The following is a 45,463-nucleotide window of genomic DNA, read 5'->3' as shown; positions in this document are numbered from 1 at the left end:
AAATTTAAGAAGCCTGCTTAGGAAACTAAGCGGGCTTTTTGTCGTTTGCAGCGCTGTCGTTTCACGGGGGAAACTGGCCTTCGTACGCGATTTCCCGCCTGCCCGCGCCCGGTCTCAAACGGGTTCGGACGGCGGGCGCCTGTTATTACCCTCGCGGTTCGCTACCCGCGCGCTCATCTTTCCCGCGTCGGCCATCGAACTGCAGCAGCCTCCCGGTATTCAGCAGCACCAGCAGGGTGCTGAGATTGTGCAATATTGCCGCTACCAGGGCTCCCGCCGCGCCGAGCAGCCCCATCGCCGCGGCAATTACGATTAAAATCGTCCAGCCAAGGCCGATAAAGACGTTGACCCGCAGGGTGGCGCGGCATCGGCGACTGAGCCTTACCGCCAGCGGCAGACGGCGTAAGTCGCTGCCGGTCAGCACCACGTCGGCGGACGCCAGCGCGATATCGGCGCCGTTGCTGCCCATAGCAATACCGACGGCGCCGGCCTTGAGCGCCAGCGCATCGTTGATCCCGTCGCCAACCACCATTGGGCGCCATCCCTCACTGACGGCCCGCTGCACCTGCTGCAGCTTTTCGGCCGGCAGCATTTCGGCCGCCAGCTCGTTGATTCCCGTCCGTTGCGCCACGCGCTGCGCGACGGCCAGACGATCGCCGGTCAGCAGCAGGAAGCGGCCAATGCCGAGGTTTTGCAGCATCCCGATGGCCTCCGGCGCCTCGGGGCGGATCGTATCATCGAGCAGCAGCCAGCCGAGAAAAACGCCGCCTTCCGCGAGACCGACCGTCGGGCCGTCGTGGTCGGGGAGCGATGCGACCGCGATCCGATAGCGGTCAAAGAGCTCTTTTCGCCCCAGCAAAGCCCGGCCGGCAGCGGTGGTGGCGACGACACCCAGCCCCTGAATCTCCTCCACGTCGCGCAGCGTCATCTCTTCATCATCTGCAGGTGCAGGTGCAGGAAGGGTGCCAACCATCGCCCGGCTCACCGGATGATTACTCGCCGCGCCCAGCGCCGAGGCCAGCCGCAGCAGAGACTCGCGAGGGCGCGCGGTTGCCGGGATAACGTCAACCAGCCGCAGCCGCCCCTGGGTCAGGGTGCCGGTTTTATCAATAATGACCGCATCAACGTCCGACAGCTCCTCAAGGAAGGCCGCGTTGCGGATCAGGATGCCGTGCCGGGCAGCCACCGCGATCCCCGCCATCGAGGTGGCCGGGGCGGAGAGCACCAGGGCGCAGGGGCAGGCCGCGACCAGCACCGCCAGCATCGCCTGGCTGTCGTAGGTCAAAAACCAGGTCGTTGCGGCGATCAGCAGCACGAGGATCAGATAGTGTCCGGCGTAGCGTTCCAGCATTCGGGTGATGGGCGGTTTTGCCTGCTCGGCGTCCTGCATCAGCGCCAGCACTTTCCCGAGGGTGGAGTGCTCGCCCGTATGGGTAATCTCGACGCGCAGCAGGCCGTTGAGATTTAGCGTGCCGCCGAAAACCGACATTCCGGGGCAGACCTCCGCCGGCACCGATTCACCGGTAATGGACGCCACATCGAGGCTGGCGTTACCGGAGAGGATCTGCCCATCGGCGGGAATTTGATCGCCAGGGCGAACCTCAACCACGTCGCCGGGGCGCAGCTGCTGGCTGCCGATATTTTCCAGCGATCCGTCCTGGCGCAGGCGTCTCGCCCGGCTATGCGCCAGTTTGCTCAGCCCGGCGATGGCCTGGCGGGTTCCCATGACGCTGCGCTCTTCCAGAATATGGCCGAAAATCATGATCACCGGCAGCAGCGCGGCGGTCATCAGATCGCCCAGCGCCCACGCGCCCAGCATCGCCAGTACGATAAGCAGGTCGGTCACCCCGTGGAGATCCGGATGCAGCAGGCTGTGCCAGCCGGCGCGAAATACCGGCACGGCAACCAGCAGCCAGGCCACGCCGGCCAGAATATCGCCGATCGCCGGCTGATCCGGCGCCACGGCGCGCCAGAGCAGGCTGAGCAACAGCAGTCCGATAGTTATCATCGCCAGCGTCAGCCGACGCGCCATCCGCCGCTGCTCCGCCGGGGTCTGGAGATGATTGCTGAAGTGAATATGTCCGTGGCTGCACGACTGGCTCATGGTGATTTCTCGCTGGCCGGCGGCGTGGCCGGCTGGGGTGGAAGGCCCTGGAGGATCAGGCGGCTGTCGTCTCCGGGGGCGACGGTAATAACCTGTCCGGCCTGCGACAGAATGCGGCTGACCGCGTCGCGCCACAGGCGCAGCAGCAGTCCGCCATCGCTGCCGTCGCGCCGGGTTTGCGCCAGCTGCAGGATGGTTCGGGTATCAACGCTGGCCTTCGCCAGGGTCTCCTGGCGGCCGGCTTCTGCCTGCTGGATGGTGCGATCCGCCTGCTGCTGCGCCTGCTGGCTCAGCAGCGTGGCTGCGGTTCGCGCGCTGGCTATCTCTTTATCGGCCTGCTGGCTGGCGGTCAGCACGGCGTTGAAGGCCGCCACCGCGTTAGCCGGCAGGGATGAAACGATATCGACGCGCTCAATGACGATGCCCGGATCGTTGCCGCTGGCGGCCATCTGCGCCAGGCTTTGCGCCATGTTATGCCTGAAGTCGCTGCGCAGACGGATGCGCTCCTCTGCCGAGTGACGGTCGTTCTGCCGGCTCTCCGGTCTGGCAACCAGAATCGCGTCCAGGCCGCGCTCCATGCAGACGACCGCGGCGGCGCGTTCGGTCAGGCGATCGATCAGCGGCGCGATATGCGCACGCTGTAGCGCGAAACGGACAGGGTCGCTGACCCGCCAAAATACGCGGACGTCCAGCTGCACCACGCCTTCGTCGCCGGTTAAAAGATAGCCTGCACCGGCGCCGGCATCGCCGTCGCGCTCCCAGTTGTTGATCTGCTCCAGCTGCTGGTCGCGGCGCAGCACCGCCACGTCTCGTTCGAGAATGCGTTCGGCGGCCGGCACCAGCTCAATGCTGTTGACGGGATGCGGCCAGGCAAACAGCAGTCCCGCGTTCGCTACGCGGATCGGCCTGCCAAACTGAAAGACCACCGCCCGGCTGTCGGGGGCCACCGAATGGATACAGGAGAACAGCCACGCGCCGGCGGCGAGGATCGCTGCGCCGTACAGCGTAAAGAAGGCGATGCGGTACGACTGTCCCCAGGGCGTTGAGCCCGGCGATGCTGGGGTCATGGCTGCGGCGTCCCGGTCAACGGCGTGGGGCCCTGCACCAGGGTGCGGAACGGCTCCGCGTCGGTACGCAGCACCAGACGGGTGCTGGCGTTAACAATCGTGCTCAGCGTATCCAGCGAACGCAGCAGGTCGTACAGCTGCGGGTCGCTGGCCCGCGCCTTGCCGTAGATGCTGGCCGCGTCGCGCTGGGCGTCGGCGCTGATGGCCGCCGCTTTCACCGCGGCGTCGGCCTGCAGAATGCGCGCATCGCGATCCGCCCGGGAGTGGATTTCAGCGGCCTGACGTTTGCCTTCGGCGGTGCGTTCGGTGGCGATGGTTTCGCGCTCGGCGCGCATGCGGTCCACCGTGGCGTTCAGCGTGACGGCCGGCAGGGTCAGGCGCTCGATCCCGGTCTGGATCAGCTCAATGCCGTAGCTTTTCAGCAGCTGGGCCTGCAGCTGCGACTGCAGCTGGCTCTCCAACTGGGCTATTTTGACCTTTTTAGCATCGACGTTAACGATGTCCGACAGCGCGTAGCTGCTGGCGGTGGTCTCCAGCGCGGAGCCGACAAAGGTGCGGATTTGGCGGGCGGCCTCATCCGGCTGGTTCTGCACGGCGCGGATAAAGCGCAGCACGTTATCGTTATCGGGTTTGACCTTCCAGATAACCCAGGCCTGCACCAGCACCCGCAGGCCGTCGCGGGTGCCCACGTCCTGCAGGCCGCTGGAGGTGGAGCGAATGCGCAGATCGACGTCGAGCGGCGTTTCAAAAGGTGCCGGCAGCCGCCACGCCAGACCGGGCGCGAGCAGGACGCGTACCGGATCGCCAAAGCGGGTCACCACGGTGGCGCTTCCGGCGCGGACCTCCAGCAGGCAGGCGGTTAGTACCGCCAGCGCGACCAAAAATGCCGCCACGGCAAGGCGAATACCGCGCCTGCGGCGCTGCGGGGCGGGCGGAGCGATCTGCCGCTTAACGGCGTTTGGGGGGACGTGGGTGGCGGCTATCGCGCGGATCTTCATGGTGTGCTGGCCTTCTGTGGGGCGGTACTGTCGGATAAAGCGGGATACTGACGGAGATCGAGCACCGGCTCGCTGCTTCCCTGGAGATGGCTATCAAGGATCAGCAGCGGCGTATGGGCCAGCGCCTGGCTCAGTATGTGATAGCGTCGCTCGGTAATAAACGCCTCGCCGGCCTGCTGCCACGCCTGCCGTTCCGCGGTGAAGGTCACCGCGGCGGCCCGGGCCTGAGACAGGTTTTCGGCGGCGGAGGCCTCGGCGTTATTCAGGCCGGTCAGGGCATTACGCTGCGCCTCGCGGCTGACCTTCTCCGCATAGCCCTGTTCGCGCGCAATCAGCGCGTTTGCCGCGATCTGCGCGGCCTGCACTCCGTGGTAGGCGTTGGCCGCCCCGGCGGGAGGATGAATGGCCTCTATGCGGGTGAACAGCAGCTCCACGCCGGTATGCAGGGCGGTAAGACGCTGCTGGATTTGCCGGCTGAGCTCGCTAGCCAGCGTCGCCCGCTGCTCGTCAAGCAGTTCATCCAGCTGCTTGCTGGCAAACTGGGTCACCAGAATCTGCCGGGCGAGGCTGCGAATCATCCCCGCCAGGTCTTCGGTCTGGTACTGGCTGTTAAGCGCATCGCGATCGCTAAGGCCAATGCGCCAGATCACGCGGATATCCATATTCACGATCTGGAAGTTCTGCTGGTCCATGGCGGCGCTGGCGATGACCTGGGACTGGTCCGTGGCGTGGCTGCTATCCCACAGCCGCCAGCTGCTCTGCGGCGCCGGGCCTTCCGCGGCGTCGTCGGGCTGGCGATCCGGCTGCGCTGCCTCGGTGAGATCGCTGAGCTGGAGTTCATGCACCGCGCCGTTCTCAACGGCGACCACCCGGCCAAAGGGCCACGGCAGTCCGGCATGCAGGCCGGGAGCCAGCACGGCGATCGGCCGGCCAAAACGCTCGTATATCCCGCGCTGATGCAGCCCCACCTCCGTTAGCCCGCTGAGCAGCCAGCCCAGCACCGCAATGCCCAGGGTCACCGGTACAAGCCGGCGGCCCATCAGACGAAAGGCGTGGATCTGACGCAGATCGACGCCAAAGCGCTGCTGAAAAGAGTCCAGCGCGTGCAGCAGCGGCCGCGGCGGCCACTGATACTGCGCGGCCAGCAGGCTGCGGGTCAGAAAGCGGGGGGCGGAGTCCGGCGCAGGGGGAGAGGCCAGCGCGGCCAGGGCGCGCAGCGCATACTCCAGCGCCACCAGTAGGATCGTCAGGCTCGCCAGCTTAATGCCCCACAGCGCGGGGACGGGGAACGCCATCGCCGCCAGCAGGGAGAGGGTGAGCAGCAGAAAGAGGCTGAGCATCAAGCGGGCAAGCCCCACGTACTGCTGCCGATGAGGCCAGCCGCGAAGGGGGCGGAAGCTGAGCATGCGTTCGAGCAGTAGCAGCGTAAAGCAGAGCACAATAAACGCGCCGACGGCGATCGGCCGCGGGGCGTCGGCCAGCTCAACGGGCCGGGCATCCGCGATATTGGCGATGGCAAAGGCGCTGGCGAGTGCAGCGGCGAACAGGGTGGTGGCCAGATGCTGATGAAAATGGCGAAGCCAGACCTGCACGCTTTCCGGCAGCAGCCGGCGCAGAAGCGTCGGCTCGTCCTCCGGGCTCCCGGCGGGCGGTGGGGCCTGCCTCCCACCGCCTTCGCAGCGCAGCGCGTTTTCGACAAACGCCAGCGCGACCAGCACCGCGGCGAGCATCAGGCGCGTGACGGGAAGCCAGAACCCGGTGACGGAAAACAGCGCCAGGAACAGATAAATCGCGCCAGCGACGGCGAGAAGGCAGTACAGAATGGCCTGCGCGATAAGCAAACGTCGGCTTCGCGAAGCGACCCGAGGGCGACTCTCGGGTGAGGGGGGCTGCGCCATAGACTCTCCAGTTGATCCGTCCCTGCCCGACGCAACCCGGGCAAACGATCTGCTGAAGTCACCGCTGAGACGAAGAACCGATGGTGTTATGTGATAACATCCGCAATATAAACAAAGCGCTCCCTCCTGGATAGTCTGCACCCCGCGTAAAGGTGGATGTTATATTGTAACAATGTATTTATTGTGCAAGATAGCGCTGGCACCGAACGGGCGCTGTGGTAGGGTTTTCGCATCAATAACTGGGCCGGGACGCGTTTCTAAGATGAAAATTTATCGCATAGTACTTTTAACCGTTGCCGTGAGTTCCCCGGCCGCCTGGGCCTTCCAGGCTAAGAGCGTGGCTTCTGCCGAGGTTAACTCCGCCCAGTTGAAAAAGGCGGAAGAGAGCCTCGTCAGCAACTTCTACAGCCACAACGCCGCCGGCTTTCAGACCTCAATACTGGGAACCTGCAGCGCAACGCCGGTTCCCGGCTGCCACTGCGCCTTCTGCACGATGCTGCGCGGCGGCGCGTAACCCGTTTTTCTCCTTAGAGCCTGGAGCCTTAGCGGTTATCGCTGATCGCAGGATTCGCTTTTTCTCAGATGGCGTGCGGATTGAACGCCGGAACCGTTGTACCCGACTCCGGCGATGCGAATCGCGGTGATTTTTAGTCGCTATCCCGGCGGGGCTGCTTCGCCACCGGCCCGGTTGAGCCGCGAAGCCGCAGGTGCAGATCGAGGCCCATCTGGTGAATCCGGACAGCCGGGGGCGATTTACAACCTCGGCTGCTATCCGGCTTCATTAGCGCATCTGGTGATGCAGCACCGCCTCGGCGACCCTCTCCGGCGGCTCGCTGCTGGCCCGGCAGCGGGCCAGCAGCTGCTGATATTGCTGCGGGGTATCAACATCCCAGTGAATGCCATTTTCTGCCACGCCGACCGCTTGGCTACCAAACTGACGCACAACCGTTTTGAGGCTATCGTCGGCGCCGGCAGCGACTATTTTGTCAATAATCGAAAACGGCAGCAGTACTGGATGACCCCGACCCTGCTGATACTCGGGGATCAGGCACGTCTCTTTGCGCTGCCGCCACAGGGTTGCATAGACGCCAGAGCCGGTAGCCGGCATATCGCCGAGGGCGATAAAAAAATGGCGCGCTTTAATGTGCTTCACGCCCGCCCGGATAGATGAAAACATCCCCTCCTGATAGTTCGCGTTATGAACCAGCTCAATACCTGGATGCTGCGCGTAGCGCTGATGCAACTCGGCCCCTCTGAATCCGGTCACCAGGATAACCCGATCGCAGAATGAGAGCGCATCGGAGATGGCGCCATCGAGGACGGTCCCCTCTCGCCATGGCAGCATCATTTTCCAGGTCCCCATTCTGGTTGACATTCCCGCCGCCAGAATCAAACACTCTTTAACAGGCATAGGTCCTCCGCCACTATCGGCGCCCCGGATATCAGCTCGTCCGGGGCGTCGCAAACTCAGGCCTTCAGAATCGCTTTTATCGAGGTGATAATCGGCTGATAGCCGGTGCAGCGGCAGAGGTTACCCTCCAGCGCCTCGCAAATTTCGCTATCGGAAGGTTGAGGGTTTTGATCTAACAGGGCCTTCGTGCTCATCAGTACCCCCGGCGTACAGAAGCCGCACTGGACGCCGCCGTGGCGCACGAACGCGTTTTGCAGCTTCTTCCCGACGGCGTCATGCTGCAGGGCCTCAATCGTGGTGATTTCCGCGCCGTGGCACTGGGCGGCCAGCAGGAGGCACGAGCAGACCGATTTTTCGTTCATAATCACCGTGCAGGCCCCGCACTCGCCGACGGAGCAGCCCTCCTTGGTGCCGGTTAGCCGCAGATCCTCCCGCAGGAAATCCAGCAGGCGGGTGTTATCGTCCACTTCGCGACTGATGCGAATGCCATTAACCTTCAGCTCAATTCGGTTCATTTTTTTGCCACCTTCTGCTCTGCCAGCGTTTCCTGCATCATTTGTCGGAACATATCTTCAAATACCGGTATTTTGTAAGGGGCCGACCAGCGTCCGCCTATCGCCTCATGCATGATTTTGTTCAGCGCCTGGACCGCATCCTCAATTCTCTTCTCGTCGAGGACAAACCCCGTCAGGCAGGCCTCAACTTCCGTCAGGCGCTGTGGTTTGCTGAGCAGAGCGCCATCCACCAGGCGGCAGAGCGCCAGGGTGCCATCGGCAGAAAAGGTGAACAGGCCCGTCAGGCTTTGGCGGGTGATATTCAGCGCGTTGCGGCGGCCCAGCTGTAAATAGCGCTGCTGTGATAGCGGCGCGGGCGGGGCTGGTAATATGACTTTGGTGACGATTTCGCCTTGCTTCAGCGCCGTGCGGTAGCCGCCGACGATAAAGTCGCTGAGCGCTATCTGCCGCGCGCCGCTGGCGCTTTGCAGCTCCAGTCTGGCGTCATAAATAATCAGCGGTGGAACCGAGTCGGCGCAGGGCGCGGCGTTGACGATATTCCCGCCAACCGTCGCCTGGTTGCGCAGCTGGAGAGAGCCAATAGTTTTGCAGGCCGTGACCAGCAGCGGGTAGCGCGCCTTGATCTGCGGGTGCCTGACCAAATCGGTAAAGCAGACCCCTGAGCCGATAATCAGCTCGTCGTTAAGCTCTTCTATCTGCCTGAGCTCCTGAAGCCCCGCAATATTGACCAGCCCGACCTCGTCGGTTTTCAACCGCGCCTGTACCAGAACGTCGGTCCCGCCGGCGATGGGCTGGCTATTTTCCCGCGCCAGCATCTGCAGCGCCTCGTCCAGATTTTTCGGTGTCGCCATTCGCAGCGTATTGAGGCGCAGAACCTGCTTATGCTCCGCTCCCTCCGCCATGAGTTCGCTCTGGCGCTCGGGTTTTTTCAGGTTATAGCCGAGGCGCACGCGCTCGAGGGTCAGGGGAAGCTGACGGTTGCGTTTCTCCAGGGCGAAGCTGACCGCGTTGTTAAGCGCCGCCGCTCCCAGCTCAAGGACCGGCTCGCCGATAACCTTGGCGCCTAAAGGCCCGGCGCGGTCGTGGTTTTCGACGGCGATAATATCGATATTGGGCATATCCTGGATGGTGGGCAGCAGATAGGTGTCAAAATTCTCGGATTTCACGGTCCCGTTTTCGGTATTAAAATCCTCCAGCATGCCGTATCCCACCATCCCCTGCAGCACGCCGCCGTAGACCTGACCGGCAAAGCCGACGGGATTTATCACCTTACCCACATCGTGGGCGGCGACGACGTGATTGATGGCGATCTTGCCGGTGCGGGTATCCAGCGCAATATCGGCGATCTGGCAGCCATAGACCCAGGTGAAATAGGGGCTGCCGCAGCCTTTTTCCTCATCCCAGTGGATAGCCGGCGCCACGTGCCAGCCGTAGGAGGAGAGGTTGGCGCCCGTCGCCCGGGTCAAATCGACAACCTCCTGAAAGGTCAGGGTAGTTTGCGGCTGGTGCCGATTGAAGACTTTCCCCTCTTGCCACACCAGATCGTCTATACCGGCGGCCCCAAGCCGCTGGCTGACGGCGTTGGCCATCCGTTTCTTGATTTTATTGGCGGCGCTCAGGATGGCCTGACCGCCCATCAGCGTGCCGCGGGAGGCGACGGTAGAGCCGCCGTCGGCGATCATCGAGGTGTCAGGCTCAGAGAACATCACGCGATCCAGTCCGATGCCAAAGGCTTCCGCGGTAATCAGCGACATGGTGGTTTGCAATCCCTGGCCGTTTTCAGAGACGGAGGTCGAAATGTTGATGCTGCCATCGGCGTTCACCTGCATCAGCGCCGATGAGGCGTCTAGGCCCTCCGCGCCGAGGGAGCACCCGCGGTGGCTGAGCGCCAGGCCGATACCGTAGCGCACCGGTCCGCCCTCGGCGTTGAGCTTGCGATAGTGCTCACGCCTGGCGACGAACTCCGCTTTCGCCATGGCTTTTTCGAGGACCTCCTGCGCGGAGACCGTATGATTATCAAACACCTGCCCGGCCATGCTGGTATCGCCCTGGCGGAGAATATTGCGCAGGCGCAGCTCGACCGGGGAGAGACCCATCGCTTCGGCGACCTCATCCATCAGCGATTCATTGGCAAAAATCACCTGCGGAGCGCCGTAGCCGCGATAGGCGGAAGTGTAGTTATTGTTGGTATAGACCCCCGTCACGTCGACCCGCACGTTGGGAATGTTGTAAGGCCCGGCGGCCTGCACGGAGCTGCGCCAGGTCACGAACATGGTCTGTCCGGAGTAGCTGCCGCCATCGGCGATAATATCGACCTTAATCGCCTGAATGCGGGCCTCATCATCGAGGCCAATCTTGTACTTCATCTTATAGGGATGGCGTTTATAGCTCTCCCGCATCGACTGTTCCCGATTGTAGGAGATCTTGACCGGGCGAGAGGTAAGATGCGCCAGCAGGGCGGCCCGGCAGGCAATATTGTCGATAATATCGTCCTTGCCGCCAAACGACCCGCCCAGTATCGAGCGCTTAACGTTGACCCGCGACTGCGGAAGGGCGAGGTATTTTGCCACGATCCCACGTATGCGGTGGGCGTTCTGAATCGAGCCGGTAAGGGTCATCACCTGCTCGTTATTATCGATCCAGGCCGTGATGGATTCAGGCTCTATATAGCCATGTTCCTGAAACCCCACCTCGTACTCGCGTTCAAAAATATGCGTAGAGGCGGCAAAGCCGCTGTCGATATCGCCTTTGACGGTGTGGTGGTGATTAATAATATTGCTGTCGAGTTCGCTATGAATTAAGCGTGCTCCGGGCTTCATGGCCTCTTCTGGCGACACGATGGGCTGCCATGGCGTATAGGTTATGGCGATCTTTTCTGCGGCAAGGCACGCCGCTTCATAGGTTTCGGCGGCGACGACCGCAATCACATCACCGCGATAAGCAATTTCATCGCGGATGATGGGGGGATAGTCGGGAATGATAACGCCAAGGCTCTTCTCGCCGGGAATATCCTCCCACGTGGCAATACGCACCACGCCAGGAACGTTTCTCGCCTCAGATAAGTCGAGTGAGTCAATGCGTCCTGCAGGAATATCGACAAAGCGACAAACGCCGTACAGCATATTTGCCATTTTAATATCATCGCCGTAAATAGCCTTGCCGCTCACCTTGGCCAGGCCATCAACGCGCGCGACTTCATTGCCAACCAGCGTAGTGGTCATATTTTTCTCCGTTTCCAGGGTCCTGTCCCTTATACGAACGACGCCCGACGGATGGTGTCACCGTAGGTCGCACTGCCGCAGCTGCGGGGGATGTCTGTTGCGCGGCATAACGATCGTAAAGACGTTTTTGCCTATCGGGCGAGAAGTAGCAATAGGTATGCCAGCTCAAAGGAATGGCGTTTTCGGGGTTGCCAACTGTGATGCCGATCGAACTTATTGGCGAAACGACGCTGCCTGCGAGAGAGGCTGCTGCCGTTGCCGCGGGATTATCATCTGCCGGGCGATAATTATTATCATAATGATAAAGGACGGTGATGAAGAGATAGCCTTTCGGCGCTCCGCGGGCGTTTCTGGAAATGAGTGCCCCTGGGCGCCGGGTTGCGCCCAGGGGAGTACGGGGAAGGGAGGCTAGCGGAAAGGCGGTTCGTTGAAGGTGCGCAGCTTGCGCGAATGCATATGATCGCCTTCGGCCCGCAGGAGGTCGATGGCCTTAATGCCAATCTGCAAATGCTCTGAAATAGCCCCTTCATAAAAACGGTTGGCCTGGCCGGGGAGCTTTATCTCACCGTGCAGCGGTTTATCAGAGACGCACAGCAGGGTGCCGTAAGGGACGCGGAAGCGGTAGCCCTGAGCGGCGATAGTCGCGCTTTCCATATCAATCGCGACGGCGCGGCTGAGGTTGAAACGCAGCGCCGAGGCGGAATAGCGCAGCTCCCAGTTGCGATCGTCGGTGGTGACCACCGTCCCGGTGCGCAGCCGCTGCTTAACCTCTTCACCCGGCATGCCGCTGATCTGCTTGGTGGCGTCGTACAGCGCGCGCTGGACCTCGGCGATGCTGGGGATCGGGATATCCGGCGGCAGCACCGCATCGAGCACGTGGTCGTCGCGCAGATAGGCGTGCGCCAGCACGTAGTCGCCGATGGTCTGGCTTTCGCGCAGGCCGCCGCAGTGGCCAATCATCAGCCACACGTCAGGGCGCAGCACCGCCAGATGATCGCAGATATTCTTGGCGTTAGAGGGGCCAACGCCGATGTTAATCAAGGTGATCCCCTGGCCATCTTTGGTGATCAGGTGCCAGGCGGGCATCTGGTGCTTTTTCCATGCCAGGTCGGACACGGCCTGCTCCGGCGCTTCGGTATCGGCGGTGATCCAGATCCCGCCGGCGCAGGAGAGCGCGATATAGGGGCTGTCGGGATCGAGGATCTGGCTGCAGCCCCAGCGGACGAACTCATCCACGTAGCGGGTGTAGTTGGTGAACAGGACGTACGGCTGGAAATGATCGACCGGCGTGCCGGTGTAGTGGCGCAGGCGGGCGAGGGAGAAATCGACGCGTCGGGCATCGAAGTGGGAAAGCGGGTGGTTTTCGGTCGGGTGGAAAATCCCGTCGGCGGTTTCATCGCCAATCTGCGACAGCTCGGTGGTCGGGAAATGGCGAGTCAGGCCCGCGCTCATCGAGCGATCGAGGGTCAGCTCGGAACCGTCGATCACGTAAGGGTAGGGAATTTCATGCTGCGAAAGCCCAACGCTAATGTGCGCGCCGTAATCCTCATACAGCAGGGTGAGCTGTTCGAGGAGGTAGGTGCGAAATAGCTTAGGATTGGTAATGGTGGTGCTGTAGCAACCGGCGTGGGTGAAGCGGCCCCAGGCGCGGGTTTTGAGGGCCTTGTGATCGGCGCCATCCCAGGATACGGACAGCAGGGGATAGACAAACAGCCCCTGGGCACGGACGGTCTCGTCAGGGAGCTCGTTGTGGTTGATGTACTCGCCAATGGCTTTACGTAGCGCATTGACCGACTGCTCATACTGCGTTTCTAGCTGACTCAGCGCTTGTTCCGGGGTCAGACTGGCGGCCTTGTGGTTCATCATTCGCTCCTTGTTTCAGGTCTGCTGACGTGTTCGATAGTATGTCACAGACCGAAAAGAGCGAAGGGGAATTTCACCGGCTGAGCGATGAAAATACTGCAAATAGAAACAGTTGGTGATGATTACTGGCGGCTATTCGGCGACGGAATGCGCGCTATCGGCCCAGCGCTCGGCGCTGAAGTGCGTCGCCTTTTGCACCTTCAGGGTTACCGCGGGATCGTCGTTGATGCTGTAGCGGGCGTTCGCCAGCGGCGTGAGCTTATCGCCGATTTTTAAGCCGCAGCGGCAGGGTTCAATCTCGGCAATGATCAGCAGCTGGCCGCTTTGTAAAACCACGCGGGTCGTTTCGGTGCAGACCTTTTTTACCCACCACTCCATCTCTTTCTCCCTGGCCTGTTATATTCCTGGCGATAATTGTCTTTTGCTGCTCTTCTGACAATAAGAATAGCCTTTCGGTTTAGTCTATGTTTAAAAAGCGTCTCGCAGGCTTTAATCACATAGACACCAATGCGCTAATGCGCAAACGGTCGTCATATACGGCAAAGAAAATGGACAGCGATATGGCAATGATGCGCTTTACCCGATACCTGAATAAAGCTGGTTTAAAAGTCGCCTCGCTGGTGAAAAAAATCGCCGTGGGCCTGCTTATCGTGATTGGCGTTTTTTTTGCCGGACGTATTTATGAAACCCAGCGCGGGCCTGCGCTGCATTCGTGGCATACCTGGTCCGCCGATGAAATGTCGGCGGCTGAGATTGACCGCACCACCTTCGCCGGATATCTGGCGCGGGAGGGGGCTATTTTTCAGCAGATGAAAACCCAGCTGACCGATGCGCTTCCTGATGATGAAAAAACGCCGCTCAACCGTTTTTATGCCCAAAGCGAGGTCTACCCGGAGAAGTTTCAGCCTAACTGGAACCGCTCCTTCGTGCTGCTGCCGGAGGGAAAGCCGCGCGGTACCGCGGTGCTGCTGCACGGGCTGACGGACTCGCCCTACAGCGTGCGCTATCTGGCAAAAGCCTATCAGCAGCAGGGGTTCGTAGCGGTGGTGCCGAGGCTGCCGGGACACGGCACCGCGCCGGGATCGCTGACCGCCGTTGACTGGCAGGCGTGGATGGCGACAACGCGGCTGGCGGTACGCGAAGCGACGCGGCTGGGCGGGCCGAAGGTACCGCTGCACGTGATCGGCTACTCCAACGGCGGCGCGCTGGCGCTGAAGTATGCGCTCGATGCGCTGGATGATAATGCCCTGCCCGAGCCGCAGCAGATAGTCCTGCTATCGCCGATGATCGGGGTGACGGCATTTGCCCGTTTTGCCGGGCTGACGGGGCTGCCGGCGGTGTTTCCGGCCTTTGCCCGGGCGGCATGGCTGAACGTGGTGCCCGAGTTTAATCCTTATAAGTACAACTCGTTTCCGGTGAAGGCGGCCCGCCAGTCGTGGCTGTTAACCCAGGCGCTGCAGGAGCAGATAGTCCAGGCCTCCCGCAGCCAGCGGCTTGCCGCGCTGCCGCCGGTGCTGACCTTCCAGTCGGTCATGGACTCCACGGTGAGCACCCGGGCGGTGGTTGATTCGCTGTATCGCTACCTGCCGCAAAACGGCAGCGAGCTGGTGATTTTTGATATCAACCAGGCCGCCAACCTGCGGGCGCTGTTCCGTCCTGCGCTCTACTCTGCGGTCAGCGCGCTTCTGCCGCCCGCGCCGCGGCAATACAGCACCACGGTGATCACCAACGCCTCGCCCATCACCTATGAGACGGTGGCCCGCACCACGCCGGCAGGAGAAAAAGCGGAGCGGGTGACGCCGCTGAACCTGGCGTGGCCGCAGGATATGTATTCGCTCTCGCACGTGGCGGTGCCGTTCCCGCTGAACGACTCCCTGTACGGCCGCGAGCCGACGGAGAAGAACCTTTACGGTATTAGCATCGGTACGATTTCGCTACGGGGAGAGACCTCCAGCCTTAGCGTCGGGCTGGATACGCTGATGCGCGTGACCTCCAACCCGTTCTTCCCGTTTATGATGGCGCGCATCGACCAGCGCATCGGCTGCGGCTTCCAGCCTGATATGCGGGCCTGTCTGCAGCCTGAAGCGCGGGTTGAGGCCTCAAAATAGCGAGACGTGCATCAGGGTGCGCACCGCGATGCCAACCATGGCGCCAGGCGCGACAAAGCGGAACAGGCGGACAAACCGCGAGCTGACGCCAAGAAAAATGCCGATTCCCGGCAGATCGAAGGTTTGAATCAACAGCCCGGCGGAGGCGTTAATTTGGCTGGCGGTGACCTTGCCCTGCTGAAGCAATTCAGAGATCACGCCAAAGTAGGCCGTGCCGCCGGCCACGCATTTGACCAGCGCCGGCAGGACGAAGTTTTCCGGGATATGCAGCCACAGCAGCAGCGGCATCAACAGGCGCTGCAGCATATCAATCAGCCCGGCAGCCTGCACCAGCCCGACGATGGTGAGCGACAGGATCAGCATCGGCACGGCGCCGAGGGCCAGGCGAATCGCGTCGGAGCCGGCGCTGTTGATAACGGAAATGATCCCCTGGCTATTTTGCTCCGCGGTGGGTAGCGCCTCCGCGCGGGCGTTTTCGACGGTCGACAGCCGCCGGCCGGTGAAGTACCAGGTTGCCGCGGCCGCGCACAGCCCGCCAACAATCGAAATGATTATCGAGGCCATCCAGTGCAGGCCGAAGGGCGCGAGAGGGTAGAAGACGTTGCCTTGACCCATAGCAAAGACCATGGCCAGAGTCGCGGCCATCTGCCGGTCCGAGACGCCGCGTTTATCCATAATCGACAGGGTTGCCAGCGGGGCGGCAAAGCTGACAAAATTCATCTGGATCAGGGCAAAAGCGCTCATCCCGGTTAAACCAAACGGCTTGAGCAGCGGCGCCACCCAGCGGACGATAACGTCGAGCACCCCGCGCACTTCCAGATATTTCATGATGATCAGCATCACTACCATAATGGGTAGCAGGGTATAAAGCGCGACGTTAACCGAGGACTTTCCCGCCGACATAATAATGCTTATGACATCCATTTATTTTTCGAGCACCGCCTGCAAAATCATTCATTAGCGTCATGATAATCCCCGCTGCTATGAAATGATATGTTCTGCTGCTATTGGCAACTGCCCTGCCGGTTGTTATATATACTGATCATAAGGGGCGCGTATTACCGGTAAAATGCCGCCACGACATTTGCAAAGCGCGGTTATTATTCCCGGAATAAAAACCCAGTGGAAATTATCTATAAGGAAAAGCCTATGCAACGTTGTCGGCTGATGGTATTGGCAGCTCTGATTATTTTTGCCTCTGCGGCGCGGGCTGAAAAGGGCGTTTACGGTGAACAGCGCATCAGCGGCTGGTGGGACTGGTTAAAAAATGATGTTTCGCAAACCTGGAATGAGCCGCAAAACTATGACCTGTATCTGCCGTTTCTTAGCTGGCATAACCGCTTAACCTACGATAAAGAGAAAACGGATAACTACAACGAGATGCCCTGGGGCGGCGGCTTCGGCTTCTCTCGCTACCACGATGACGGCGACTGGAGCTCGCTGTACGCCATGATGTTTAAGGATTCGCATAACGAGTGGCAGCCCATCATCGGCTACGGCTGGGAGAAGGGCTGGTATCTGGATAGCGCCCGCGATTTCCGCCTCGGGCTCGGGGTGACCGCCGGAATTACCGCGCGCGATGATTTCGCTAATTACGTGCCGCTACCGATTATCCTGCCGCTATTTTCCGCAAGCTATCAGCGGCTTAGCGTGCAGTTTACCTATATTCCCGGCACCTATAATAACGGTAACGTCCTCTTTGCCTGGCTGCGCTATGGTTTTTAAACCCGGCGCCAGGCCGGGGCGGAAGGCTTAAAGGGTGATCACCTTTTTAGCGACCGGGTTTGATAACACCAGCATTGAAATCAATACCGAGGCGACAAACGTCAGGGCAATCAGCATTAATTTTGTGCTCAGCGAACCGATCGGGATAAGGGAGCTCAGGAGATGAAAAACTGAGTAGTGGAGGATATAGACCCCGGTCATCGTTTTGCTGATTGCCGCCAGAATACTCTCCTTAAACTCGCTGTTTTTACGAAAACGAACGCCGTTAGCCGCAATAACCAGCGCCACCACCAGAATATAAATTTGCGAACCGGTGAGCAGGAACGCATTTCTGTCGGCCTTAAACAGGGCGAAAAAGAAATGGCGTTCGTAAAACCAGGTGAAAAGATAAATAAACGGTATGGCACACATCGCGGCTTTTACCACTTTATCGCGAGTCAGCCAGCGCACGACCATTGGCTCGTTAAACAGCTGGCCGGTTAAATAGAACAACAGCCAGGTCCACAGGCGATACTGCGGCGCCAGGCTTAGCACATGAACGTCGGGATAGAGTGCCGCCAGCAGATCGTAGCCGTAGGAGAACAGCAGCAGGGCAAACACCGCGCTAAAAAAGATCCTTCTGCGCAGGCTGAGCCACTCGATCAGCGGGTGGAAGGTATAGATCACAATAAAGGTAAAGACAAACCACGGCTGAATCAGATAGCCGCGCTGGTAGGGCTCAAAGAGGTAGTAAATCGTCATCCAGAAAAGGAAGACGATAACCACGCTTTTAATTTTGCCCATCTGCCAGCGCTCGCCGTGCCGGGACTGGGCGTCGAGATAGCCCGCCACCACAAAAAATAGCGGAGTGGCGATGGTCGAGACAAACGTCAGAAAGCCGAGGATCCAGTGATAATCGTAATCATACAGATCCCAGGTGTTATAGATGGTAAAGAACGTTACCGCCGTCATGCATCCCAGCGTTTTAATAATATTTAACCCGGTGGTGTTCATTGTGCTTGCTGCATATCCTTAGGGTGGAAACAGGCGTAAATAACCGGAAGAACCAGTAGCGTCAGGATGGTCGCAAAACCCAGCCCAAACATGATAACAACCGCCATGCTCTGGAAGAAGACGTCCAGCAGCAGCGGCGCCAGCCCGAGCACGGTGGTGAAGGCCGTGAGCAGTATAGGGCGTAAGCGCGAGGTTGCGGCATAGATAATTGCCTGGTGCTGCGGTTTTTCCTGTTTCTGCTGTTCAATCTCTTCCACCAGCACGATGCCGTTGCGGATAAGCATTCCGCTCAGGCTGAGCAAACCGATCAGCGCCATAAAGCCGAAAGGTATGCCGGTAATTAAAAAGCCCGGGGTCACGCCGATAAGCGCCAGCGGCACGGTCAGCCAGATGGCAACCGCATTTTTCAGCGAGCTGAACATCAGCACGGTGATGACAAACATCACCAGATAGCCTAGCGGCAGGGTGGTGAAGAGCCCCTGCTGCGCTTCGCTGGAGTTCTCGGCATCGCCTCCCCACTCAATGCTGTAGCCGTGCGGCAGGCTGATCGCGTTAATCTGCGGCTGCACCCGCGCCAGAATATCCCCCGAGGTTTGGTTGCTCAGAGGGTCGGGGTCGGTCATCACCGTCAGTACGCGGCTGCGGTCGCGGCGCAGAATCAACGGATCTTCCCATTCAAGGGTAAAGTCGCTGACCACGTTGCTCAACGGGATGTACTGCTGCCGGCTCTGGCTCCACACCAGCACGTTGTTGAGATGGTTAGCATCCTGACGTTCGGCGGCCGGCGGACGGACCACCACCGGCAGCAGATCGGCGCCTTCGCGGTACAGCCCGACGCGGCTGCCGGTGAAGTTCATCTGCAGCGCGCTGTCGATATCCTGTTTATCCACTCCCAGCTCGCGCCCGAGGGTGGTCGAGTACTGCGGTCGGATCGTTTTACTGCGGTTCTGCCAGTCGTTACGCACGCTGCCGGCGGCCGGATCCGCGGAGAGGATGGTGCTCACCTGGCTGGCTATCAGCCGTAATCTGTCGGGATCCGGGCCTTTGATACGCACCTCGATCGCGCTGTCGCCGGACGGACCGAACATCACCCGCTTGCTGCTGGCGTTGACCTGCGGATAGTTGCGCGCAATATAGGCGTCAACGTGGCGCGTCAGGGCGTCGATGCTGCGCCGATCGTCCATGCGAACCATAATCTGCGCATAGTTGCTGTACTGCCGCTGGCCGCTGTAGGTGAGGATAAAGCGCATGCTGCCCTGACCGACGGTAGCCACGGTGGTGACGACCCCAGGCTGGCCGTTAATCGTCGTTTCGATATCGCTGGCCATTTTTTCGGTTGCCGCAATATCGGTACCGTAGGGCAGCCACAGGTCAACGAAGAAGATCGGCGTGTTTGATGAAGGGAAAAAGTTCTGCCGCACCGAACCGAATCCCCAGATAGCGCCGCCCAGCAGCGCCGCCATCAGCACGAGGGTGATGGTTTTGCGCATCAGCAGGGCGTTAAGGATCTGCTGATAGCTGCGGTAAAAGCGCCCGCGGTAGGGATCGGCCTCGGCGGCCGGCGTCGGGGACGCCGCGCCTTTAAACAGCCACCATTTGATCAGCACCGGGGTGATGGTGAGCGCCGAGAACCAGCTGAGCATCAGCGAGATTAACAGCACCTGGAACAGTGACTTACAGTATTCCCCCGTCGAGTCCTGCGACAGGCCGATCGGCGCGAAGGCGAGGATCGCAATCACGGTCGCCCCCAGCAGGGGCAGGGCGGATCGGCGGATAACGTAGTTAACGGCGGTCAGCAGCGTCGATCCCTGCTGGCGGGCAATCAGCACCCCTTCGACGATGACGATGGCGTTATCGACCAGCATGCTGAGGGCGATAATAAGCGCGCCCAGCGAAATCCGCTGCAGCTCAATGCCCCACAGGTACATAATTAGCAGCGTGCCCAGCACGTTAAGCGCCAGCGAGAAAGCGATAATAATGCCGCTGCGCACGCCCATGAAGATCAGCAGCACGCCGACAACAATGGCCAGCGCCATCAGGAAGTTGGTGATAAAGCCGCTAACCGACTGGCCGACTTCGGCCGCCTGATCGTAGAACAGATCGATTTTAATCCCGGCAGGTTTTTCCGCCGACATTTGCTCAAGCCTCGCCTCCAGCGCGTGGCCAACGTCGATGACGTTGACGCCGGGGATGAACGAAACGCCCATTGTCACCGCCTGGCGACCGTTGGCGTGGTAGATGCTGGAGGGCGATTCGCTCAGCCCGCGCGAGAGGGTGGCAATATCCCGCAGCCGGGTCGTCGCCCCGGTGCCGTGGGGGTTGATGGGCAGATCGCCCAGCTCGTCGAGATTCTCAAATTCCCCGGTCGGATGCAGGCGAATGGACTCGCTGCCGGATTTAATCTCCCCGGCGCTGGAGACGACGTTCAGGCGGCTGAGAATGGCGGAAAGCTGATTCAGCGTAATGCCGCGGGCCGCCATTTTGGGCAGCGAGATATCAATATTAATTTGCTGCGGGATCGCGCCGCCGATGGCGACCTTGCCGACGCCGGGTACCAGTACCAGCTCCCGGCGCAGCTGCTCGGCATAGCGAACCAGTTCCGGATTGGTAAAGCTGTCGCCGGAAATAGCAAAGAAAAAGCCAAACACATCGCCGAAATCATCGTTTACGAAGGGGGCAACCACGCCGGGCGGGAAGAGCCGGGCCGCGTCGCCCACCCGGCGCCGCAGCTCGTCCCATATCTGCGGCAGCTCGCTGGAGTGATAGTTCGAGGCGATGTTTACGGTTATCTGCGACAGCCCGTTGGAGGAGATAGAGCTGACGTTATCCAGGTAGGGCAGCTGCTGCAGGGCATTTTCCAGCGGCAGAGTGACCTCTTCCTCGACCTGCTGAGCCGATGCCCCCGGATAGTGGGTAATGACCACGGCGGTTTTAATCGTAAACGCCGGATCTTCCAGACGGCCGATATTGAGCAGGGCGAAAATACCGCCTACGCCCAGCAGCAGAATGGTCAGCCAGACGCGGACGGGATTATTGATAAACTGGCGGGATATATCCATTAAAGGCCTCGTTCACGCGTCCAGATTCGAACCGGCTGCTGCGCATGCAGTTCGCTTACGCCAGCGGCCACTACGCGCTCGCCGGCGCTGAGCCCGTCGGTAATGACGACCCCCTGAGTTGTCACCTGCCCGACGCTCACTTTGCGATCCTCAAGATGCAGCTGCTCGCCATCGCCTTTAATCACCCACACGTGTGGCTCGTTGCGCTGATGATTATCGGGATTGAAGACCGCCTCAACCGGCACCACCAGCGCCTCGCGGCCAGCGTTGGCGGGGAGGTTTGCCAGGTTTATCGTCACGGTTCCGCTAACGCCGCCGACCGTTGGGAAATCGGCCGGGCGCGGCATGGTCAGGATCACCTGCCAGGTGAGGCTGCTATTGTCGCTGCTGCCGGAATGCTCTTTGTACTGCGCGGTGAACTGGCGGTCCGGAAGGGAGTTGATTCTGACGATCGGGCGATACTGGGCGTTGCGAATATCAAAGGCGCTAAAGAGGTTTTCCGGGATGCTAAAGACCACGTCGAGCAGATCGGTGCGCGTCAGGGTCACCACGGTTTGCCCGGCGGCGACGACCTGATGATTGCGCACCGGCACGCTGGCCGCTACCCCGCTAAAGGGCGCGTTGAGCGTCATCTGGCCGAGCTCTTCACGGGCAATTTTCAGCGCGGCGTTGGCCGAGTCGCGGCTGGCGCGCTGAACGTCCATTTCCGCTTTTGAAATAGCCTGACGGCCGGCGAGGGTCTGGAAGCGATCGAACTGCCGCTGCGCAAGCGTGGCGGCGGTTTGTCGTTCATTGACGCGCTGCTGGGCTTCGCGCGCGTTGAGCCGGGCGAGGACCTGCCCTTGCGTAATGTTCGCCCCCTGGCGAACGTCGAGCGATTCAACCTGGCCGCCGCGTTTAAAGGAGAGTTCCGTGGAGTCCCCGGACTCGATGCGCGCGGGGAAAATACGCTGCTGTGAATCACCCACCGCGGCCACCTCAGCGGCTTTCACCATCCGCGGCAGCGGCGTAACCTGCGGCGCTTTCTGGTCGCAAGCTGTTGTTATTAAAATAACAACAGGAATGAGAGAAAAATAACGGTTCACTGTATTCCCCTCAGAGCTAAAAGATTTATTTTAAATGTTAGTGACAAACGTCGAACTTATTCAGCCAGGGCAGAGACGACGACATAGGTGAATAATCCTGTAGCCGTACAGGCAATTATTGCCAGGGCAATAAACAGGCTCAGGCGAAACAGGCTATAGCCAAACATCGTTCCTCCTAATAGTACTGGTTATAGAGTAAGTAAAGTCTTATCTACCTAATTCTTGAGTGGTTTTCAGAAGCTCCAGAGCTCCTGATAATGAGCATAGTCGCAGAAAAGCGGAAATGTTAAAAAGAGTAAAAATTGCCCTTATGTCGACGGTTTAGGGTGGTTTGCAGATGAATTGTCTGAGGGCGGCTATCTCCGTGATATTTTTCAATATATTAATTGGTGGCTTAAAAATGTTAACAGTCCTGTGCTACGTTTAATCATACCGACTTCTGTGCCCGCTTTCGTTCCTGAGATTTTCCTCAACGCGTCTCGTTGGGAGATATTTGCGATCTATTCTATTGGTAATAAAAGGATTGTCTGTATGTATAAAAATATTCTGGTCCCGGTTGATGTCTTTGAAATCGGCCTTGCCGACAAAGCGCTATCCCACGCTCAGTTCCTCGCACAAAGCTCTGCCGGGAAAATTCACCTGGTGCACGTAAATCCTCTCTTTTCCCCGGCGCTGACGCGGGGATTTATTTCCGATGCGCGAAAAATGGAAGACTATCTTGTTAAAAACTCTCAGGAAAAACTTGCTGAGCTCGTCAAAAAGTCGGGACTGACGGAAGGTGACGTTGAGATTCACGTTCGCAGCGGCAACGTTCGTGACGAAGTGACGAAGCTGGCCGACGAGCTGCAGGCGGATGTGGTAATTATTGGCTCGCGCAACCCCAATATTCAGACCCATTTGCTGGGTTCCGAGGCGGCCAGTATCGTTCGTTATGCTCACGTTCCGGTTTTTGTTGTGCGTTAAGGGCGGCCTGATGCTGTTCTGATTTCCGTTACAGGAGTGAGGAGATAACTATGAGTACAGACAAACCGGGCGGCCCGTTCTACAAGCTCTCCGTCGATGAAACCCTGTCCAGCACCAACAGCTCCCCCGAGGGGATTAGCAGCGCGGAAGCGGCATCGCGACTCCAGAAATTCGGCGAGAACGCGTTACCGCAAAAGCCGGGCAAACCCGCCTGGCTGCGCTTCCTGGCCCACTTCAACGATGTTCTGATTTACGTCCTGCTGGCGGCGGCGCTGCTGACCGCAGTCATGGGCCACTGGGTCGATACCCTGGTGATTCTGGGCGTCGCGGTGATCAATGCCCTGATTGGCCATATTCAGGAAAGTAACGCCGAAAAATCGCTGCAGAGCATTCGCAATATGCTGTCCAGCGAAGCGGTGGTGATCCGCCAGGGGAACCATGAAACGATTCCGACCACCGCGCTGGTGCCGGGCGATATTGTGGTGATCCGCGCGGGCGACCGTATTCCTGCCGACCTGCGGGTTATCGAAGCCCACAACCTGCGCGTGGAGGAGGCGATTCTCACCGGTGAATCAACGGTGGTTGAGAAAAGCACCGAGGCGCTGAGCGGCGAGCTTCCTCTCGGCGACCGCACCAACCTGCTGTTCTCGGGGACCACGGTGAGCTCCGGCGGCGGTAAAGGCCTGGTGGTGGCGACCGGCGGTGATACCGAGCTGGGCCATATCAACCAGATGATGGCGGACATTGAAAAGCACCGCACGCCGCTGCTGGTGCAGATGGACAAGCTCGGGAAAGCCATTTTTATCATCATTCTGGTGATGATGGCCGCGCTGTTTGTCTTCAGCCTGCTGTTCCGCGATATGCCGGTTTCGGAGCTGATGCTCTCGCTGATTAGCCTCGCGGTGGCGTCGGTGCCGGAAGGGCTGCCGGCGATCATCTCGATTATTCTCTCTCTGGGCGTGCAGACCATGGCCCGGCAGAAGGCGATTATCCGCAAGCTGCCGACCGTTGAGACCCTGGGTGCGATGACGGTGATTTGCTCGGATAAAACCGGGACGCTGACCATGAACGAGATGACGGTCAAAGCCGTCATTACCGCGGACACCATTTATCGGGTCGAAGGGGATAGCTATGAGCCGATCGGTAATATCCATCCGGTAGATGATTCCGGGCCGGTGGTGGTGGCGCCGGGCACGCTGCTCGAGCGCTATCTGCGGACCATTGATTTATGTAACGACAGCCAGCTTATCAAGGATGAAAGCGGATTATGGAAAATTACCGGCGGCCCGACGGAAGGGGCGCTGAAGGTGCTGGCGGCGAAGGTCGCGCTGCCGGCGGTGGCGACCGAGCTGCGGAGCAAAATTCCTTTCGACTCGCAGTATAAGTATATGTCGACGCTCTACCGCATCGGCGACGAGGAGATGATCTTAATTACCGGCGCCCCGGACGTGCTGTTCCGGCTCTGCCAGCAGCAGCAGACCGATAGCGGCCTGCAGCCGCTCGATCAGCCGTACTGGGAGGCAAAAATTGAAGAGTACGCACGGGAAGGGCTGCGCATGGTGGCGGCGGCGTGGAAGCCTGCGGCCAGCGGTCAGACCGAGCTGACCCACCAGGATTTGCAGGAGGGGGTCATTCTCCTCGGTATTGCCGGGATGATGGATCCGCCGCGTCCGGAAGCCATTACGGCGATCGGCGACTGCCTGCAGGCGGGGATCCGCGTGAAGATGATCACCGGCGATCACCCGCAAACGGCGATGAGTATTGGACAAATGCTGGGCATCGGCAACGCCGGCACGGCCATTACCGGGCGCGAGCTTGAGGTAATGGACGACCAGCAGCTCAGCGAAGCCGCGCAGAAGTTTGATATTTTTGCGCGTACCAGCCCGGAGGATAAGTTCCGCCTGGTGCAGGCGCTGCAGAGTAAAAAAGAGGTGGTCGGGATGACCGGCGACGGGGTGAACGATGCGCCGGCGCTGAAGCAGGCCGACGTTGGGATCGCCATGGGCATCAAGGGTACCGAAGTGACCAAGGAAGCGGCCGATATGGTGCTTACCGATGATAACTTCGCCACCATCGCCAGCGCGGTCAGGGAAGGGCGGCGGGTGTATGATAACCTGAAGAAAACCATCCTCTTTATTATGCCGACTAACCTGGCGCAGGGGCTGTTGATTATTATTGCCCTGCTGGCGGGGAATTTAATTCCGCTGACTCCGGTGCTGATCCTGTGGATGAACATGGCGACCTCGGCCACGCTGTCGTTTGGCCTGGCGTTTGAGGCCGGCGAAAAGAATATCATGAAGCGTCCGCCGCGCGATCCTAAGCTGCACGTTATGGACGGTTTCGCTATCTGGAGGGTCATTTTCGTCGGCTCGATGATCGCCGTGAGCGCTTTTGTACTGGAAGCCTGGCTCCAGCCGCGCGGCTACTCGCCGGAGTTCATTCGTACCGTCCTGCTGCAAACGCTGGTCACCGCCCAGTGGTTCTATATGCTCAACTGTCGCGTTGCCGACGGTTTCTCTCTGAGCAAAGGATTACTGGCCAACAGAGGCATCTGGATCGTCAGCGGCGTTCTGCTGGTGCTGCAGCTGCTGATCATCTACGCGCCGTTTATGCAGATGCTGTTTGGTACCGCCGCGCTGCCGTTCCGCTACTGGGTGATCACCTTCATCATCGGATTTGTGATGTTCCTGATTGTCGAAATCGAAAAACCGTTAACCCGGAAATGGCGTACGTCCTGACGGGCGGCGAGCAAGGTTAAAAACGCACCTTTCAACTTAAGGGGGCAGGCCGTCCGGTCGCCCCCTTCTTAATCAGATCTGGCCGCTCGGTCGCTCCCTTCTCAATCAGAGCGGGTATCCTCCCCGCTGGCAAACATGCTTATGCGGCCCGCGTCGCAAGGCGACGATCGGTTTTCATCTTATTCAATCAATGACTGGAATATGCCTTCCTTTTGCTGGCAAAAAGGTATGCGTTGCGTCCGGCCAGGCGTCATTATCTTCACTATTGTTTTGCATCTATATAGTTTGCGATCTATATTGTGAGGAGGTCCCGTGTGGATAATTAAGACGACGGATCGGTTTGACGGCTGGTTTAGTGCGCTTTGCGCAACCGATCGGGCATGTGTACTGGCATTGCTGCTGGTTCTGCGGGAAAGAGGGCCGGGCTTGTCCAGACCTTATGCCGATACGCTCAAAGGCTCATGCTACGGCAACATGAAAGAGCTGCGTGTTCAGAGCCGGGGCGATCCCATCCGGGTGTTTTTCGCCTTCGACCCATGCCGGGCCGGCATCCTGCTCTGCGCGGGTCACAAGGTCGGTAATGAAAAACGCTTCTACGAGCAGACGATCCCAATTGCCGACCGGGAATTCACAGATTATTTGAATACGTTAGATGATAAGGAGTAATGCAATGGGCAGAACGCTCGAACAGCTTCTTGCGGATGAGAAACCGGAGGTGGTGGCCGACGCGCAGGCGATGGCGACGGACATCCTGCTCAACATCCATCTTGCCGAACTGCGTGAAAAGGTGCAGAAAACGCAGGTAGAAATGGCGCAGGCCCTGGGCATCCGGCAGCCTACCGTCGCCAGCATGGAAAAGCAGGGGCGCGATTTGAAACTCTCCACCCTTAAGCGTTACGTTGAGGCGGCAGGCGGTAAACTGCGTCTTGATGTGGAGCTGCCTGACGGCTCTCACTTCGGCTTTGCTCTGTAAAGACCGTTCAGCGCCACGCCCGGTGCAGCAGGCTCTGGCTCACCTGGCTGTGCATCTGGCCGCTGAAGTACAGGAAGATTAATCCACAACTGGAGCCGCGATGAAAACGATGGGTTATGCCGCATCTGGACGCAGGGAAAACGTAATTATCAACAAGCAAAATTAAGCCGTAAGTATCAATGCGCGTTTTGCTCCGGCGGAAGTCCCCCGCCGGCCTTTGCCAGAGGGGGAACTGAACAATTATTCCCAGCGTTTCAGCAGCAGGCTGGCGTTGACGCCGCCAAAGCCAAAACCGTTCGACAGCGCATAACGCATCTTCTGCGGGCGGGCCGCCAGCGCCACCAGGTTCAGGCCTTCCGCGTCTTCATCGGGGTGATGCAGGTTCAACGTCGGCGGCACCATCTGGTCACGCAACGCCTGAATGGTAAAGATGGCCTCAATCCCGCCGGCCGCGCCTAACAGATGGCCGGTTGCTGATTTCGTCGACGTAACGGCGACGGGATGCGTGCCAAACAGGTTTTTAATCGCCGCCAGTTCGCCTTTGTCGCCTACCTGAGTCGAGGTGGCGTGGGCGTTGATATGGTCAATCTCCTCTGCTGTGACCCCCGCCTGACGAATGGCAGTTTCCATGGCCCGACGCGCGCCGTTACCGTCTTCCGGGCCAGCGGTCAGGTGATAGGCATCTGCGCTGGTGCCGTAGCCGACCAGCTCTGCCAGCGGCGTGGCACCGCGCGCCAGCGCGTGCTCCAGCGACTCAATCACGATTAGCCCGGCGCCTTCTCCCATCACAAAACCATCGCGGTCGCGGTCAAAGGGGCGGGAAGCCGCTTCCGGCTGGTCATTGGATGCGCTGGAGAGCGCCCTTGCTGCGGCAAATCCGGCAAGGCTAACGCGATGAATCGCTGCTTCTGCGCCGCCGCAGAGGGCGATATCCGCCTCGCCGCTGCGGATCATCCGTGCAGCATCACCAATGGCCTGAGCGCCTGCCGCGCAGGCGGTTACCGGCGCGCCGATGGGGCCACGGAAACCGTGGGCGATAGACACATGCCCGGCGGCCAGGTTGGCAAGAAAAGAGGGGATAGTGAACGGAGACAGGCGACGCGGCCCGCGCTCATCCGTCGTATGTACCGCATTGGCGATTTCGCTGAACCCGCCGATCCCGGTGGCGATGACCGTTGCGGTGCGATCTTGTTCTGCCGCTGATGCAGGCGACCACCCGGCCTGCGTCAGCGCTTCACGCGCGGCGACCAGCGCAAACTCGATAAAGCGATCCATCTTTTTGCGCTCCTTGGCCGGGATGGTTGCCAGCGGATCGAAGCCGTGCAACGGATCGCATTCAATGGACGGAACCTGTCCGGCCACTTTGCAGGGAATATCTTCGACCATTTGCTCGCTAAGCTTTGTAATACCTGACTTCCCTGCCAGCAGTGACTGCCAGACGTGCTGTACGCCGCAGCCCAGAGGGCTAACAATCCCCATCCCGGTCACGACAATGCGTTTAGCTGAAACGCCCATAATAAACTCTCCTGTAATATCAGTGTGCCGGCGGCTTTTTCATCAATGGAACCAGCAGCGCGGCAATCAAAAAACCGATCATGATGAGGTAAAAAGCATCGGAAAATGCCTGTGTTCGCGCCTCCCGCAGCGTCAGAGCGGAAAGATTCTTCAGCGCCGCCGTATGAGCGGCATCCGGCGAGATCCCCTGAGTGACAAAGTTTGCCGCGCTGCGCTGAACAAAATCGCTCATGGCCAGGTTGGCGTTATTCAGACGATCCGCCAGGCGGCTGTAATGCAAATTGGTCCTGTCGTTAAGCACCGTTCCGCACAGGGCGATGCCGATGGCGCCGCCGAGGTTGCGCATTAAATTAAACAGCCCGGAGGCCAGCTTAAGGCGCGCGGGAGGCAGGCTGCCCAGCGTCAGGGTCACGGTAGGCGCGACGGCAAACTGCTGCGCCAGTCCGCGAAAAGCCTGTGGTAGCAGCAGCTGGTCCGCACCCCAGTCGTGGGTTATCGGGACAAAGCTGTACATCGAAATCGCAAAGCCGATCAGCCCGGCCATAAGCAGCCAGCGCAGATCGACGCGGTTGGCGAGCCACGAATAAAACGGGATCGACATGACCTGGAACAGGCCGGTGGAAAATACCGCCAGGCCAATCTCCAGCGCGCTGAAACCGCGCACGCTGCCGAGGTACAGCGGGGTTAAATAGATGGTGGCGAAGATGCCGACGCCGGCCATAAACGAGAAATAGCAGCCGAGGCTGAAGGTTCGGTCCTGCAGGGCCCGGAGATCCATGACCGGCTGCGGATGGCGCAGGGTGCGGATAATAAACGCCACGCCGCACAGCAGGGCGACCCAGGCGGTCATCGTCAAAGTCGCGTCGTCAAACCAGCCCCAGCGCGGGCCTTCTTCCAGGGTATATTCCAGGCAGCCGAGCGATAGCGCCAGCAGCAGAATACTGAGGTAGTCTGCACCGCGCAGCAGCGAGAAGTCGGCGGTATCCACTTTCACCAGCAGCGGTACGGCAACCGCGATGTAAATCCCCGGAATAACGTTGATAAAAAACAGCCAGTGCCAGCTGAAGTTTTCGGTGATCCAGCCGCCCACCGTTGGGCCAAGCGTGGGGGCCAGGGAGGCCAGTCCGCCGATCGTCGCGGCGGCAATGACCCGCTGTTTGCCCTGGAAAAAGGTGAAGGCGGTGGTGAAAACCAACGGGATCATCGACCCGCCAGCCAGTCCCTGCAGGGCACGGAAGGCGATCATACTCTGGATGTTCCACGCCCAGCCACACAGCAGGCTCATCAGCGTGAAGCCCGCCGCGGAAGCAGCAAACAGCCAGCGCGTCGACATGACCCGTGCCAGCCAGCCGGAAAGCGGGATAATAATGATCTCGGCGATCAGGTAGCTGGTTTGTACCCAGACGGTTTCATCGTCGCCCGCCGACAGGCCGCCGCCGATATCCCGCAGCGAGGCAGACACGATCTGGATATCGATAAGCGCGATAAACATCCCCACGCACATGCTGGCGAAAGCGAAGATCTTCTTAGCCATCGGCATCGACAGACCCTGCGGGGCGGACAACGCCTGAGCGGTGCTCATCGGCGGCTCTTTTCGTTCACTGTGACGATCGCCGATAGCCCCGGGCGCAGTACGTCAAGTTTTGCCCCTTCTCCTTCCAGCGCAATGCGGACCGGCACGCGCTGAACGATTTTAGTGAAATTCCCCGTCGCGTTCTCTGCAGGAAGAATGCTGAAGCGTGAGCCGGTCGCCGGTGCCAGGCTGACAACATGGCCCTTAAAGGTATGGTTCGGCAGTACATCGGCCACGATGGTCACCGGTTGGCCGGGACGCATATGCGCCAACTGGTTTTCCTTGAAGTTGGCGTCAATCCACAGGCCGTGCGCGGGAACCAGGGAAAGCAGCTGCGTGCCGCTGCTGACGAACGAACCGGACCACGCGCGTCGGTTGCCAATCACCCCATCGAACGGCGCGCGAATTTCGGTATAGCTGAGATTCAGCCTGGCCATCTCGAGGCTAGCCTGGGCCTGCGCCAGGGCGGCCAGAGTTTGTTGCTGGCGGGCATCCAGCACCGCCAGCTGGCGTTCAGCCGCGGTTTTATCCGCTTTTGCTTTATCCTGCTCGGCGTGCGCCCGGCGGTAATCGGCGGAGGCGTTATCGCGAATTTGTGCGGCAATCGCGCTCGACGCGGCCAGGGCGTTATAGCGCCGGTTGTCGTTAGCCAATTTTTCGGCCGCCGCCGTGGCGGCCTGTAACGAGGCCGCAGAGCCGGCAATCATCGCCTGTTGTAGCTGCCGGGTGGCAATGATATCGGCCAGCGCGGCCTGCTGCGCCGCCACTTCTCCGGCGGCTTTTGCCAGGGCGGCGCGATAATCGCGGTCGTCAATGCGAATCAGCAGGTCGCCTTTTCTCACCGCCATATTGTCCTGCACCGCTAGCTGCTGGATATAGCCGGAGATTTTGCTGGAGATGGCGCTAATGTCACCGCCAACATAGGCATCATCGGTCGTCTGCATAAAGCGCCCGGTATGCCACCAGTAAGCGCCGTAGCTCGCTGCCGCCAGTAAGGCGACGCCGACCGCCGCCAGGACGAAGGCTCTTTTCTTACTGGCCGGATTCATTGCTGGCATCTCTGTAGGATTCGGGTTGGAATTTTTGCCCGCTATCGCCCTCGCGTTTGCGTAGCAGATATTCGTGACGGTATTTCATCATCGGCGAGGCTGCGGGCCCCGGCACCATGATGTATTTACCCGGGATAATCTCTTCGCCGGTCGCTTTATCGACCATGATCGGCTCCACGCGCCGCTGGGTTTCACTTTCCACCAACTGCATCTGACGGCCTTCGGGTGCGAAGTGACGGTTTCCCCATTCCGCCAGCGCCAGCAGTACCATGCGAAAATCGCGGCCGCTTGGCGTGAGGTGGTATTCATAGCGCGGCGGTGTGCTGCTGTAGCAAACCTTCTCCAGCAGTCCGTCGTCTACCAGCGCCTTCAGGCGGCGCGAAAGAATATTGGGCGCGACGTTGCTGCTTTTCTGGAACTCGTCAAAGCGGGTAAAGCCCGCGAAGGCGTCGCGCAGGATCATTATGCTCCAGCTGTCACCGATGCGGCCAAGGCTGCGGGCGATGGGGCAGGGAGCGAGGCAAAGCGGTTCATTTTTCATCGGCTGGCCTGGATGGATTGGTGGCTTTCGGGAGCAAATTGCCATAGTAACTATCAAAATGCAAGTTACTTGAAAACGATCTCTCAGCAGATTCATGCGCAGGGGCTAAGGTAGAGAGGCGATACACCTTAACGGGGTGATCATACCGTTTAGCGGCAGGAACAGGCTTATTATCAGCGGGGTATGGATTTCGAGGATTAAGTTAATGATCAGACGCCAACGCAAACCAAAAGCATTCATGGAACGGATTTGTTAATCCGGCATCTGACCATCGATTTTTTTAAAAAGAGATATTTTGCCGTTACTCTGAAAGGCACGGTTTTCTTAATCGCCGGCAGCCATGTTATACAGGCCAGTTGAGAGCTCGATTGTTATCAATGATATTTTCATGAGTCGGTGCCTCCCCCAGCTTACCGAAACTGGCATAAAGTGAAGGCAGACGGGCCAGGCCTTCTCCCTTTTTCGCCAGAGGGAAAGCACGCAGCATGGTAGCAGCCTCCCAGTCGCAGCAATAGGAAGGTGTGCATGGCTGCTGACGCCATGATTCAGCGACAGACCCGGAAAAAACGGGGTCAAAGCCGGTATCGTTAACCAGCGACATAGTGACCTGTACTGCGGCTGGATGATCTCCTGCTACTGCAATCGCCAGGCGACCGCGGCTCCCCTCAGGCAGTCCCAGTCCTGCCAGAGAGTCGGCAAGTATATTGTTAAAGGCTTTGATAACTGGATGCCCAATCTGCTCCTGAACCCATTCGCTTTCCGTCTGACCTTCATCCAGTGCAGCAATCTGCGGATCGCGTAGGCCTGGATAATAGTTGCTCGTGTCAATTACAGGGACATGTGGAGGTAAACCCGAGAAAAGCTCATCAGGCAGACTACTCAGCGCCGGGAGTGGAATTGACAGAATAATGGCATCCACGTCAGTAACTACACCATGTATGTCCGCGGGCACTGCGTTAATTTCACGGGCAAATTCCCTTACAGCGTCTAAACCGCGTGAATTCGCCACTTTTACCTCATGCCCAGCTTCGCTTAGCTTACGTGCAAGCGTACCGCCAATATTGCCTGTACCAATTATGCCGATTTTCATATTTAACGCCTGAAGTTGAATGCAATAGGGGATACACTAATTCCTTACTGTAAAAACGACAAGAACACACAAAATAGTGGGTTGCTTACTTTGAGGTAAGTATGGAAAGAGACTGGCGTTGCGATATACCTGAACAACGACTTGTATGGGCGCAGGCTACCAGCGAAGCACTGAAGATTATTGAAGGCAAATGGAAGACAATAATCTTATGCCAGCTTTTCGCCGCGAAAGCCCCACTGCGTTTTTCTGAGCTTGAACGTAGGATAGAGGGCATAAATCAAAAGATGCTCATACAGCAGCTTAAGCAGCTGGAAAAAGATGGGATTGTATTACGTACGCTTTACCCTGAAGTCCCACCTCGTGTTGAATACTCCCTCACGCGTCTGGGAATAGCACTGGGTCCATCTATGGCTGCACTGATTGAATGGGCTCTGCTGCGTCGGGAAACTCTTGGCCTTGAGCCTGGTTGAGATTATCAGGCCGGTATATCCCGACTTGTTTATATTTTTCGCAATAATCTTCGAGACTTTTTCGTGATAACCGACGTCCGCCCCTCGCTCAAAGTGGCCCGTCAACGCCTGCCTGCTTCAAAAACGGCTTAGCGTCGGATGTTTTCCGTTTTCTACGCGGATCCCTTAAACTGCATCCCGCAGGTCATAACATAGGGATAATGACCATAAACGGCTCTAATCCTGGGTGATTAAACCAGGGAGGTCGCCCCACTGGCAGAATGTTCATCAGTGTCTGTTTATCAGATCCCTCTATCCGATTCGCGCTGACGCGCCAGGTGCCCCGACGAAAGAAGATGGTGGGCAGCTATTCATACGAAGGAAGTAAGATGCTTTTGCCAGATTCAAGCTTTACAAAAACCCTGTATCAATCGTCATTTGCAGTATGAGTCGTCAGCTGTTTGTTGCTCTGGATGGGCCCAAGGGAGCCGGTAAAACCACGCTGTTGGAAGCCATTACGAAGGTACTAAGGGCAGACAACAAGAAGGTCATCCGACTTTGCGAGAAAAAAAGCGATCCCTACAGGGGGGAAACAATGGCCCTCGTTAACAAACTCGCCAGAAACCCCGCCCTGGATTTGGAATGGGAGGTCTGTGAGCGCTTTGCTGATAGCCGTGCATGGATTTCCCGGCAGGTGCTGACGAAACAGCCAGCGGACAGCATTATCCTGATGGATCGCTGGTATCCCTCGGATGCCGCGTTTCGTCGGTTGGTGCCATTTGCCGAGATTTTACAGCTTAATATGGAACGAAACGTGCGCACGCCGGACCTGCATGTCGGGGTGGTTACTGCGCCTGATATCTCATGGGCGAGGGCCGCAGGCCGATCGCGTGGGCTAAGTAGTACGGTGATTCATAAGCTGGAAGAGCACGTTGCTTGCACCCGGGCGTTTGAGCGAGAAATTGCACATCACGGCTGGTTTTTATGCCGTAATGAAGGCGCGATCGAAGACGCAACGATGCAGGTGGTTTCTGAGATCTACAGAGTGGCTGGATGCCCATAGCTATCGGTTTTGCAGGCAGAGCTTCCGCGACTCTTCACCTCTGTGTGAGCCGCAGATTTGTGTTGCGTCAACAAAATCTGACTCCGTCAAAGAGGCAATAATCCAGAACAGCAAGAAGCCCGCTTAGTTTCCTAAGCGGGCTTCTTTAATATGGAATATGGCTCCTCTGACTGGGATCGCCTTTGCCATTAACTGTCTGATTGATAAGCTAAACCTGAATTCCTTGCTTGTCAAAACCACCAAAATGACCACCAATGGAATGCAATGAAAAACAGATAAAATTACCCCACATATTTCTTGGCAAAACTAGCTAACTCCTGCGCTCTGACTGGGTCCCAGCCATTGTTGACTGCAAATTGTCTGATTGCTTCTTCAGATGCTTTAAGTCCTTGCTTTTTCAGGTCAGCAAAAATTCGTTTTGCCCTATATTTATCAGATGGGTGGCTAAGCCCTGTTGACATGTTGATGCAGCGACCGAGTCTTAAAATTTCATTACCAATAGGGTCTGGCAATTCTGGTTTTAGGATTTTCCAGGTAGATGGGCCAACTATTTCAGGCTCCCATGTAGATAGCCAGCGTTTACCTTCCTCCTCTGACCAAGGTAAAAAGACGATACTATTGATGTTTTGAACACTATCAACAATATCCATGTCTTTATCTGTTAAATATGTAGCTAATACAATGTTATGATTTCCATATATTGGAAAATTTTTAGGGATATTAAACTCTAGCTGAACCTTGTTACCCAGATCGATGGTTTGACCTTTTATCAATGCCTTTGTTGCCTGCGTTCCAAGGAATGTTGCTATATCAGAATGAGAAAACGTTCCTTTCGCAGGAAATAGCAGAGATACTCGTTGAAGTCCCGCATCTTTGCAGAGATGGTAGGCCTTACTTAAGGCTCTTTTTATATTATCTTGATTTGAACCATTATTTTCGATTAGAAATCTGGAAATTGACATAAAAACTCCTTTTAATAAACATTAGGAATAGTAGAAAAGTCTTGGGTTAGTCTGTTATGTGGTCTGTCTTGCGAGCCGTCCCCAGTGCTAAAGCAAGTCATATCAAAAGTCTTCGTCGTCATCCGTTGGCTCATCCTCAATTGCTGGTAAGGCTTCAAGCTGAGATTTGAGTTGTTCGTTTAACTGGGAGCCCAATAAGAGAAAAGCTTCAAGCCTTTTTTGCCTTTTTTCCAGTATTCTCCGTTGTGCATTACTGGGATTGTCTGTATTGGCTGGGGTACCTCGTAACTGAAAGATACGAATTTCAAGCAGATCAACATCTTTGTTCAATCCAGCTTTCTGTGCTAATTCCACCCATTCTTGGGATTTATCGATAGCATTTTCTGCTGCTAACGATAAACAGTAATCAATCAGTATTTTTGCTGCAGAATCAATATCCTCAGCGGCGGTTAGCCATTTTTGGACCTCACTGGTTTCTTTTTCTACATTAATTATATCTCGGTAAGGTGAAAAAAATCTCGGTTGCTCATTTTCAGGATCAAGACCTTTTAAGGTTCTTAGAATAGGTTCGAGCTCCTGAAATGGTCTGCTACCAATTGGCAATTCGTATCTGTTAGACCAGAATGACCAGATAGAGTCCCTAATCTCCGCTTGTTTAGCTGTGCGGACGATGTCGTCTGTACAATGTTCAGCATCATAAATGAGCTCTGCGATATGATGAGCCATCCATCTGCTTAATGTATCAACAGAGTCATTTAGCTCAAGCTCATCAACTAGTTTTTTCCCCATTTCTATAATTGCCGTATAGCGTGTGGATGGTTCCGTCATGTCGGAAGAGGAAGAGTCGAGTGCTTGAAGGGATATTGTCGAGCTCATTTTCATTATTCCGTTCATATCTGCTGTTCCGTGAATAGCGATCAACATCAACCTCTAAAATGAGATCCATGTTGAATGTTTCTAATGCTGATTTTATGAAGTGTATTGAAGCACATAGCCTATAACCATGTGATTTTTCCTCATCATTTTTACCTGATAGATGGCCCCAGATACTGGAAATCATCGCCGGTTCAACATCAGAAGGTGAATACCATACCCGATGATCTTTATCAGTAGTTAATTTCATCGCATCAATGATAAATGAGGCTGGTTCTGGGATTGGAAACCTTACATTACCTGCCCAAGGATCAAACTCATCAATTCCACAGTATTCAGCAATATCTTTAATCCATCCTTTTAGCTGATAGTGTGCGTGATCTATTTCAAGATTATCTCCAGCATCAGGGATTTTATAGTCATATACGTTTTTAGTTGTTTGTAATGCTCTGAGGAGCGATAAAGATCGCTCCGGCGATACTAACGCAGAATGGACAACAATAGATTCTTTTCGATCTGAACAAACGTCAGACCAACGTCCCCATAGCGTTAATAGTCCGGGGCTGGGACATAGTGTTTCGTTAAATACATTTTCAGAGATTGACGCCAGCCATTCATCCCTATTGTCAGAACTGCTACTAAGCCAACTGGAGCGCTCTTTGGGGGGAATATCTCTCCGATCGGCGAGCCAGCGATGATCGTTCCGAGAAATATCATGTCTTCTTAACCAGTCCTGGAAAACATCCTCGACATCGTCGTAGTCACTAGCAACTAATGGTTTTGTCGCTAATAACTGCCCAGCGGTCATGAACATTGCATGGTATGACAAGTAAAAATGGTAGTCATCGACCCGTGGATAGGAACCATGACTGTGATGATTATCTCTGTCTTGATAATAGCGTCGTTTATTACGCTCATCCTCATCCCAGTTGCGGCTACCTTTAAAACCAAGGACATCACGAATAATGCGAAGCATTTCAGGTTCTAACTGTTTTTGAGATACACCGAAACAACGTCCCAGAGGTTTTAGCCAGTAAGGGCCGAAGTCGATACCAAAAGTATATGAATCTTCACCTCTATGATCTTCAACTTCATCAAGCACAGGGAGAGTCGTAGACTGGTTTATATTTCGGAGTTTATCCGCTTCTTGTGCTGGGATAGAGATCAGGCCGCTATCATGCAGCGCAAGTAAAGTTCTGGCAGCAAAAAGACGGATTAATACATGCGGCTGATCAGTAGTGGCATAACGGTAGAAATAATCAATATTGGGAATCAGCGATTTTCCATCATCCAGCGCAACCCTTGCAGCAGCGATCATCAACCACAATTGAGCATGAAGGGTATAAAAGGGCAGATTGCGATCACAAAAAGGTAAAGTGGTAGCATTTATCGCGTGCTGGAAAATTCCTTGTATAACGCTTGTACGATTCATTCGACATAGTACAAGAACCGCATGTGCTGCCTGCCAGCGCATTTCTGCCTCCGGAGAACCCAGCCGCGCCCAAATATAGCCTGCAAGTGAATCCTCTACATGAGTTGGCGGAGATAATTTCTCGTTCCATGGGCCGTCACCATCCTCATCTTTTAGCACCTCGTCGAATAAATCCAAGGCATAAGATAATACATCTAACGCTTCATTACTCTCCAGTTTACTAACAAGAAGGCCAGGAAGGCTAAATAAACGGTCAGAGTTTGCGGGCTCTGGCGATTCCGCAATGGCCTCTAGGGCAATACCGAAAATCTCTTTTTCACTTATACCAGAAAGCCTGCTGGCCAGACTGAAGGGAAAAATCTCGTAAACGCGACTTTTTCTGATTCGCATACAGAAGCGTTGGCAATATTCTTTTATTAAACCTGCTAGGGTGGTTTTAATGCTTAAACGAGATGTCCATTCGTCGGGTATAGATTCAAGAATATATTTAAAATCATAAAGCCCCCAGTGAAATATAGCACCAATGGCAGTAATGAAACTACATTCTTTGCCCGTCTTAACTCGGCTTATTGCTTTCTTGATGAAGGTTTCTTTGGAATAGAATTCAGGAACATTACGAAATTTTTCGTATGCTGCACTAATACCATCAATAGACGATAAATCACAATCTTTAAAAATGGACTCCCATTCCTGGTCATGGCCTTGCTCATTATCATTCGATGAGAGACTGGATTTTTTTGAAACCGCCTCAGTATGTTGTAGACCTGAAATTTTTTCTTTCAGCTCTGATTGTTCAGTACCTAATGATGTAGCAATAGCATCCAGCTTTTTAAGATTTTGGATATTTTGCAAATCAAATTTTGTATATTGATAAACCACTTCGAATGCCATGCTCGTATCTTTGTCATCAGTACACGAGGATAAAACTGAGTCAAGCAAGCCGCATTTATGCCAACCATTCTCAAATGTGATTAAAGGAAGTGCATCGAGTGCATTAATTTTATTTTTCTTTACAAGATGCTCAATGGTCCATGCCAGTATGCTTCTATGATTGCCAAATGTACGGTCACGCCAACGACTTATTATTGCTATGGCTGAAGATGGACATAACTCAGCCAAAATCTCAACAGTATCACTCCATGCAAAATGTTTATCACGATCAACATATTCTCTGGTTAGTTCCGCACATCGGGCTAGTTTATAGGAAATTTCAGGAGGGACTTGCGCTTTACCAGCAACATATTCAGCAAGATCAAGTATCGCTTCCCATCGACTTAAATTTTCATCGCCTAACTTATTTGTAACTTCAATCGCCTGGTTAAAGTATTCTTTAGCTTCTGGTTCATCAAGTGAAATGAGTGAACGGGAAAGGTCTATATAGCCGTCAGCTTTGATCTGAGCATCAGAGTGCTCATCCCTCCATAAAGATAAGGCAAGTTCTGCGAAGTGATATGAAAGCTCTTTAAGCCCTGAAATCTCTGCACATACAGAACTGAAACGGTGAAGCGTTGGTGTGAATACTCTATTCCCTTTATGCTGACTCCATTTGATGATGTTTTCCACATCGTCTTTTGATACATTACCTGCTTCGATCAGAATATCAAACCATACATTTGCGATCTCATTTGATGATAATGAATGCTCAGAGTAAGAATGACCTTTAATAGCCGTCGATTCTTTTTGAGTATCACTTAGCTCACTTTCTAAGTCTGCTTTCCTTGTTTTACCAAGAATTACTTTGGCCCATAAATTATACCAAGGGATTAATACTCCGCTGTACTGCTTCAGTTGACGCAGGTCATCAGATTCGCCGTGGCGTTTTTCAGCCATAAGTTCTTTTTTAACCTCTGTGGAGGCTAAATCGCTAAGCGCTAATTGAGAGCCCATCAGGTTTGCCTGCAGAGCATATGCCCGGACGTAAGCAACTCTTTCTTTACTATACTCAGAAGTCAGAGCATAGGGGGGAACCTTTGGTAAATAACGATCCAACAACTGGATGCTTTCTGATTCAGTACAAACAGATTGGATAAGTACCATTTCAACCATGCCAGTGATTGCTGCTATTGTCTGGTTATTAGCGTGGTTTCTGTCTTTAATGCTGACTCGCTGACTTTTCAACAAGCGCCAGGTTCTTCTGATTGCTTGTTCAGCGACTGGACGGTGAAGTTTTCTTGCTTCCAGTACAATTCCCATAACCAGGCTGATATCGTTTCCAGCCGCAATAGCCAACTGATCAAGTTCATCATAACGGGCGTGGGCCAGTAACTGCATGGCAACAATTTTTCCAGCTTCAAAAGATAGTTCTCGAGGCCGCCACCTTCTGAGCTCCCTTGCTGCCGCTTCCGCGCCATGAATATTCAGGCAGGCAATGAGCATTACCGCTCTGTCCTGATCGGTAACATTTTGCCTGCTCCGCTCATCATCTGGTAATTGACTCCAGTTTGTTAACCACTCCATGGTGAGTCGAAGGCGACTGCGGGCCTCTCCTGAGAGTTCAGAATATTCGGAAAGTATTGCGGCATAATAAGCATTTCTGGAGCCAGGCCAGCCAGTATCTGGAAATGCGTTACGGGAAACCAGTTCCTGAACGCCGTTGCTTCCCACAAATTTTGCTGCCAGATCGATATTGTCCCTCAACAGGACTCTTTGCCTGTTGTCACCCGCACATTCTCCACCAGCTTTCAGTGCCAGTTTAGCCGCATCCTGGTATCGACCTGTGCGTAAGGCTGCTTTTAACGCAAACTGTAATCTTTGAAGTTCTATGTCCCTGCGTTCAACCGCGCTGGTTTCAGGCAGAGCTTGTGAGGATATTGCTAGCTCGATCAGTTCAGAAAGCTGGTTTCCTTCCAGCATCAATGCAGGTAAAACTGATGCTGCATAGGAACTATCTTTTGTTAGTGGTCTCAGTTTAGTAATAAACTGATGCAGAGCAGCGGCCGATGGCCTAAAGCGCCTCTGAAACCATGTTTCGGCCGGTTCATCAAAGAACTGAATAGTCTCGCCACTAACGATTAATGGACGTCCCAGATCAAGTGCGAAACTTTTAATAGCAGAGCCAGCTACTCCGGAAATGGCAGATAGCACAGATAATGGAATTAATGGACGCAATATTGCCAGTGCGGAACAAATAGTATCAATTTGAGCACGTTCAGATATTCCGGCTGTATCACGTAAGCGTGCAATGGATTTTTCCAGCACTTCACCAATAGTATCTTCTACCGTTTTGGGATTTGGCCCCAAAAGTCTCAATGTGTCGTTCAGTGGAAGATTTTGTGATAATGACAGAGCCTGAACCCGGGGATTGCAAGAGCTTAGACGATGGAACTCGTCAACATCACTTTCGCTGGCATCTGGAAACTTTTGATGAAGATGAGCGGCTGTCTCATCGCGATCAAAAGCTTGTAGGGATAATGTGAGTGCTTCAGGAGGTGGATCAAGCAATTCCCGTCTATAAGGTCGGCAAAGTGCGACAAGGCAGACTCCATCAGGAAGCTTTTCTCTAATTAAATCTTTGATAAAAGAACGCGTTTCACCGATTTCTTCTGCCGCCATCTGTGCGTTGTCTGCAGCATCAATAATAATACACAATACGGCGAGGGGCTCAGAGGCCCGGAGTATTGAAATGCTCTGAGAAAGGCGATGCAGAAACGCACGCATATACTGGGATATGCCAGTACCAGCATTTGGGATCAATGGATGACAGAGACCACGAGATGCCATTTCATTAGCCATCTGAACCAATGCTGTACGATGGTGGTGGCGGTAAGAAGAAGCGTTACGGTACTGACCCAGTCCGAAACAGTCATATAAGATGCTAACTGAACCAGTGGGAAGATGCTCCCCTATTTGAGTAGAGAAAATTGATTTCCCCACACCAGCATCGGCATGGATGATCACAGGTGCGCCGGATGCTTCAACAACACGTTGAACCAGCGTCGCCTCTTGAGTTCTTGAGACGGAATTTTCTATTCTTTCAATACGACAGGGCGCAGGAAAAAGATCTGTCTCATCCACTCCCAAAGCACGCAACACATCCATTCTGGTAATTGAAGGATTTGCGGCGCTTTCGGTTAACGCTTTTCTGTTAACCAGTTCTTTTAATTTCAGAGGGGCTTCAGTATCCAGATCGGGGAGATATCCCGCTGATTCTCTTAGCAGGATATTTCGCTGACTCCATAAATCGTCCTGCTGACCTTCTATATATAAAAGCTGGCAGAATATCGATAGTTCAGCGCCTTGAAGCCCGGTAAATTTCTCAAGTTTCGCCAGATCACGTGGATGACGTGCAACGTGTTGGCTTGCGGCATCATTGATCGCTTTACTGAAGCTGCTACTGACTGGACGGTTCGTCACAAACCAGAACTCCAGTTTAGTGCGCAACGTTTCTACCGGTATTTTTTGTATAAGTGCCTTATAACGAGTGGCAAAACCTTCAATGGTTTTTTGTAACCCACTAGGGGAAAATGGAGTATCTGAGTGCAGCGTTGAATGCTTTAGCTGCATGTAACGAACGGTTGTTGCTGTTGCAAGCTCATTACTGCCATAATATTCAGCAATATCAATCAGCTCCTCCCCATCCTCAACCACTGGATGAGAGCCCATTTCCGTCGCTGATGCCCCTTCAATGGTCAGGGCAACAAGAGTTGACTGAGGTTCCAGTAGTCGAAGGGCACGGCGAGCCGCCCAAAGATAATGAAACTGATCGCCATCTCTGCTGGTGCGAACAAGCAGGCTGTCAGACATTGAGCATCATCCTTATGTCGGTTAGGCTATGAGGATTATAACTCCTTATTTTTTAATACTCTATAACCAGAGTGTATGGAGGGAAAATGCTTTCCAACTAAGAATGACCAGAGTTTCAGGAAAGCATCTTATGGCAAAAAATTGTTCAACTATTAATTTTTTCGATGATACAGGCCAGTTTTTGTCTGTCTTCTTGCAGTATCGTTTTCACGGTACTGCGACTTCTGGCTCTGGAGCGAGTGTCGAAGCCATCCTTCCTGAATATATCTTCTAAGCCGCTCAAGCGTTTTTTACCTAATTTCTCTGATAACCATGTATCCAGTTGCCGATTATAAATCGGGAACGCGTCTGAAGATGAGCGACGTAGAGCAATAGCGCGCAGTTCTGTTAACTGAATAATATCCATAATATCGCGATCAAATGTAATTAAGTTGGCGATGTAAAATGAAGAATTTGTGTGATCCGAGATAGAGTTTGTTAGCTGATCCATGCTCCTGAGCATATTTAAATCTCTGGCGCAGTTTCTCAGTTCATCGAAGGGTCTCTTTTTCTTTTGTAAGCCATCGAGTTTTTGTGACATCTGTGATTTTCCTTCACGGAAGAGGATGTCGGCACAAACAAGTAATTCGCGAATCATCATGGTAGATAATTCATCATGCATGAATTGCAACAGTTCATTCAATTTGTTTTGGGCTGATCTTTTGGAAGACAGTTCGATTAACTTCGTTCTTAACAGCATAGCTTCCAGTAGGTCAACCTGGTCTTCGATCGCCTTTCCTAAACCGGCATCTAAGTTCTGGTAAAATTGATACAGAAAACGGTCAGCCTCTGCTTCCGCCTGCTCTTGGTATAATTTCCTGTACATTTTTCCCCATTCTGCATTCAGGGGTTGTTTAATCCAGGAAAGGGCAAACAATGCAGCCATTGTTTCCCGGATCCCAGTTACCGTTTCTGGCGATCTGTCTCTCTGTGCTTCCCATAAATAAAGATAGGGATTAATGTTGGATAGTTCATCGAATGAGAATGAATCTGAAAGCATTCGACAAAAATTCAACAGATGTTCTTTAGGCTCTTCACGATAGGCCAAAGAACGAATAAAACTTGCTGCATTAGAATCAATATAAGTACCATAGCCAACCTGAAACATCATGGTATCTGATGATGAAATGACATCATCATCCAGAACCCATAATGAATGCCCAGAGAATAACGTTGATAAAAAACCTTTTTCAGAAAATTGAGCTCGCCTAAGGGAGAGCGGTCCTGCTTTACTCTCGTCGGCATACAGGATCCTCCAGTCTTTTAATAAATGATGATTTTCCTCAAAACTGGCAAGAGCTTCACTACGTGTCGGAGCTGTACCGACTGCGTAAAGAGCTTGTTGAATTGCATATTCTGTAGAATGCACTTTCTCTCCTTGAAATAAATTTTCGTAACCTTCTAAGTATGCTGAATGATTTAATAAACACTGTAAGACAGGAAATAACAAGTTGTTTTAGTAAGTTGTGAGCCTCACTTCAGAAAGTGCTACTTGCCGCCCACTCCCAATAGCAGTATCCTTACTCCGCACCTGCAAAATCAGGTGCCGGGATTGGAACCTTGGTTAACTTCACTGACGATACAAGGCGCGTATGCGCTTTTTTTTGTCGTTAGCTTAGCTACATCTCAATGGTGGGCCGGGCGGGGGCGTCGTAAGACGCGTCGGTGGCAGTGAGGCCGGTAGTTCCAATCACCATGAGATTGGAACCTCTGGTGGTGGGTTTTAAACCCGTTACAGGAGGCTGCCTCTATGGCTACGATCCCCACTCAAGAACACCCGTCACTTGCTGTTCCTTTCAGCGCTACTACGGATTTCACCGTACTCGCTGGTCACTGCGAAACTTTGCCGAAACCCTGATTGAAAGCAACGATCCCGCGCTGAAAATGGCGCTCTGCGGCGGAATCAACGCCTGCCTGACGCTACTGCAACCCACGTTGTTAGAGCCAGTTCCTCCCCATCTGGTTGCAAGCTTGACCGTTGACACGCTGCCTGCCAGTTCTCCCCGTTTCGATCCTGAATGTACTGAGCTTTGTCGTTAATGTCTTGCTATCACGCAAACCCTGTCGGGGCTGGGATTTGCTTCTGAAACGGAGAAGTACCTTAGCTGGATGCTGTACTACCTGATTAACTACTTCGCTGCGGAAATGAATGCCCCGCGCTGGCTCCGTACCGCTGGCGGCGCGAAGTTTATCGACAGTGTGGAGGTCAAAGCATGATGCAGTCTGACTGGCATCCCGCCGACACTATCGCCGGGCTGAAAAAACGTGGCACTTCGCTGTCAGCGCTTTCCCGTCATGCAGGGCTGGCATCCTCCACGCTGGCAAATGCGCTCACTCGGCGTTGGCACAAAGGCGAAAGATTGGTTGCTGAAGCGTTAGATGTTGTGCCTGAGAACATCTGGCCATCATGCTACCGCTGAGGTTCCTACGGCGCAGACCATATACGGAAGCTGCGCCGCATTTCGTTTATCCGATCCGCGATAATCCTTTGAACCACAAAAACAGTTTTCTATTATCGGCCTTCTTTGTCACGCACTCAGCTCCCGCCTGTACGAATTGCTTCATGATCTTAAAGAAGCGCCTGATGTATCTGGATGGTCGCCGTTTTACCGGCAATGCCGCCTTTGAAAACTGCCGGCTCTGCCCTTTGATGGATAACACCTTTATTCATGCTTTATTACGCAAAGGAAATCACCATGAATCTGATGAATAATTGTGCATCGCCTGCCACAGATGTTATATTAAAATATAATATCCGGAGGTGTTCTATGTATACAACTCGCCTGAAAAAAGTCGGCGGATCCGTCATGCTGGCGGTTCCTCCCGCCGTGCTGAAAACGCTGGCGCTGTCGACGGACAGCGAAGTGGGTATGACCATTGATAATGGCTGCCTGATTATTGAACCCCAGAAACGGCCCCATTATTCGCTTGAGGAGCTGCTGGCGCAGTGCGATCCACACGCCGAAATGAGCGAAGAGGATCGGGAATGGATTGATGCGCCTGCGGTGGGCAAGGAGATCCTGTAGATGGACAGAGGGGAAATCTGGCTCGTTTCACTGGATCCTATTGCAGGCCACGAGCAAAGCGGAAAACGTCCGGTACTCATCGTATCGAGGGCATCGTTTAACAAGCTGACCAGGCTACCCGTCGTTGTTCCCATCACCAGCGGCGGAAACTTTGCTCGCACAGCAGGTTTCACCGTTTCACTGGAAGGGGCAGGAACAAAAACGATTGGCGTTATTCGCTGCGACCAGCCCAGAACCATTGATATGGCTGCCCGGAACGGCAAGCGGCTGGAACGCATACCAGACGCTGTGATAAATGAAGTGCTTGCCAGGCTGGATGCTATTTTGAGTTAACGCCAGGATGCAGAAAAGCAAAAAGCCTGCTTTAAAAGCAGGCTTTTCAAATTT

The 45,463-nt window shown here is 55.4% G+C and carries 35 protein-coding genes and 1 pseudogene; 14 read left to right on the top strand and 22 right to left on the bottom strand.

Annotated elements, in window-relative coordinates; genetic code table 11:
- Positions 1 to 145 precede the first annotated feature (145 nt).
- Genes RTE01_RS24085 through hflK form a run of 4 tightly spaced genes read right to left on the bottom strand, consistent with a single transcriptional unit; the run spans position 146 to position 6,067 of the window.
- Positions 146 to 2,104 carry a heavy metal translocating P-type ATPase gene (locus RTE01_RS24085; protein ID WP_134526901.1) on the bottom strand — a complete coding sequence of 653 codons (1,959 nt, stop codon included), beginning with the start codon at positions 2,102 to 2,104 and terminating at the stop codon, positions 146 to 148.
- Positions 2,101 to 3,171 (bottom strand): SPFH domain-containing protein, encoded by a 1,071-nt coding sequence (locus RTE01_RS24080; protein WP_134526898.1) that lies wholly within the window; start codon positions 3,169 to 3,171, stop codon positions 2,101 to 2,103. Before RTE01_RS24080 ends, RTE01_RS24085 begins: the two co-directional genes overlap by 4 nt.
- A complete protein-coding gene (locus tag RTE01_RS24075) occupies positions 3,168 to 4,169 on the bottom strand; it encodes an SPFH domain-containing protein (protein ID WP_115192332.1) in 1,002 nt (333 codons plus the stop codon). Before RTE01_RS24075 ends, RTE01_RS24080 begins: the two co-directional genes overlap by 4 nt.
- A complete protein-coding gene (gene hflK / locus RTE01_RS24070) occupies positions 4,166 to 6,067 on the bottom strand; it encodes a protease modulator HflK (RefSeq protein WP_141335424.1) in 1,902 nt (633 codons plus the stop codon). Before hflK ends, RTE01_RS24075 begins: the two co-directional genes overlap by 4 nt.
- Positions 6,068 to 6,329: 262 nt before the next feature.
- Here hflK and RTE01_RS24065 point away from each other — a divergent pair, with 262 nt between their 5' ends.
- Entirely contained in the window at positions 6,330 to 6,581 is a 252-nt protein-coding gene (locus RTE01_RS24065) for a hypothetical protein (protein ID WP_041146321.1), read from the top strand.
- Between the two features lie 267 nt (positions 6,582 to 6,848).
- Here the strand turns inward: RTE01_RS24065 and RTE01_RS24060 are convergent, their stop codons facing one another.
- The 5 genes from RTE01_RS24060 to RTE01_RS24040 all read right to left on the bottom strand — a co-directional run bounded on the left by RTE01_RS24060 (position 6,849) and on the right by RTE01_RS24040 (position 13,455).
- Positions 6,849 to 7,478, bottom strand: coding sequence for an NTP transferase domain-containing protein (locus tag RTE01_RS24060; RefSeq protein ID WP_141335422.1), 630 nt, complete (start codon positions 7,476 to 7,478; stop codon positions 6,849 to 6,851).
- A gap of 56 nt (positions 7,479 to 7,534) precedes the next feature.
- A complete protein-coding gene (locus tag RTE01_RS24055; protein ID WP_041146320.1) occupies positions 7,535 to 7,993 on the bottom strand; it encodes a (2Fe-2S)-binding protein in 459 nt (152 codons plus the stop codon).
- Positions 7,990 to 11,214, bottom strand: a complete 3,225-nt coding sequence (locus tag RTE01_RS24050; protein WP_141335420.1) for a molybdopterin cofactor-binding domain-containing protein — start codon at positions 11,212 to 11,214, stop codon at positions 7,990 to 7,992. The genes RTE01_RS24055 and RTE01_RS24050 overlap by 4 nt, the downstream gene beginning before the upstream one ends.
- A 408-nt stretch (positions 11,215 to 11,622) precedes the next feature.
- On the bottom strand, positions 11,623 to 13,077 hold the full coding sequence (locus tag RTE01_RS24045) for an AMP nucleosidase (protein WP_115192337.1): 1,455 nt from the start codon (positions 13,075 to 13,077) through the stop codon (positions 11,623 to 11,625).
- A 132-nt stretch (positions 13,078 to 13,209) separates the two neighbouring features.
- Positions 13,210 to 13,455 (bottom strand): histidine kinase, encoded by a 246-nt coding sequence (locus tag RTE01_RS24040; protein WP_041146317.1) that lies wholly within the window; start codon positions 13,453 to 13,455, stop codon positions 13,210 to 13,212.
- Positions 13,456 to 13,637: 182 nt separating this feature from the next.
- On the opposite strand from RTE01_RS24040, the gene RTE01_RS24035 reads away from it, so the two are divergent.
- The gene (locus RTE01_RS24035) at positions 13,638 to 15,185 is read left to right on the top strand and encodes an alpha/beta hydrolase (RefSeq protein WP_141335426.1); all 1,548 of its coding nucleotides are present in this window, start codon (positions 13,638 to 13,640) and stop codon (positions 15,183 to 15,185) included.
- Here RTE01_RS24035 and RTE01_RS24030 read toward each other — a convergent pair.
- Positions 15,177 to 16,109 carry a nucleoside recognition domain-containing protein gene (locus RTE01_RS24030; RefSeq protein ID WP_134526883.1) on the bottom strand — a complete coding sequence of 311 codons (933 nt, stop codon included), beginning with the start codon at positions 16,107 to 16,109 and terminating at the stop codon, positions 15,177 to 15,179. The genes RTE01_RS24035 and RTE01_RS24030 overlap by 9 nt on opposite strands.
- Before the next feature lie 225 nt (positions 16,110 to 16,334).
- On the opposite strand from RTE01_RS24030, the gene pagP reads away from it, so the two are divergent.
- The gene (gene pagP, locus RTE01_RS24025) at positions 16,335 to 16,910 is read left to right on the top strand and encodes a lipid IV(A) palmitoyltransferase PagP (RefSeq protein WP_041146315.1); all 576 of its coding nucleotides are present in this window, start codon (positions 16,335 to 16,337) and stop codon (positions 16,908 to 16,910) included.
- Positions 16,911 to 16,937: 27 nt separating this feature from the next.
- Here pagP and RTE01_RS24020 read toward each other — a convergent pair whose 3' ends face one another.
- Genes RTE01_RS24020 through RTE01_RS24010 form a run of 3 tightly spaced genes read right to left on the bottom strand, consistent with a single transcriptional unit; the run spans position 16,938 to position 22,047 of the window.
- Positions 16,938 to 17,903, bottom strand: a complete 966-nt coding sequence (locus RTE01_RS24020; protein WP_141335418.1) for an acyltransferase — start codon at positions 17,901 to 17,903, stop codon at positions 16,938 to 16,940.
- Positions 17,900 to 20,962 carry an efflux RND transporter permease subunit gene (locus tag RTE01_RS24015; protein ID WP_123551640.1) on the bottom strand — a complete coding sequence of 1,021 codons (3,063 nt, stop codon included), beginning with the start codon at positions 20,960 to 20,962 and terminating at the stop codon, positions 17,900 to 17,902. Before RTE01_RS24015 ends, RTE01_RS24020 begins: the two co-directional genes overlap by 4 nt.
- On the bottom strand, positions 20,962 to 22,047 hold the full coding sequence (locus RTE01_RS24010; protein ID WP_115192341.1) for an efflux RND transporter periplasmic adaptor subunit: 1,086 nt from the start codon (positions 22,045 to 22,047) through the stop codon (positions 20,962 to 20,964). The genes RTE01_RS24015 and RTE01_RS24010 overlap by 1 nt, the downstream gene beginning before the upstream one ends.
- Positions 22,048 to 22,578: 531 nt before the next feature.
- Between RTE01_RS24010 and RTE01_RS24005 the strand changes: the two genes are divergently transcribed.
- From RTE01_RS24005 to RTE01_RS23990, 4 genes are all read left to right on the top strand, one after another.
- Positions 22,579 to 23,010: a universal stress protein gene (locus tag RTE01_RS24005; protein ID WP_134528570.1), complete on the top strand. Its 432-nt coding sequence runs from the start codon at positions 22,579 to 22,581 to the stop codon at positions 23,008 to 23,010.
- 50 nt (positions 23,011 to 23,060) lie between these two features.
- Positions 23,061 to 25,748: a cation-transporting P-type ATPase gene (locus RTE01_RS24000; RefSeq protein ID WP_134526880.1), complete on the top strand. Its 2,688-nt coding sequence runs from the start codon at positions 23,061 to 23,063 to the stop codon at positions 25,746 to 25,748.
- Between the two features lie 312 nt (positions 25,749 to 26,060).
- On the top strand, positions 26,061 to 26,414 hold the full coding sequence (locus RTE01_RS23995) for a type II toxin-antitoxin system RelE/ParE family toxin (protein WP_041146309.1): 354 nt from the start codon (positions 26,061 to 26,063) through the stop codon (positions 26,412 to 26,414).
- 4 nt (positions 26,415 to 26,418) lie between these two features.
- Positions 26,419 to 26,721, top strand: coding sequence for a helix-turn-helix domain-containing protein (locus RTE01_RS23990; RefSeq protein WP_041146308.1), 303 nt, complete (start codon positions 26,419 to 26,421; stop codon positions 26,719 to 26,721).
- A 240-nt stretch (positions 26,722 to 26,961) separates the two neighbouring features.
- On the opposite strand, the gene fabF is transcribed toward RTE01_RS23990, so the two are convergent.
- The 5 genes from fabF to RTE01_RS23965 form a co-directional block, all read right to left on the bottom strand.
- A complete protein-coding gene (gene fabF, locus RTE01_RS23985; RefSeq protein ID WP_041146307.1) occupies positions 26,962 to 28,236 on the bottom strand; it encodes a beta-ketoacyl-ACP synthase II in 1,275 nt (424 codons plus the stop codon).
- A 19-nt stretch (positions 28,237 to 28,255) separates the two neighbouring features.
- The gene (locus RTE01_RS23980) at positions 28,256 to 29,818 is read right to left on the bottom strand and encodes a DHA2 family efflux MFS transporter permease subunit (protein ID WP_134526877.1); all 1,563 of its coding nucleotides are present in this window, start codon (positions 29,816 to 29,818) and stop codon (positions 28,256 to 28,258) included.
- Complete coding sequence (locus RTE01_RS23975) at positions 29,815 to 30,858, bottom strand: HlyD family secretion protein (protein ID WP_134526873.1); 1,044 nt, start codon at positions 30,856 to 30,858, stop codon at positions 29,815 to 29,817. The genes RTE01_RS23980 and RTE01_RS23975 overlap by 4 nt, the downstream gene beginning before the upstream one ends.
- Positions 30,842 to 31,399, bottom strand: coding sequence for a winged helix-turn-helix transcriptional regulator (locus tag RTE01_RS23970; protein ID WP_134526870.1), 558 nt, complete (start codon positions 31,397 to 31,399; stop codon positions 30,842 to 30,844). The genes RTE01_RS23975 and RTE01_RS23970 overlap by 17 nt, the downstream gene beginning before the upstream one ends.
- Positions 31,400 to 31,742: 343 nt before the next feature.
- Positions 31,743 to 32,489 (bottom strand): NADPH-dependent F420 reductase, encoded by a 747-nt coding sequence (locus RTE01_RS23965; RefSeq protein ID WP_041146303.1) that lies wholly within the window; start codon positions 32,487 to 32,489, stop codon positions 31,743 to 31,745.
- A 101-nt stretch (positions 32,490 to 32,590) separates the two neighbouring features.
- On the opposite strand from RTE01_RS23965, the gene RTE01_RS23960 reads away from it, so the two are divergent.
- Together RTE01_RS23960 and RTE01_RS23955 are read left to right on the top strand one after the other, a co-directional pair.
- Complete coding sequence (locus RTE01_RS23960) at positions 32,591 to 32,959, top strand: winged helix-turn-helix transcriptional regulator (protein ID WP_041146302.1); 369 nt, start codon at positions 32,591 to 32,593, stop codon at positions 32,957 to 32,959.
- Between the two features lie 424 nt (positions 32,960 to 33,383).
- On the top strand, positions 33,384 to 34,001 hold the full coding sequence (locus RTE01_RS23955) for a dTMP kinase (RefSeq protein WP_115192348.1): 618 nt from the start codon (positions 33,384 to 33,386) through the stop codon (positions 33,999 to 34,001).
- A gap of 281 nt (positions 34,002 to 34,282) precedes the next feature.
- Here RTE01_RS23955 and RTE01_RS23950 read toward each other — a convergent pair whose 3' ends face one another.
- From RTE01_RS23950 to RTE01_RS26275, 4 genes are all read right to left on the bottom strand, one after another.
- Entirely contained in the window at positions 34,283 to 34,963 is a 681-nt protein-coding gene (locus RTE01_RS23950) for a hypothetical protein (protein WP_115192349.1), read from the bottom strand.
- 102 nt (positions 34,964 to 35,065) lie between these two features.
- Positions 35,066 to 35,752, bottom strand: coding sequence for an AVAST type 3 anti-phage proein Avs3b (gene avs3b / locus RTE01_RS23945; protein WP_134526867.1), 687 nt, complete (start codon positions 35,750 to 35,752; stop codon positions 35,066 to 35,068).
- Positions 35,733 to 42,011, bottom strand: a complete 6,279-nt coding sequence (gene avs3a / locus RTE01_RS23940; protein WP_141335416.1) for an AVAST type 3 anti-phage nuclease/ATPase Avs3a — start codon at positions 42,009 to 42,011, stop codon at positions 35,733 to 35,735. The genes avs3b and avs3a overlap by 20 nt, the downstream gene beginning before the upstream one ends.
- A 145-nt stretch (positions 42,012 to 42,156) precedes the next feature.
- Positions 42,157 to 43,419 (bottom strand): hypothetical protein, encoded by a 1,263-nt coding sequence (locus RTE01_RS26275; protein ID WP_218029268.1) that lies wholly within the window; start codon positions 43,417 to 43,419, stop codon positions 42,157 to 42,159.
- Positions 43,420 to 43,800: 381 nt separating this feature from the next.
- Between RTE01_RS26275 and RTE01_RS26485 the strand changes: the two are divergent.
- From RTE01_RS26485 to RTE01_RS23915, 5 genes and pseudogenes are all read left to right on the top strand, one after another.
- Positions 43,801 to 44,267: pseudogene (locus tag RTE01_RS26485) on the top strand (hypothetical protein).
- Complete coding sequence (locus RTE01_RS23925; protein WP_134526857.1) at positions 44,264 to 44,470, top strand: helix-turn-helix domain-containing protein; 207 nt, start codon at positions 44,264 to 44,266, stop codon at positions 44,468 to 44,470. The pseudogene RTE01_RS26485 and the gene RTE01_RS23925 overlap by 4 nt, the downstream one beginning before the upstream one ends.
- 164 nt (positions 44,471 to 44,634) lie before the next feature.
- The gene (locus RTE01_RS26480; protein ID WP_255313554.1) at positions 44,635 to 44,763 is read left to right on the top strand and encodes a hypothetical protein; all 129 of its coding nucleotides are present in this window, start codon (positions 44,635 to 44,637) and stop codon (positions 44,761 to 44,763) included.
- A gap of 55 nt (positions 44,764 to 44,818) precedes the next feature.
- Positions 44,819 to 45,076, top strand: coding sequence for an AbrB/MazE/SpoVT family DNA-binding domain-containing protein (locus RTE01_RS23920; RefSeq protein WP_115192355.1), 258 nt, complete (start codon positions 44,819 to 44,821; stop codon positions 45,074 to 45,076).
- The gene (locus RTE01_RS23915; RefSeq protein WP_115192356.1) at positions 45,077 to 45,409 is read left to right on the top strand and encodes a type II toxin-antitoxin system PemK/MazF family toxin; all 333 of its coding nucleotides are present in this window, start codon (positions 45,077 to 45,079) and stop codon (positions 45,407 to 45,409) included. It begins immediately after the preceding gene.
- The last annotated feature ends 54 nt before the right edge of the window (positions 45,410 to 45,463 follow it).

Source organism: Klebsiella terrigena (assembly GCF_006539725.1).
GTDB classification, from domain to species: domain Bacteria; phylum Pseudomonadota; class Gammaproteobacteria; order Enterobacterales; family Enterobacteriaceae; genus Klebsiella; species Klebsiella terrigena.
Note: the sequence above shows the minus strand (reverse complement) of the source record. Positions and strands in the feature narration are given on the sequence as shown.

Coding starts and splice junctions, on each gene's coding strand:
- RTE01_RS24085 (WP_134526901.1), bottom strand. CDS start 2,104: ATGAGCCAGTCGTGCAGCCACGGACATATTCACTTCAGCAATCATCTC.
- RTE01_RS24080 (WP_134526898.1), bottom strand. CDS start 3,171: ATGACCCCAGCATCGCCGGGCTCAACGCCCTGGGGACAGTCGTACCGC.
- RTE01_RS24075 (WP_115192332.1), bottom strand. CDS start 4,169: ATGAAGATCCGCGCGATAGCCGCCACCCACGTCCCCCCAAACGCCGTT.
- hflK (WP_141335424.1), bottom strand. CDS start 6,067: ATGGCGCAGCCCCCCTCACCCGAGAGTCGCCCTCGGGTCGCTTCGCGA.
- RTE01_RS24065 (WP_041146321.1), top strand. CDS start 6,330: ATGAAAATTTATCGCATAGTACTTTTAACCGTTGCCGTGAGTTCCCCG.
- RTE01_RS24060 (WP_141335422.1), bottom strand. CDS start 7,478: ATGCCTGTTAAAGAGTGTTTGATTCTGGCGGCGGGAATGTCAACCAGA.
- RTE01_RS24055 (WP_041146320.1), bottom strand. CDS start 7,993: ATGAACCGAATTGAGCTGAAGGTTAATGGCATTCGCATCAGTCGCGAA.
- RTE01_RS24050 (WP_141335420.1), bottom strand. CDS start 11,214: ATGACCACTACGCTGGTTGGCAATGAAGTCGCGCGCGTTGATGGCCTG.
- RTE01_RS24045 (WP_115192337.1), bottom strand. CDS start 13,077: ATGAACCACAAGGCCGCCAGTCTGACCCCGGAACAAGCGCTGAGTCAG.
- RTE01_RS24040 (WP_041146317.1), bottom strand. CDS start 13,455: ATGGAGTGGTGGGTAAAAAAGGTCTGCACCGAAACGACCCGCGTGGTT.
- RTE01_RS24035 (WP_141335426.1), top strand. CDS start 13,638: ATGGCAATGATGCGCTTTACCCGATACCTGAATAAAGCTGGTTTAAAA.
- RTE01_RS24030 (WP_134526883.1), bottom strand. CDS start 16,109: ATGGATGTCATAAGCATTATTATGTCGGCGGGAAAGTCCTCGGTTAAC.
- pagP (WP_041146315.1), top strand. CDS start 16,335: ATGCAACGTTGTCGGCTGATGGTATTGGCAGCTCTGATTATTTTTGCC.
- RTE01_RS24020 (WP_141335418.1), bottom strand. CDS start 17,903: ATGAACACCACCGGGTTAAATATTATTAAAACGCTGGGATGCATGACG.
- RTE01_RS24015 (WP_123551640.1), bottom strand. CDS start 20,962: ATGGATATATCCCGCCAGTTTATCAATAATCCCGTCCGCGTCTGGCTG.
- RTE01_RS24005 (WP_134528570.1), top strand. CDS start 22,579: ATGTATAAAAATATTCTGGTCCCGGTTGATGTCTTTGAAATCGGCCTT.
- RTE01_RS24000 (WP_134526880.1), top strand. CDS start 23,061: ATGAGTACAGACAAACCGGGCGGCCCGTTCTACAAGCTCTCCGTCGAT.
- RTE01_RS23990 (WP_041146308.1), top strand. CDS start 26,419: ATGGGCAGAACGCTCGAACAGCTTCTTGCGGATGAGAAACCGGAGGTG.
- fabF (WP_041146307.1), bottom strand. CDS start 28,236: ATGGGCGTTTCAGCTAAACGCATTGTCGTGACCGGGATGGGGATTGTT.
- RTE01_RS23980 (WP_134526877.1), bottom strand. CDS start 29,818: ATGAGCACCGCTCAGGCGTTGTCCGCCCCGCAGGGTCTGTCGATGCCG.
- RTE01_RS23975 (WP_134526873.1), bottom strand. CDS start 30,858: ATGAATCCGGCCAGTAAGAAAAGAGCCTTCGTCCTGGCGGCGGTCGGC.
- RTE01_RS23970 (WP_134526870.1), bottom strand. CDS start 31,399: ATGAAAAATGAACCGCTTTGCCTCGCTCCCTGCCCCATCGCCCGCAGC.
- RTE01_RS23965 (WP_041146303.1), bottom strand. CDS start 32,489: ATGAAAATCGGCATAATTGGTACAGGCAATATTGGCGGTACGCTTGCA.
- RTE01_RS23960 (WP_041146302.1), top strand. CDS start 32,591: ATGGAAAGAGACTGGCGTTGCGATATACCTGAACAACGACTTGTATGG.
- RTE01_RS23955 (WP_115192348.1), top strand. CDS start 33,384: ATGAGTCGTCAGCTGTTTGTTGCTCTGGATGGGCCCAAGGGAGCCGGT.
- RTE01_RS23950 (WP_115192349.1), bottom strand. CDS start 34,963: ATGTCAATTTCCAGATTTCTAATCGAAAATAATGGTTCAAATCAAGAT.
- avs3b (WP_134526867.1), bottom strand. CDS start 35,752: ATGGGGAAAAAACTAGTTGATGAGCTTGAGCTAAATGACTCTGTTGAT.
- avs3a (WP_141335416.1), bottom strand. CDS start 42,011: ATGTCTGACAGCCTGCTTGTTCGCACCAGCAGAGATGGCGATCAGTTT.
- RTE01_RS23925 (WP_134526857.1), top strand. CDS start 44,264: ATGATGCAGTCTGACTGGCATCCCGCCGACACTATCGCCGGGCTGAAA.
- RTE01_RS26480 (WP_255313554.1), top strand. CDS start 44,635: ATGTATCTGGATGGTCGCCGTTTTACCGGCAATGCCGCCTTTGAAAAC.
- RTE01_RS23920 (WP_115192355.1), top strand. CDS start 44,819: ATGTATACAACTCGCCTGAAAAAAGTCGGCGGATCCGTCATGCTGGCG.
- RTE01_RS23915 (WP_115192356.1), top strand. CDS start 45,077: ATGGACAGAGGGGAAATCTGGCTCGTTTCACTGGATCCTATTGCAGGC.